This is a genomic window from Paenibacillus algicola (assembly GCF_005577435.1).
GTDB lineage: Bacteria > Bacillota > Bacilli > Paenibacillales > Paenibacillaceae > Paenibacillus_AQ > Paenibacillus_AQ algicola.
Genome location: NZ_CP040396.1, coordinates 1,422,501 through 1,480,171, shown reverse-complemented (window position 1 = coordinate 1,480,171; position 57,671 = coordinate 1,422,501). Strand labels below are relative to the sequence as shown.

45 protein-coding genes, 10 tRNA genes and 2 rRNA genes (2 of these 57 cut by a window edge) are annotated in these 57,671 nt (G+C 49.3%); 7 read left to right on the top strand and 50 right to left on the bottom strand.

Going from position 1 to position 57,671, the window contains the following annotated elements; all coding sequences use genetic code 11:
- Positions 1-561, top strand: partial view of a glycoside hydrolase family 27 protein gene (locus E6C60_RS06580; protein WP_138225125.1) — the 3' portion only. 711 nt of this gene lie to the left of the window's left edge; the window shows 561 of its 1,272 coding nt (coding positions 712-1,272); its start codon lies off the left edge, out of view; its stop codon occupies positions 559-561.
- Positions 562-613: 52 nt separating this feature from the next.
- Here the strand turns inward: E6C60_RS06580 and E6C60_RS06575 are convergent, their stop codons facing one another.
- From E6C60_RS06575 to E6C60_RS06520, 12 genes are all read right to left on the bottom strand, one after another.
- Positions 614-1,555: a helix-turn-helix transcriptional regulator gene (locus tag E6C60_RS06575; protein ID WP_138225124.1), complete on the bottom strand. Its 942-nt coding sequence runs from the start codon at positions 1,553-1,555 to the stop codon at positions 614-616.
- A 92-nt stretch (positions 1,556-1,647) separates the two neighbouring features.
- Complete coding sequence (locus E6C60_RS06570; protein ID WP_138225123.1) at positions 1,648-3,231, bottom strand: extracellular solute-binding protein; 1,584 nt, start codon at positions 3,229-3,231, stop codon at positions 1,648-1,650.
- A gap of 57 nt (positions 3,232-3,288) precedes the next feature.
- The gene (locus E6C60_RS06565; RefSeq protein WP_138225122.1) at positions 3,289-4,170 is read right to left on the bottom strand and encodes a carbohydrate ABC transporter permease; all 882 of its coding nucleotides are present in this window, start codon (positions 4,168-4,170) and stop codon (positions 3,289-3,291) included.
- A gap of 15 nt (positions 4,171-4,185) precedes the next feature.
- Positions 4,186-5,106 (bottom strand): ABC transporter permease, encoded by a 921-nt coding sequence (locus E6C60_RS06560; RefSeq protein ID WP_138225121.1) that lies wholly within the window; start codon positions 5,104-5,106, stop codon positions 4,186-4,188.
- A 199-nt stretch (positions 5,107-5,305) separates the two neighbouring features.
- Positions 5,306-11,257: a sugar-binding protein gene (locus E6C60_RS06555; RefSeq protein ID WP_138225120.1), complete on the bottom strand. Its 5,952-nt coding sequence runs from the start codon at positions 11,255-11,257 to the stop codon at positions 5,306-5,308.
- A 414-nt stretch (positions 11,258-11,671) separates the two neighbouring features.
- Positions 11,672-13,333 carry an extracellular solute-binding protein gene (locus E6C60_RS06550; protein ID WP_138225119.1) on the bottom strand — a complete coding sequence of 554 codons (1,662 nt, stop codon included), beginning with the start codon at positions 13,331-13,333 and terminating at the stop codon, positions 11,672-11,674.
- A gap of 70 nt (positions 13,334-13,403) precedes the next feature.
- Entirely contained in the window at positions 13,404-14,279 is an 876-nt protein-coding gene (locus E6C60_RS06545; RefSeq protein WP_138225118.1) for a carbohydrate ABC transporter permease, read from the bottom strand.
- Between the two features lie 12 nt (positions 14,280-14,291).
- Positions 14,292-15,248 carry an ABC transporter permease gene (locus E6C60_RS06540; protein ID WP_233281170.1) on the bottom strand — a complete coding sequence of 319 codons (957 nt, stop codon included), beginning with the start codon at positions 15,246-15,248 and terminating at the stop codon, positions 14,292-14,294.
- Between the two features lie 149 nt (positions 15,249-15,397).
- Positions 15,398-17,530: a helix-turn-helix domain-containing protein gene (locus tag E6C60_RS06535; RefSeq protein WP_175415228.1), complete on the bottom strand. Its 2,133-nt coding sequence runs from the start codon at positions 17,528-17,530 to the stop codon at positions 15,398-15,400.
- Positions 17,531-17,688: 158 nt separating this feature from the next.
- Complete coding sequence (locus E6C60_RS06530; RefSeq protein ID WP_233281219.1) at positions 17,689-18,534, bottom strand: formylglycine-generating enzyme family protein; 846 nt, start codon at positions 18,532-18,534, stop codon at positions 17,689-17,691.
- A 157-nt stretch (positions 18,535-18,691) separates the two neighbouring features.
- Positions 18,692-19,225 carry a chromate transporter gene (locus tag E6C60_RS06525; RefSeq protein ID WP_138225115.1) on the bottom strand — a complete coding sequence of 178 codons (534 nt, stop codon included), beginning with the start codon at positions 19,223-19,225 and terminating at the stop codon, positions 18,692-18,694.
- A 38-nt stretch (positions 19,226-19,263) separates the two neighbouring features.
- Positions 19,264-19,893: a chromate transporter gene (locus E6C60_RS06520; protein WP_138225114.1), complete on the bottom strand. Its 630-nt coding sequence runs from the start codon at positions 19,891-19,893 to the stop codon at positions 19,264-19,266.
- A gap of 246 nt (positions 19,894-20,139) precedes the next feature.
- On the opposite strand from E6C60_RS06520, the gene E6C60_RS06515 reads away from it, so the two are divergent.
- Complete coding sequence (locus E6C60_RS06515) at positions 20,140-21,339, top strand: ROK family transcriptional regulator (protein ID WP_138225113.1); 1,200 nt, start codon at positions 20,140-20,142, stop codon at positions 21,337-21,339.
- Positions 21,340-21,458: 119 nt separating this feature from the next.
- On the opposite strand, the gene E6C60_RS06510 is transcribed toward E6C60_RS06515, so the two are convergent.
- From E6C60_RS06510 to E6C60_RS06470, 9 genes are all read right to left on the bottom strand, one after another.
- Positions 21,459-22,001: a PCYCGC motif-containing (lipo)protein gene (locus E6C60_RS06510; protein ID WP_138225112.1), complete on the bottom strand. Its 543-nt coding sequence runs from the start codon at positions 21,999-22,001 to the stop codon at positions 21,459-21,461.
- A 42-nt stretch (positions 22,002-22,043) separates the two neighbouring features.
- Positions 22,044-22,406: a fluoride efflux transporter CrcB gene (crcB, locus tag E6C60_RS06505; protein WP_138225111.1), complete on the bottom strand. Its 363-nt coding sequence runs from the start codon at positions 22,404-22,406 to the stop codon at positions 22,044-22,046.
- Positions 22,403-22,825: a fluoride efflux transporter CrcB gene (crcB, locus tag E6C60_RS06500; RefSeq protein WP_233281169.1), complete on the bottom strand. Its 423-nt coding sequence runs from the start codon at positions 22,823-22,825 to the stop codon at positions 22,403-22,405. Before crcB (E6C60_RS06500) ends, crcB (E6C60_RS06505) begins: the two co-directional genes overlap by 4 nt.
- Before the next feature lies 1 nt (position 22,826).
- The gene (locus E6C60_RS06495; RefSeq protein WP_138225110.1) at positions 22,827-24,134 is read right to left on the bottom strand and encodes a replication-associated recombination protein A; all 1,308 of its coding nucleotides are present in this window, start codon (positions 24,132-24,134) and stop codon (positions 22,827-22,829) included.
- Between the two features lie 55 nt (positions 24,135-24,189).
- The gene (locus E6C60_RS06490; RefSeq protein ID WP_138225109.1) at positions 24,190-26,376 is read right to left on the bottom strand and encodes a HelD family protein; all 2,187 of its coding nucleotides are present in this window, start codon (positions 26,374-26,376) and stop codon (positions 24,190-24,192) included.
- Positions 26,377-26,575: 199 nt separating this feature from the next.
- Positions 26,576-27,331 (bottom strand): tRNA threonylcarbamoyladenosine dehydratase, encoded by a 756-nt coding sequence (locus tag E6C60_RS06485; protein WP_138225108.1) that lies wholly within the window; start codon positions 27,329-27,331, stop codon positions 26,576-26,578.
- Positions 27,332-27,394: 63 nt separating this feature from the next.
- Positions 27,395-29,188 carry an aspartate--tRNA ligase gene (gene aspS / locus E6C60_RS06480; protein ID WP_138225107.1) on the bottom strand — a complete coding sequence of 598 codons (1,794 nt, stop codon included), beginning with the start codon at positions 29,186-29,188 and terminating at the stop codon, positions 27,395-27,397.
- Positions 29,189-29,239: 51 nt separating this feature from the next.
- A complete protein-coding gene (gene hisS / locus E6C60_RS06475; protein ID WP_138227664.1) occupies positions 29,240-30,484 on the bottom strand; it encodes a histidine--tRNA ligase in 1,245 nt (414 codons plus the stop codon).
- A gap of 673 nt (positions 30,485-31,157) precedes the next feature.
- Complete coding sequence (locus tag E6C60_RS06470; protein WP_233281168.1) at positions 31,158-31,613, bottom strand: hypothetical protein; 456 nt, start codon at positions 31,611-31,613, stop codon at positions 31,158-31,160.
- Positions 31,614-31,846: 233 nt separating this feature from the next.
- Here E6C60_RS06470 and E6C60_RS06465 point away from each other — a divergent pair, with 233 nt between their 5' ends.
- Positions 31,847-32,038, top strand: coding sequence for a hypothetical protein (locus tag E6C60_RS06465; RefSeq protein WP_138225106.1), 192 nt, complete (start codon positions 31,847-31,849; stop codon positions 32,036-32,038).
- Between the two features lie 166 nt (positions 32,039-32,204).
- Here the strand turns inward: E6C60_RS06465 and dtd are convergent, their stop codons facing one another.
- Both dtd and E6C60_RS06455 read right to left on the bottom strand, forming a co-directional pair.
- A complete protein-coding gene (dtd, locus tag E6C60_RS06460; protein WP_138225105.1) occupies positions 32,205-32,648 on the bottom strand; it encodes a D-aminoacyl-tRNA deacylase in 444 nt (147 codons plus the stop codon).
- 20 nt (positions 32,649-32,668) lie between these two features.
- A complete protein-coding gene (locus E6C60_RS06455) occupies positions 32,669-34,840 on the bottom strand; it encodes a RelA/SpoT family protein (RefSeq protein ID WP_138225104.1) in 2,172 nt (723 codons plus the stop codon).
- A 309-nt stretch (positions 34,841-35,149) separates the two neighbouring features.
- On the opposite strand from E6C60_RS06455, the gene uraA reads away from it, so the two are divergent.
- Positions 35,150-36,469, top strand: a complete 1,320-nt coding sequence (gene uraA, locus E6C60_RS06450) for a uracil permease (RefSeq protein WP_138225103.1) — start codon at positions 35,150-35,152, stop codon at positions 36,467-36,469.
- A gap of 72 nt (positions 36,470-36,541) precedes the next feature.
- Here uraA and E6C60_RS06445 read toward each other — a convergent pair whose 3' ends face one another.
- From E6C60_RS06445 to E6C60_RS06420, 6 genes are all read right to left on the bottom strand, one after another.
- Positions 36,542-37,054 carry an adenine phosphoribosyltransferase gene (locus tag E6C60_RS06445; RefSeq protein WP_138225102.1) on the bottom strand — a complete coding sequence of 171 codons (513 nt, stop codon included), beginning with the start codon at positions 37,052-37,054 and terminating at the stop codon, positions 36,542-36,544.
- 43 nt (positions 37,055-37,097) lie between these two features.
- Positions 37,098-39,500, bottom strand: coding sequence for a single-stranded-DNA-specific exonuclease RecJ (gene recJ / locus E6C60_RS06440; RefSeq protein WP_138227662.1), 2,403 nt, complete (start codon positions 39,498-39,500; stop codon positions 37,098-37,100).
- A gap of 54 nt (positions 39,501-39,554) precedes the next feature.
- Positions 39,555-40,505 (bottom strand): cation diffusion facilitator family transporter, encoded by a 951-nt coding sequence (locus E6C60_RS06435; RefSeq protein WP_138225101.1) that lies wholly within the window; start codon positions 40,503-40,505, stop codon positions 39,555-39,557.
- A gap of 146 nt (positions 40,506-40,651) precedes the next feature.
- Positions 40,652-41,560 carry a protein translocase subunit SecF gene (gene secF / locus E6C60_RS06430; RefSeq protein WP_138225100.1) on the bottom strand — a complete coding sequence of 303 codons (909 nt, stop codon included), beginning with the start codon at positions 41,558-41,560 and terminating at the stop codon, positions 40,652-40,654.
- Positions 41,550-42,800 carry a protein translocase subunit SecD gene (gene secD / locus E6C60_RS06425; protein WP_138225099.1) on the bottom strand — a complete coding sequence of 417 codons (1,251 nt, stop codon included), beginning with the start codon at positions 42,798-42,800 and terminating at the stop codon, positions 41,550-41,552. Before secD ends, secF begins: the two co-directional genes overlap by 11 nt.
- Before the next feature lie 127 nt (positions 42,801-42,927).
- A complete protein-coding gene (locus E6C60_RS06420) occupies positions 42,928-43,188 on the bottom strand; it encodes a post-transcriptional regulator (protein ID WP_138225098.1) in 261 nt (86 codons plus the stop codon).
- 180 nt (positions 43,189-43,368) lie between these two features.
- On the opposite strand from E6C60_RS06420, the gene spoVB reads away from it, so the two are divergent.
- Entirely contained in the window at positions 43,369-44,955 is a 1,587-nt protein-coding gene (gene spoVB / locus E6C60_RS06415; RefSeq protein WP_138225097.1) for a stage V sporulation protein B, read from the top strand.
- 9 nt (positions 44,956-44,964) lie between these two features.
- Here the strand turns inward: spoVB and E6C60_RS06410 are convergent, their stop codons facing one another.
- Complete coding sequence (locus tag E6C60_RS06410; RefSeq protein WP_138225096.1) at positions 44,965-45,750, bottom strand: YetF domain-containing protein; 786 nt, start codon at positions 45,748-45,750, stop codon at positions 44,965-44,967.
- A gap of 187 nt (positions 45,751-45,937) precedes the next feature.
- Between E6C60_RS06410 and E6C60_RS06405 the strand changes: the two genes are divergently transcribed.
- A complete protein-coding gene (locus E6C60_RS06405) occupies positions 45,938-46,327 on the top strand; it encodes a TIGR04086 family membrane protein (RefSeq protein WP_138225095.1) in 390 nt (129 codons plus the stop codon).
- A gap of 81 nt (positions 46,328-46,408) precedes the next feature.
- Positions 46,409-47,245, top strand: a complete 837-nt coding sequence (locus E6C60_RS06400) for a phosphatase PAP2 family protein (protein WP_233281167.1) — start codon at positions 46,409-46,411, stop codon at positions 47,243-47,245.
- Between the two features lie 139 nt (positions 47,246-47,384).
- Here E6C60_RS06400 and yajC read toward each other — a convergent pair whose 3' ends face one another.
- The 20 genes from yajC to E6C60_RS06300 form a co-directional block, all read right to left on the bottom strand.
- Positions 47,385-47,690, bottom strand: coding sequence for a preprotein translocase subunit YajC (gene yajC, locus E6C60_RS06395; RefSeq protein WP_138225094.1), 306 nt, complete (start codon positions 47,688-47,690; stop codon positions 47,385-47,387).
- Between the two features lie 41 nt (positions 47,691-47,731).
- Positions 47,732-48,871 (bottom strand): tRNA guanosine(34) transglycosylase Tgt, encoded by a 1,140-nt coding sequence (tgt, locus tag E6C60_RS06390; RefSeq protein ID WP_138225093.1) that lies wholly within the window; start codon positions 48,869-48,871, stop codon positions 47,732-47,734.
- A gap of 19 nt (positions 48,872-48,890) precedes the next feature.
- On the bottom strand, positions 48,891-49,922 hold the full coding sequence (queA, locus tag E6C60_RS06385; protein ID WP_138225092.1) for a tRNA preQ1(34) S-adenosylmethionine ribosyltransferase-isomerase QueA: 1,032 nt from the start codon (positions 49,920-49,922) through the stop codon (positions 48,891-48,893).
- A 5-nt stretch (positions 49,923-49,927) separates the two neighbouring features.
- Positions 49,928-52,027, bottom strand: a complete 2,100-nt coding sequence (locus tag E6C60_RS06380; protein WP_138225091.1) for a SpoIID/LytB domain-containing protein — start codon at positions 52,025-52,027, stop codon at positions 49,928-49,930.
- A gap of 30 nt (positions 52,028-52,057) precedes the next feature.
- A complete protein-coding gene (ruvB, locus tag E6C60_RS06375; RefSeq protein ID WP_138225090.1) occupies positions 52,058-53,065 on the bottom strand; it encodes a Holliday junction branch migration DNA helicase RuvB in 1,008 nt (335 codons plus the stop codon).
- A 31-nt stretch (positions 53,066-53,096) separates the two neighbouring features.
- Positions 53,097-53,708 carry a Holliday junction branch migration protein RuvA gene (ruvA, locus tag E6C60_RS06370; protein WP_138225089.1) on the bottom strand — a complete coding sequence of 204 codons (612 nt, stop codon included), beginning with the start codon at positions 53,706-53,708 and terminating at the stop codon, positions 53,097-53,099.
- Positions 53,705-54,208, bottom strand: a complete 504-nt coding sequence (gene ruvC, locus E6C60_RS06365) for a crossover junction endodeoxyribonuclease RuvC (protein WP_138225088.1) — start codon at positions 54,206-54,208, stop codon at positions 53,705-53,707. The genes ruvA and ruvC overlap by 4 nt, the downstream gene beginning before the upstream one ends.
- A gap of 162 nt (positions 54,209-54,370) precedes the next feature.
- Positions 54,371-55,063, bottom strand: a complete 693-nt coding sequence (locus E6C60_RS06360) for a BofC C-terminal domain-containing protein (RefSeq protein WP_233281166.1) — start codon at positions 55,061-55,063, stop codon at positions 54,371-54,373.
- Positions 55,064-55,222: 159 nt separating this feature from the next.
- A tRNA-Pro gene (locus E6C60_RS06355) sits at positions 55,223-55,296 on the bottom strand.
- A gap of 471 nt (positions 55,297-55,767) precedes the next feature.
- A tRNA-Arg gene (locus tag E6C60_RS06350) sits at positions 55,768-55,844 on the bottom strand.
- Between the two features lie 3 nt (positions 55,845-55,847).
- Positions 55,848-55,922 (bottom strand) — tRNA-Gly (locus tag E6C60_RS06345).
- A 13-nt stretch (positions 55,923-55,935) separates the two neighbouring features.
- A tRNA-Lys gene (locus E6C60_RS06340) sits at positions 55,936-56,011 on the bottom strand.
- Positions 56,012-56,199: 188 nt separating this feature from the next.
- Positions 56,200-56,276: transfer RNA gene (locus tag E6C60_RS06335), tRNA-Asp, on the bottom strand.
- 28 nt (positions 56,277-56,304) lie between these two features.
- Positions 56,305-56,381: transfer RNA gene (locus tag E6C60_RS06330), tRNA-Met, on the bottom strand.
- Positions 56,382-56,394: 13 nt separating this feature from the next.
- Positions 56,395-56,470 (bottom strand) — tRNA-Val (locus E6C60_RS06325).
- Between the two features lie 19 nt (positions 56,471-56,489).
- Positions 56,490-56,564, bottom strand: a tRNA-Glu gene (locus E6C60_RS06320).
- A gap of 21 nt (positions 56,565-56,585) precedes the next feature.
- Positions 56,586-56,677, bottom strand: a tRNA-Ser gene (locus E6C60_RS06315).
- Positions 56,678-56,680: 3 nt separating this feature from the next.
- Positions 56,681-56,756, bottom strand: a tRNA-Asn gene (locus E6C60_RS06310).
- A 13-nt stretch (positions 56,757-56,769) separates the two neighbouring features.
- Positions 56,770-56,886, bottom strand: a 5S ribosomal RNA gene (gene rrf, locus E6C60_RS06305).
- A gap of 211 nt (positions 56,887-57,097) precedes the next feature.
- Positions 57,098-57,671: ribosomal RNA gene (locus E6C60_RS06300) — 23S ribosomal RNA — on the bottom strand; it runs 2,480 nt beyond the window's last position.

The following is a 57,671-nucleotide window of genomic DNA, read 5'->3' as shown; positions in this document are numbered from 1 at the left end:
TTCTGGGATCGATGGGAAGATCTATTTGACGAGTTTTATAAATGTGCGCTTTGGCAGGAGCATGTCGGTCCTGGTCACTGGCCGGATGCAGACATGCTTCCGCTCGGACACATCGCACTTCGGTCCTATGAACATGCTGTGGGAGACCGATGGACTCGCTTCACAAAAGACGAGCAGGTCACAATGATGACTTTATGGTGTATCTTTCGTTCCCCATTAATGGTCGGGGGTGAATTGCGAGACAATGATGAGTGGACACTTTCTCTTCTTACAAATCCCGAGGTATTAAGGTTAATTACGCATTCTTTCGGTGGAAAACAGCTGTTTCGGAGCGGCAGCCACATAGCATGGACAGCTAAGGACCAGGATGGTTCAATGTATCTTGCTGTATTTAATACCGGGGTGACTGCTGATTATATTGAAGTCCCTTTATCAAAGCTTCAATTAGAAGGCGTTATCCATGTAAGAGATGTATGGGAGCGAGCTGAACTGGGTCAAGCTGAACGTTCCATATCCTTAAGAACACTTCCACACGGAGCAAGATTAGTAAAGTTAACGTAGTTGCAATAGCCGCCTCAGAGATCATAGATCTCAGGGGCGGCTTATTTATTTCTCATTTAATACTTAGATGATCGATAGGCATGAAATCCCTGCCTTTTCTAAACTTGCCCGGTGTAGTGCCTACCCATTGTCGAAATACCTTTGAGTAATAATTACCGTTGGAGTATCCTACTTCCTTTGCAATTTCCTCAATGTTCATGTCGGACTTTCGCAGTAGTTCAGCGGATTTCTCAATTCTCACGCGGTTCAAATATTCGAGCGGGGTACAGTGTATATATTTACGGAACTGCCGCAAAAAATGATACTTTGAAATCCCTGCCATGCTCGAGATCTGATCTAAGCTTTCGATGTCCTTGAAATGAATATTCATGTATTGGAGTGCACGTTCAATAAACACCGGCATCTCGTCATGTTCTTGACTGGATGGCTGGTCTCTGAGAAGGGTCATGAAAAATTGATATGCCAGTTCAGCTGAATAATATATATTTTGAATTTGCTTGTTTCTAGCTTGTTCCAGCATCTGTCTTAGGCACCTGATGATTTCGGACTCCGAGTGATAAGCTTGAACGTTCCCTCGGTCCTGAGTGACCTGATCAACCCAGCGCGAGAGCTCCTTATCCATAATCATCACATAGATAAATTCCCAATGAGACACCGACGGCTCAAAGAAATATTCGTGCTCTCCCGGGATTCTCACCATAAATGCTTCCCCGGGCTGAAGTGTATGAACAGAGCTCTGAAGCATAAGCTTACCAGACCCAGATAATGTATATTGAAAAAGAACATGGTTGGGTTCTGCTCTATGCAGACCATGCCAGCGATAGTCGGGATCAGAAAGATGCTCCCATCCTATAGATGAAATTTGTGGAAGCGGAAAAGGAGGCGTATCCGTAAACAAAAAACCATAATTTTCACGATAATTAGTTTGGTAAGAAATGATTCCCGCCTCCTTTAAATCAATCCAGAATGATAAACAGAACATGATATACAGCATTATAACAAAATTTCAGACAGGCAGGGCAGCATGCGCATGGTTGCAGACGAGCAAGAGCCGGATGGAGGGCCATCCAGCTCTTGCTCGGTATATTATTGATAAGTTACACCAAATGCTTCTAACTGCTTCTGAGTTTCCTGAATGTATTCTTCAAAGCCCGCGCTCTGTACCTTGGACCTTAGATTTTCAATACCTGCATCAATATCTTCCAGATATCCAAGCACTAAAGGCACGAAATATTGATCACTGATATCCTGAATAGCGGCTTCAATAGAAGCCATGTTTCCGATTGTTTTATCCATAGAGAACAGAGCTATATTGGATGGAACTGCTCGATCCTGTGCTTCTTTCAGTACACTCTCATACACCGGGAAGGTGTCCGCAGGCGTCAAATAAAATCTGGAGTCTCTCCATCCCCATGGACAAGCTGAATCCGGCGGGAAATTTGCGCTTTCAGGGAGTGATACCAGCCTGCCGTCTGAAGAAAGCTCCCAATGCTTCCCTTCAATGCCGTAAGTCGTCAATTGGTTATACCATTTATCGTTCCGGAGAAGATCTAGCAGCATTAATGCACGCTCTGGATTTTTGGATTTGGCATTGATCGCCATGCCGTTGTTGATATATGGATTCGCAACAATTGAGTTCGTAGTGATCGGGTAAAATTCCAGTTCCCAATCCGGCTGGGATTGCTTTAACGAAGTATAAGTTGAAGAAGCTTGAAGCAGATTGTCAATGAATGCTGCACTCTTGCCATTGACAAAAGAATCTCTAGCCGGGATTTTGTTCACCATAGCATTTTTCGACCAGTAGCCGTTCGTTCTCCATTCTTTCATTTTTACCAAGTAATCCTTCAGTTCCGGAATATCGAGGCTGCTTTGCACCTGAGCTCCCTCTTCCGTCTTTACAACGGTCTGAACACCACTCTCTTTACTCAGACGATTGTAATAGCCGTTATCCACGTATACTGCCGCTCTAAGCAAATAGTTGAAATCCTGTGCTCCAGTATCCCAAGGAATCATGTCAGGCTCGTTTTTCTTGATGACATCCAGGTAAGCACCAAAATCGTCCAAGCTCTTGATTTCGTTAATGTTATACTTTTTCCGGAGGTCACCACGGACGATGTAGCCGTCAACGGTAACCTCTTTATAGTTCATGGGCAAATTGTATAGCTTTCCGTCCACCATTGCGGAGTCGAGAACCTCTTGTGGCGAATTAGCTACAGTCTGGGGCGCATACTTATTCAAATTCTCTGGTGTGATTTCATAGAAGGCTCCGTTTTTCGCGTTTTTAAAATAATCCGACCATCTAGCTGAAGAAATTAAATCGTAATCCTCTCCTGAAGCCAGGATCAAAGGATATTTCTGTGCCCAGTCTGCCCAGGAAAGAAATTCTACCTTTACCGTAGCGTTTATATCTTCTTTTAATTTTTGATTCAGTTCATCATACACGACCTGCGCATCAACGGGTGTATCGCCCAGCAGAATCATTTTCAACTCCACTTCTTCTGACAGATCAGCTTCACCTTCATTTGTGCCTCCCGTTCCTTCTTTCTCGCTGCCTGTCGATGTCACAGACCCGTTGCCTTGATGATTGCCTTTGTCAGGACTGCAGCCAAGGATGACGGATAGTAGAAGCAAAACCGATAACAAAATACTGGCCGTACGTTTTGTTTTCATTGCATTGACCTCCCAATTTGATTTATATATATAAAATTAGCCTTAGCCAATCCTATATCAGCCTTTTACTGCACCAACTGTCACACCGCCAATAATATGTCTTTGAACGAATGGATACACAAATATGATCGGAAGCACGACCAACGCCGTCATGGCAAGCTTCAATGTTTCTTTAGGCATCTGAGGAATAGGAACACCTGACATGGAGGCCATACGGCTTAAGGCATCCATGGAGTTTACCATCTTGTAAAGATAGTATTGCAGTGGCATGAGTGACTGATCTGTAATAAACAGCATTGCACTGAAGAAGTCATTCCAGTATTGTAAAGCGATAAATAAACCGATGGTTGCCAAGGCCGGGCCAGAGACCGGTAGAATAATTTTGAAGAAAATTCGCAGCTCGTTGGCACCATCCATTTTTCCAGATTCTATAATTTCAAAAGGAATGCCTGACATAAAACTCTTCATTACGATGATATAGAAAACGTTGAGCAGCAGCGGCAGAATTAACGCCAGGAAATTATTCTTCATATCGAGATAAGAGACCATCATAATATACCAAGGCACCAAGCCGCCACTGAATACAGACGTAAAGTAAATAAAGAAGGAAAAGAAATTTCGGTATTTAAAGTCCCGTCTCGACAAGACATAACCTGTCATAGCTGTCATTAAGAGTCCGGCCGCTGTACCGACGGCCACTACAGAGAATGAGATAAAATAAGCCTGGAACAAATCCTTGGGATTCTTAAAAGCTAGTTCATAGGCCTCCAGCGACCATTCTTTAGGAATGAGAGAAAACCCGTTGCGGATGACAGATTGTTCGCTTGTAAATGATCCTCCGAATATAAAAAGTAACGGTAGAACGCACAAAACAGCAAGGGCAATGAGAAACAAATAACCAGCTGAATGGAAAAGCTTCTGTTCTAACGATCTCGACATTAGCGCACCTTCTTTCTAAAACAAAGAATAATCGGAATTGTATTTTTTAATTGTAAAATTAGTTACAAGGATAATGACCAGACACAAAACGGCTTGATAAAGCCCTGCTGCTGCTGTCATCCCGATATCAGCTGATTGAATTAGAGAACGGAATACAAAGGTATCAATGACATCCGTTTGGTTGTAAAGCAAGCTGTTGTTACCCACCACATTGTAGAACAATTCAAAATTCCCTCTAAACAGCTGTCCCACTGCAAGCAGTAACAGAATCATAATTGTCGGCATCAGGAGCGGTAGCGTAATTAACCGAATACGCTGCATAATGCCTGCTCCGTCAATTTCTGCTGCTTCATACAGACTTTTATCAATGCTGTAGATGGCAGCCAAGTAGATCAGCGAATTGTAGCCGATGTACTTCCAATTATTGAAGAACACGATGATGTAGCTCCAGCTGCTGCTGCTGCTGTAAATATCAACCGGCTCCATACCCCAATCCTTCAAGTAGTGATTAATGATGCCATATTCAAAGTTGAATAAGTTGTAGATAAATGTACCCACGACAACCCAGGAGATAAAAAAAGGAAACAGCAGCGTAGTCTGTATATACTTCTTCACAAATTTCCGTCCTATTTCCGCAATGAATAACGCTGTTGCAAGCTGTAGTATCAGCCCGGTGGCCATAAATGCCAGATTATACAAAATAGTGTTTCTCGTAATAATCCAGGCCTTTCCGCTCCTAAAGAAAAAATCGAAATTATCAAATCCCACCCAAGGACTGTGAAAGATTCCTTTGTCAAATCTAAATTGCTTAAAGGCAATGACTATACCGCTCATTGGAATGTATTGAAACACAAAGAAATAAAGAATTCCGGGCAGCAGCATTAAAAACAACAGCTTGTTTTTCTTGAGCTCGTGCATCAAACCTTCTTTTTTCATTCTCTCTCTCCCCCATACGTGACTTGGTTTCTGTACTTGTCATAAATATAAAGCGCTTTCCGGATATCGTATAGAATGAATAATTGTCACTAGGTGGAATAAATATCACTGATTCAAATCATCCATCTTATCACTGCAAATAAGGTCTTTAGCCCACCACTTGTGGGCTAAAGACCTTATGTTGATTTAGCAGCTTACTCTATTCATTATTGATCTGCAACAAATTGTACAGGGCTTGCGCCGCTTCAGCACGGGTAACCTGATCTTTAGGTGCAAACCTTCCATTCCCCTTCCCCTGAAGCAAACCGATACTGATCGCCTCCGCAACGTTCTCAAATGCCCAGTCCGAAATTTGTGATACATCCTGAAAAAGCTCTCCGCTTACTGTTGGTCCAGATGCTTCACTGTGCCCACTCTGGTATTTATACCTGTACGCTCTTACCAGAACTGCAGCCATTTCTTCGCGGGTTAAGGGCTCATTAGGTGCAAAATGGTCATTTTGTCGTCCGATAATGATGCCGAGATCAGCTACGGCAGCAGCGTGAGCTTCGTACCAAATCCCTGCCTTTATATCGGAAAAGGAGTTTGCACTGGATGGAGGCAGTTTTAAAGCCCTAGAGATCAATACCGCTGCCTCTGCTCTCGTAATGGACGCCCCTGGCTTGAACTGGAGGTTGTTTACACCCGTTATGATATGTCTAGAACTCATTAACTGAACAGCAGGAAACACCCAATGCGTTGAAGGTACATCCGTAAATATTTTGGAGTACTCGAATAAACCATGCATTCCAAACTGGTTTAAGTACAGTGCCAGACTTTCTGCGTCATTCTTTGGCTCACGGTCCATATATGCCCATATACCGCTAGTCTCATCAAAATAGTATACTCCTGTGAGGTCGGCATTGACGTGATTGCCTTCCAGCGGGAGCACCACCCGGATAGCCTCCTTGCCAGGCTTCAATGTAATCATTTTTCCGTTATTTATTAGTGAAACGTTTAATTGGTAGACTGCTCCTGCTTTTTTTACAGCGGCTTGAAAATCCGTTTTCATCAGCATCGAGACTTTCGCTGTATCCAATGGCTGTAAGGTAATTTCCAACTTTGCATTCGTATCATTTGACCGTTGCATCGCCTTGATTTCCTCCAGCCATTTACGATCCAGCGTCATTGCTGCACTACCATTATTAATGGTTAGGGAACGCCCCTTTATCTCATGGAGAGGCACTTCAGCACGACCGGTACCAGCGTTTACCTGAATCACCCAGTCATCCCGATCTATCTCAGACTCGGGCTTTACGACCACAGGCTCTGTTCCAGACGGAGGAGCAGGGATTACTGGCGGAGTTACAGGAGCTGCAGTTTGACTGAAGAAAATAGTATATACCGAGCTCACAGCAGGGTCCTCCGCCGTTACTACAATTTCTGCTGTACCCGGTATACTGGCAGGCATATTGATCTTGACTGCAGCATTTGTATCGAAGAGGACCGGGACGACTGCGGGAATATTTATTCTGCCTGCTGGCAGTAAAACCTCGTATGCCGTCCTGCCACTCTCAAACCCAGGCAGATATGAACCGTCAATAAGAATATCCGCCAATGCTGCATCCGTAGACTTGGGACGTGATTGACGAAATACAATATCATCCACATACATAGGGGTGCCTTTTTTACCATCCACGTAAAGTTCAATGGTTGCTTCTCCTGATGTAACCTTAATCTCTTTAATACTTAGCTTGGTATAACTGTTAGTCGTATCTGTCAGCTCCACCTTAGCGTCATCACCGCCATAATTTTTGACTGCCGCGTATCCGGAGTTTAGACCGTATCCCTTATGCCAGACCTCAAACTCATACAATCCATCGGGAAGGTTATACACAGTTTGAGTTACCGTCACTTTATAAGCATCACTGCTGTAGAAATTTCCAAACTGAATGCCATTGCGATGGTTAGCACCATACTGGTTATCCATTGTATAAAAAGCTTTGGTATCGCCCGAAACAGACCAGCCGGTTGGTGGATTTTTGTAACCTTTATCCTCTTCAAACCCCGGATTAAATATCCGGTTTGGCATCACAGGATACTCTATGACCTTAAAGAGAATGGCATTTGTTTGTACGGCTGCTCCTTGAAGATGAATTGTTGCAGTAATATAAGCTATCCCTGGTGATTTAGCAACGACTGTACCATCATCTTGCACAGCAGCCACACTTGTGTCACTGCTGGTGTAAGAAAGATCGGCCGCGGCAATATTAGCTGCACGCCCATCCTCAAGCCAGCCTTTAATACGGATTTTCGTCGCATCCTGTCCTGGTTCACCAAGAACTAACGTCCTTTTCTCGCTATATATCTGTGCGGATTGAACTGCAGATTGCGAAGGCGGCCCGGATTGAAGTATAACGGTTCCAAGATATGAAGGTGTTGTGCTTGATAAGTTTTCAGAACCAGACCAGCCTGTTATGGATTGTCTGGATGCAGTGCCTTGGGTGCTGTCCAACTGAACATCAAACCCGATACGATCGCCTGCAGCATGAGGAAGCTTGAATGGTATTTTAATCATGACATGAAACCCTTCATCTGTGACAGCCGTGACGGATTCTACACCTTCCAGATCCATATTTTTAAAAGGTTGAATGTCATTCATATACGAGACAATGATATGTCTATCAAAGCTGCCGTAGCTCAAGCTCTTGCTATTATCTTCATCCACAAAAAACTCAGCTGCGTCCTTCTCCCAAATTTTTTGGTTCTCGTGATTTAAGACGTAACCGGCTTTAGCTTTAACAAGCGCATACAGATAGTCATCATCCCATAATAATTGAAACGTCCCGGGCAGTGGTATTTCACCCAGCCTCAAACGCTCAATGCTAACGGGCGGGGCAAGCGTCCATAATGGATCTATGGTTTCCGCATTCATATTTGGCGTACCTTGAACTGCAGATGCCTCAAATCCCACAAGCTTCAAGGTGCCCCACACGGCAGGACTTGCATCGGATAAATTCTGAGTTCCCGACCAGCCTGTAATGGAAACACGGTTCTGAGTACCCCCCGTACTGTTGATTTGACTGTCATAGCCTAATAGGTCACCCGCCTGCAGACCTGCTTCAACAGGAATCACTGCAAGCACCTTATAATTTGTGCCCTCAGCCTCGGCAACAGTGCGAATATTGTCTAATCCTACCTGGTCGAAGTTTTTAATGCTGTTTTCATAGTTCACAATAATATGACGATCTTCAGATCCATAAGAAAGCCTTCTGGATTTTACCGGATTTACAAAAAACTCAACGGAATCATTTTCCCAGATATTCTTATTTACTGCATTCAGCGCAGTATCTCCATAAACCTCCGCCAAAAGATACAAGTGGTGATGGTCCCACATCGCTTTGAGTGTACCTGGAGTTATGGAATTCCCCATCCGAAGCTGATCAATGTTTACAGCCGGCACCTCATTCCACTCTGAATCAATGATCTCACTTATAGTAGGCGTACCCATTATGGCTTCGGACTCGTATCCGATCAATTCAAGCTCTCCCCATACTGATGGAGTCTGATCTGATTGGTTCTGAGTTCCCGACCATCCACTGATCGACTGGCGAGAAGGGCTTCCGTTCGTACTATTGACCTGAACATCCATACCCAGGATGTCACCAATACGCGGTGTATCCGTGAACGGAATCTTTACTTCAGCAACATAGCCATTGTTAAGCAGTGAGGCAGCGGAGTCCATACCTGCAGTACCCAATACATCAAAGGCTTGAATTTGATTTTTATAGTCCATGATGATGTGTCTGTCATTGTCGTCATACGTCGGGGATTTTGAATTATCATGATCGAGAAACACTTCTACACTGTCACGATTCCAAAGGTCTGATGACTCTGCATTCAAGCTGCCGTTCACCGGAACCTGTGCCAGGATGTACAAATATTTCTGATCCCACATCATACGGAAAAATCCCGTATTCGATGAGTTACCCAGTCGCAGCTGATCACTCTTAATCATCGGTGCTTTTTCCCAAGCGGAATCAATCAGGCCATCTATAGCTGCAGTCCCCATAATGGCTTGTGCTTTATATGGAGAATCCGAAGAAGGAATCTGATACAAATATTGCTTGCCAAACACAATATGATCAAAATATATCCATTGCTCACCTATTGCTTGAGATGTGAACTTAATTTCTGCTTTTCCTGTTGTTACCTGAATATTTTTGATGGAAACTTTAGTCCATTCATTACTTTCCGGAATTTCCACAACCTGATTTTCACGTCCATGACCTGAGACAGACATCACCGCTTTTTCCTGTCCGCCACTAGACTTCACCCAAGCACTCAGAGTGTATTCTCCATCCTCGAGACCACTGATTTCTTGAGAGGTCTCTACATAATAATTTTCTGAGCTTTGATGAACAGCATATCGACTACCAAGCGCTGCTCCCAGCGGATTATAGACTTCCCGTCGTGCTTCACCCTGTTTCAGTTCTAGTCCGGGAGCCTCTTGAACAGAAAAAGCATTCTCATCCCCAGCATTAGACCACTCCTGAACAGACGAGTCTTGTTGCTCTTCAAAACTCCAATTCGCTGCACGGTTGCGGTCCACAAACACGATATCTTCCGAGGTTTGATCTGTCATGATTCCCGCTTCATTTAAACTGGTCACAACCTTCCCATTAATGACAAGATGGTCAAATACTAGATGGGACACTTTGCTGTCGGGGGCTTCCGAAGAAGGAAGACCGCTGATTAAATTACCACTGGAAGGCTGGTCAATCCGCAAGTCTTTAAAATACATATGCTCTATTTTCCCAAAATCTTTCCCGTTCGCAAATTGAGTCTTCGTAATGCTTAATCCAATGAAGCTTTTGGAGCTGCCATTAAACTCCTCCACCCTTACATCCTGTATCATAAAATTGCGAAGATCGCCTGGATTGCCGCCTCCATGCAGTGCAAGAATGACATGACCATTGTTGCCCCCATGCGTATCATAATGGATGACGTCAACATTGTTTACAGACACACGATCCGCATACTCTCCGTTCCAGCTAATAAGCAGGACCGATCCGTTCTTATGCTGCCAGGCAACCACGTCCTGGACATCCAGATAAGAAATACCTTGACCAATGTCAATGGCATCATCCGTTCCAAAAAAGAAGATGTCACGAACTGTACTGTTTCCGATCGGATGAATACCATCGGAATTGTGTCTCCAGCCAATCATTTTAATATTGTTATATACATTTAGATCAGCCGGATCTTCAGAGATTCCTGTATAGTTTGCAAGATTAAAACCCGGAGTATCGACAAGCGTTGGTCCATCCACATGAAAGTCATGAATGTTACGGAATACAAGCAGACCATCGACGCCCCACTTGCCGTCGTGTTTTTTATTCTCTCCCGAAATTATTCCTCGGCCCAAAATGGAGATGTTCCGCTGACCGTTACCTGTAAAGGATCCTTTAACGTAAGCACCGGGAGCAACATATATGGTCTGATTTGATCTCAAGCTGTAGGTCTTGTTATCTCCTAAATCATGGATCCCAGGCTCGAAATAAAGAGTTTTTCCTTCCGTCAATGCGTTATCCTGATCCAGATTGTGTGAACCGGATTCATATACCAGCACATGAGGATCCTGCTTATTCGGTATTAATTGCGGGTCCTCCGGAGGATCGGCGAAGATAAACATTTTATTCTTCAGGTCGCCGTCAAATTCTACAGATACTTTAGCGGGATTGTCTAGTGTAAATCGAACGGTATTGCCGTCTATAACCGGCGTAATGCCGAGATCCAAAGGCCTCACTACCGCTTTCTTCACAGGATCACCTGTCAACCTGGTCACTTCAATAGTGACAGGGCCATCTTCCATCGCAAAGCTAGTCCAGGAAGCATTATCTCCTTGTCCAGAAGTATACGTATCCGGATAATGATTAACACTTTGGTAGGTGTATGAATTCTTTCCGTTCACCATTACACTATAATAATTTGATGCAGGCAGTCCTTCCGGTGCCGGATACAAGGATATCGCCTCATGAAGAGGCGGCTGAACTGAAATTTCTTCTTCTGCAGCCTGTAGCTCGGCTGGCGTCCAAGGAAGCAAACTTACAATAAGCGCAATCACTAGCCATCGCACAAGCCCAGGCGCCCGTTTTTTCATTCTTGACATGTTTTCATCTCCCTGTAATTTTGTTAATCTACTAACCTTGGACCTCCCTTTTTATCATGGTATTTGGAAATGTGCTTTTTGTTGCTTTGTATGCGTTATCATTTCCAGCTTAGAACAAACATTAATATAAGGTTTCCGGTACTTCAATAGTAAATAAACGCTTATCTATTAGTCTTTTATTGCTCTGCAGGATTCATGAAAGTAACTTCCTAAGACCTGATTTCACTAACAAATATTCCTCCTCTTCCTATGATTTCTCCTCAATATGAATAAATAATAAAATCAGTCTCAAAGAGCTTGTGTATAAGCTATTGACGAAAGTTCAATAAGAAAGGCCGAAGCCACAGATTTATCTGCGGTGCGGCCTTTTCTTTTTTGATGAAGTAATGCAATTCCTAGAAATGTAAGTACGGATTAAAAATCAACAGCTGGTTTTTTCATCAAATCTTTTTGCTTTGTGGTGTAGAAATTATAAACGTCTTTCTTTAAGAATACGTCTGATTGTTTCTCTGAAGTAAACCACTGGTTATGGAATTCCAGAATCCGTTCACCACCGGACTTTACAAAAATATCCTCTGCATCCTTCAAGGCTTGATCTACCGTATAGGAAGCTCCGCTAACGATAGATTTATTCCTAATATCAGTAATTGTTTTGTTCATCGTCGACCCGATTTGATTGAGCTCTTTGGGCATTTGAGGCATGTAATTTCCATAAGTCAAAAAGCTCGGCTTGTGATCCCCGTTTAAATAAAATTCAGCAGCATCATTAGCAATTTGAATAAATGCTTCATCCATCGGATCTTCCGGATTTAACGTGCTGACGAAGTCCCGGCACGGACCGAATTCCATTTCTGGATACAGCCATTCAAAATACAAGCGATTCCATCCCACTTCTTCTGTATAAAGCGCAGAATCCAGGCTTTGTGGACATCCGTTCTCTCCGAGCTTCCAATGCTTGTCTTTAATTCCATAGCTCATTGTAATTCCAGTAGAATCTTTAATCAGAAAGTCAATATATTTCATGACCGCTTCCGGATTCTTCGCTTTGGAATTCACCATCACAAACATTTCAAAAGGTGGATTTAAATAAATCATGTGTTTTCCAGTTGGAGACTCAGGAATTGGCATGGTCTGATAGGACCCATCAGGGTTATTGTTCTTAAAGGTTTTAAAAGTATCATACCCCATTGCTCTGGCTCCCTGATTAATAAAGGTGATGCCGAGCTTGCCATTCAGAAAATCTTGCTTTTCCTTATCCCCGATAACATCGGTCAGGAAATCCTTGTCAACCACATTGTTATCGTACAGCTTTTTCATAAAACTCAGCGCCTGGCGGCTTGGCTCGTCATCTCTCGTTAGCTTGCCTTCTGTTTCATAATAGCTGGTAACGCCGAAGATATCATTGATCAGATTCCGGCTATTTTCGGATAACCCAATCCCATAAGTATCAGCTTTGCCGTTACCATCGGGATCTTCCTTCGCGAAAGCCTCTGCGACAGCGTATAGCTCCTCTGTCGTTCGTGGCATTTCAAGTCCGAGTTTTTTCAGCCAGTCGTCACGGATCACCATAATCCGGTTTGTTTTTAACCCGATAACACGAGTAAACTGATACATATTTCCGTCTGACTTGGTAGCTACCTTTTTAATTTCAGGATACTTTTCCATCAGCGCTTTGTATTCTGTGCTGTATTTCTCAATCAGCTCATCAATCGGCATCACCAGCTTCTGATCGATCAGATGATTGATATATTCGTCACCAAAGGTCATGATGAGGTCCGGCGCATCCCCTGAAGCAAACAATGCATTATATTTTTCAATGCGCTGTGCCACAGGAATGTTCATAAATTCCACTTGAACAGGCGCATTCTCATTAATCCATTCCGTCCAGAAATTTTGCTCACCTGTACCCTGGCTGGTTGGAATGACTCCGAAATCTACAAAAGGGACTGTAATTGTAGGCTTATCCGTTGCTGCCTCGTTGTCTTTCACCGTTGGCGAAGGTGAATTGGCTTCATTCTGTGAACAGCCTACAAGCAGAAATGCGATCATAAGTACAAATGCCAATACTTTACTCAAAGAGACTGCCTTCCTTTTCAATTGCCCCACTCCTCATAGTGTAATCGTAAACGTTATACCAAAGTTGAGCTTATCCCTTTACCGCACCAAGCATCACCCCCTTGACAAAATACTTTTGCAGAAACGGATAGACCATCATCAATGGCAGCACTAGCACCAGAATGCCTGCCGATTTGATTCCAGCAGGTGTCAGCATGATGTCAATGTTCGCAGAGTCCTGCCCTAATAAAGCGATCAGCTGCGTACTTTGAATCATTTGCTGCACCATTACGGTCAGATTGATTTTTTCAGACTCCGTAATATAGAGCAGAACGGGAAGAAACAAATTCCAATAATGTACTGCATAGAACAACCCCAATGTAGCCAGGACCGGTTTAGACAGCGGTAGAATCAGATGAAGCAATATTCGCCATTCCCCCGAACCGTCTATTTGTGCTGACTCGATCATTTCTTCCGGGATTTGTTCAAAAAATGTCCGCATGATCAGCATGTTGTAGGTGCTCACAATGCCAGGTAGCCATAAAGACCAATATGTGTTCATCAAATCCAGATTCTTGATCAGCATGAATGAAGGTATCAGCCCACCCTGAAATAGCATGGTGAAAATGATTGCCAATGTAAAAAATCTTCTGCCATAGCAATATCCTCGAGACAATGGATAGGCGGCCAAAATAGTCATGCCCAGGCTAAGCAAGGTTCCGACAACGGTCAAAATAACATTGTTTACGAGACCTTGTACGACCCGTGTTCCTTTAAGCAGCTGTCTATAATTATCCAGTGTAGCTTCAATCGGCCAAAAGCTTACTTTACCGGTCACAATTGCATCGTAGCTGCTAAACGAAACTGAAATAATATAAATTAAAGGCAGCAAGCACGATGCGCCTGCAAGGAACAGAATAAAGTAAACCATAATAGAGAACCAGCGTTCTTGCTTTTCATAAATCATCAGGTCATCCTCCTACCACAATTGTTGACCGAATTTTCGGGCGACCCGATTTGCGCTCAAGACCAGAACTAATCCGACGAATGATTCAAACAAGCCCATTGCAGTTGTTAGCGAATAATAGCCATTTTGAACCCCCATTGTGTAGATATACGTACTGATCACATCAGCCACATCTTTGACTGCTGAATTTTGAAGCACAAAAATTGGATCAAAGCCTACCTCCATAATTCGGCCCATAGCCAGAATAAGTAAAATAATCATTGTAGGCCTGATCGCAGGCAGTGTAATATGCCATATTTTCCTCAGCTTGCTTGCCCCGTCAATACTTGCCGCTTCATAAAGACTTGGGTTAATCGATGTTAATGCAGCCAAGTATATAATGGCGCTAAATCCCGCTTCTTTCCAAATTCCAGAGCCGAGAAAAATAGCGACCCAGCTCGTATTTTGGTAGAGGTAAGGGATTTCAATGCCAAATAGGTAACGAGTTACCGTGTTCACAATGCCAGTTTCCTGTGAAAATACGGTTAACACAATCCCACCGACAATAACCCAGCTGAAAAAGTGAGGCAGGTAGACCAGCGTCTGAACACTTTTCTTAAACCACTTCACTCTCGCTTCATTAAGCAGCAAGGCGATTAAGATCGGAAACGGAAAGCCGACGATGACCGAGAGCGTGCTGAGCACAAGCGTGTTTCTGATAATGTTCAGGCTTTGCGGATTACTGAACAGCAGTCTGAAGTTATCAAAACCCACCCAAGGACTTTTAAGAATACCATCGATTAAATTGTAATCCTTAAATGCAATGACAAGTCCCAGCATAGGAATGTACTTAAACACAATGTAGTAGATAAGAACGGGTGCAAGCATTACTAGCAGTGGAGCGGTTTTACTAAAGCTCGCTCTTCTTTTGAATGAACGATCTACAGCTTTCTGAGAATTACCGCGCATACGGATCATGCTCCGTGCCATAAGGTTTCCTCCTTTCAGTTATTGGTAGCCCTAATGTAAGGGGTTACAATAAATCCGGCAACATATAGTTTTCTGCTCACTTATACAAAAAAAACCACAGACCATAAGGGCCCGTGGCTGTTGAAAGAAGCAAAATATATGCATTAGTTTCAGTCGACCTCATTATTTTCAGAAGACTCCATACCCGTCAAGGATTTACGGTAATAGGAAGGAGAAATGCCATGAAGCTTCTTGAATGCCTGACTAAACGAGATTGCGTTTGTGTAACCTACCTGAATCGCAATATCTTGAATAGCTAAAGCAGTATCTCTTAAAAGCTCTTTGGCTTTCTCCATCCGAAGCTTTAACAATACGTCGATAAACTTCTCACCAAACGCTTCTTTAAACAATTGACTTAAGTACTTAGCATTAATATTAAAGCGGTCACTCAACACAATTAAGGACATATCTGCATCGCTGTAATGATTCTCAAGATATGCCCGCACGTCACGGATCACGGAATAGTGCTGTAGAGTATGAAGCCGGTCTGCAAAGCATAAACGGCATTCTTGCAAAATCGTGATCCACTCTTTCAGCAGCTCGTCAAGGTGCTCTGCGCGGTCCGCTGCCTGATTTAATCGTTCATACGCAGCCGTATTCCATTCCTGGTACCATTGTGGGGGCAGCTTACGCATCTCTCGTTCTAAGTGATAGATGAAGTAATTCAGGAGACTGCGCATGTCTTCAGATGAAAACCAGTCCACCTTCAGGCTGTCAAACAGCTCGGACAGCTTATTTTCCCAATGATCTTTTCCTAGACGATACAAGTCAACGGCACTTCTCAGCTGGATAAAGTTGTTATACAGTTCTTCTTTTTCACCCACCGGTACATCCCGATAGGAGATCAGCATACCTGTCCCTAGCACCAGCTTATAACGAGCAGCCTCCAGTGCTTGTTCATAAGATTCGACCAAAGCTCCGGGCTCATGAACAACTTCCCCTAAGCCAATCGTGACTGAAAAGCTCAAATGCTCTTGTGCCCAGCTTTGAAGCTGCTTGTAGACATGGAGCACATTTTCTTTTGCAGACAAAGAGTTAAACCTTACAATAGCCGTAATCCTCATCGGTGCGATCCATTCCTGCCATAGATGCAGCTGAGGCTCCTTTTGTGCGGCCTCTTGGTGGGCTGTTGCGAGCACATATTTCAGAAGCTGTTGATCTCTGCAATTATACTGTGTTTGGAAATCTGTATAATGATCAATTTCTACATTAACCACCAATGCAAATGACAATTGTCCCGGCATAGCATAGGTATGCATAGCTGCATTCCACTCGTCATGACCGATCCTCCGGCTCCCCTCAACAATCTCTCGGAAAAAATGCCGACGGCTCAACTGCTGGACTTCATTGGACTGATTCCAGTATTTTTTTGAAATGTCCACCAGCTCGTCCAACGACTTCTCAAATATACCATGATCGTTGACAGGGTCATCTGGCGGGTTAAGGTTGGTGCGCATATAAAAGGATCTTAATGTATCGCTTATTTTTCTAACCGGGCGATAGTTTCGAATCGAAGCATAGAAAATCAGGAGCCCTCCAGCAAAAATCAATAGCAGTGCACTGAACACCCACCGGTTGCCAACCGAGAACCACCACATCAATCCCCCTTCTGTAGAACGGGCACCACTCAATAGCTTCCATCCGGTATAGGAAGAGGACAGCTCTGTAATCGGCGGCTCTTTATGGCGATTCATATCGCTTTCAAATATTTGATTGCCCTTCGCATCATACAGTTCTGTGTAGCTTACTGTATCCTGCTGTGCTTCCATTAAGAACGACCTTAAATTTTGCTCACTGATATTGATCACTACACCGCCGTATTCTCCACTAAGTATTGGATATCTGCGGAACAATGAAACCACATTTTTTAACTTCTGCGCTTCTAGTTCGTGAAATTCTCTAAGGCTTGTCCAGTTCTGATTTACTTCAGATTTCATATTATTCATGAAAAATGCCGCGTCACCAAACTCGTTTAAGTAAGTACTCGTGCTGCTGGTTAAAGTCTTTCCATCCGTTACCCTCACAATATATACGCTGTCGATAAGCGGATATTGCAGCATCAATGAACGAAGCTTCCTAACCATTTCAAGGTGAAGAAGCGAATCATCCCCACTCGATTCAAAAAAACGTGTAAACAAGCTGCTCGTCTGAATTTCGTCAATGATGCCTTGATCAATGCTGCGCAATTGAAATTCAACAGCCTGCAGCACATATGCTGCGTAGCGGGCATTGAGACGCTCCATGTCCTGTTCCATCATCTGTCGAATAAAGATATAAAAGATCACACACAGCAAAAAAATGACACTCAGAAAAATAGAGATGTAGGATATGAACAGACGCTGAAACCAATTTCGCAGCATGAGATCACCACTTACTATCAGAATAACTCACACATATACCACTACAAAGATCGAGCAACCCGAAACCCGCAATTGCCTGTTGAGCTGTCCGGCGTGTTGGAGCTGCGCGCAGCCACCCGGTACCGATTGCAGTATGAGCGGTGACATAAGTAGGATCCGCCCCGCATGGAGCGCTTTCCGGTAGAACGACTATATCGGGGGTTGTCCGCGGAAGTGGTCTGATGGTAATCCGGGCTGAACCAGTCACTGCACCACTCCCACACATTTCCTGACATATTATAAAGACCGTATCCGTTAGGCAAAAAGGCATCCACCGGTGCGGTGCCGACATAGCCATCCAGTTCACTGTTACGCACGGGGAATTTGCCCTGCCAGATGTTACAGCGATGCTCGCCGTCCACCTTCAGCAGATCTCCCCATGGATATGTTCTGCGCTCCAATCCTCCGCGGGCCGCATACTCCCACTCCGCCTCCGTAGGCAGCCGGACTCCCGCCCAGCGGCAATAGGCATCCGCATCATTCCATGAAATATGAATGACCGGATGATCCAACCGATCCTCCACATGAGACCCCGGACCCTCCGGAGCATTCCAGTAAGCCCCTTCCACGACATACCACCAGGGAACATCCCGCGGCACATGCTCGACATGCTGCTTGATCTCCTCGGGCACCAGCAGGTGAAACACATAAGACCAGCCAAAGCTTTCAGCCTCTGTAACATAGCCTGTAGCATCCACAAAAGCCTTATATTCCGCATTAGTGACCGCATATGGAGCGATCTCGAAGGCATCAAGCTGGACCTTGCGCTCTGGCCCCTCTCCGTCGGCCGGAAAGCCGTCCGTAGAGCTCGTACCCATCCAGAAGGCTCCACCAGGCAGGCTGACCATCGCCCCGGCATGCTCTTTTCCTTCGCCTGGCAAAAGAGTGGCCTCTGTCACCACCTGCTCCTTAACGGCTTGATTGGCGTTGCTGCGGCTAGCGGCACAGCAGTTACCGGATGAACTCATATCTCTTCCCCCTTTAATATGGAAGCTTTAATTTAATTTAGAATAACACAATGCCGGCTGCAGCGGCTGCCAGAATGAGCAGCAGCGGATGCAGCTTGTAGCGGATCAGAAGCAGCAGGCTAAGGCCGCAGATAATCAGGGTGCCAATGCTGCTCCAGGTCACAGCAACCTCGCCGTTGCCGAGAAAGCCGAAGTGCAATGCGGCATAAACGATCAGCCCGGTTACGATGGGTCTTAATCCATAGAATGAGGAGCGCACAAGGCTGTTATGGCGAACCCGGAAAAATAAAGTGGCAAGCGTAACAATAATCAGCAGCGAGGGCAGTACAATCCCGGCTGTGGCAGCCATGGCCCCAGCTGCGCCGGAGGTCTTGAAGCCGATCAGCGTCGCCGTGTTCGTGGCAATCGGTCCCGGCGCCATTCCAGCCAGCGCCACCGTACTCTGAAACTCGTCGTTCGACAGCCAGCCGTACTCGGATACCTCGAATTGAATGAGTGGAATGACGGCATAGCCTCCACCGAAGGAGACAAAGCCTATTTTAAGAAAAGTAAGAAATAATTGCAGCAGCATGCGTAATGAACCCCCTTTCATGTAAAGCCGTTACACCGTTAGATATAATATTCCGGACTGTAGGATTGAGGGGTTGCGTTTACAACGATTTCCTTCTCGGTTTGAATCGACAGCCCGATCCAGCGCTTGATCTGAATAAACACAATACCTGCCAGAATGCCGAATCCAATCATATAAATCGGACTGATCGGGAAGACGACGAGAATAATGACTGCGGAAGCCATCATGACGGCCGTTGATATATCAAATACCGACTGCTTTGCCATCCGATAAGCGGCTAAGAGGATAAGTGCAATGACGGCCCCTTGAATGCCCTGCAGCGCAGCCTGGGTCTTCTCATGGTCATGAAACATCAGGTAGAACACGCTCAGTAAAATGACAATGAGGAAAGTAGGAAGCGTAATGCCGATCACTGCTGCCGCTGCGCCGGGAACTCCAGCCTTGCGGTACCCGATAAATGCTGCTGCGTTAACGCCAACGCCTCCCGGTGCCGAGCCGGAGAGGGAAATCATATCTGCCATTTCCTTTTCATCCATCCATCCCCGCTTCACCATAATCTCCCGTTCAATGACAGGCAGCATGGCGTATCCGCCTCCGAATGTAGATGGTCCAATCTGAAAAAAAGCTTTGAACAGATCTATAATTAAACGACGCCGTTCGTTAGACAAGGAAGGTCACCTCCAAAGATGTTTGCTTTCATACCTCTATTGTAGCACCTTTATTCCATTTTGGAATTAAGTATTTTGACCATTCTTGAATTTAAAGCATTTTTCATTTTAATTCAGAGTAAGTTCATCAAATTTGTAGTTATTTAAACCACTTTATACATCTTTGGAAGAAAGACTTTTCTTGGAAAAAAAGGCCTGCTTTCGTTATAATCATACATAGAACTTCCACAAGGAGCCTAAATCGCTATGCAGACTGAAGATTTGTACACGCCATCATCCAAAATGCTCATATACTCCCTCATTGCAGAAGCCGGCTCCATCACCAAGGCTGAACTCCAGCACAAGACCCTGATCAAGAGCAGCACCCTGACCCGGCTGCTGGATGAAATGCTGGAGCAGCACTTGATCGAGGCTGCGGATCTTGGTCCCTCCCGGGGCGGCAGGCGTCCCATACTATACCGGATCACACCGGATTATGGATATATTTTTGGACTGGAGGTATCCCGGATTCACTCCTCTCTCGGCCTGTTCGATATGCAGCTGAATCCTAAATCCTTGATTCACTGGCATATGGATGAGGGCATGACACCGGAGCGGTTCAAGGAATATGTGCTGCGCCATATGCGGATGTTTCTTCGGGACCATCAGATCGCACCGGAACGCATCCAGGGACTCGGGATCGGGGCCGTTGGCCCATTGAACCGGTCTACAGGAACGATTTTGAATCCGCAATATTTCCCGGCAAGAGGCTGGAGTGATGTTCCGATCTGCCAATGGTTCCAAGAGGAAACCGGCTTTCGGACGATTCTGGAGAACGGGGTCAATTCAGCGCTCATTGGAGAGCAGTGGTCACTGCGGCATGAGAACATCCAGCACGTGCTGTATGTTCACGCCGGCGTCAGCCTCCGCTCTGCCATGATGTCTCATGGCCGCATCGTTCATGGGGCCATGGATATGGAGGATGCCATCGGACAAATGATTGTCCAGGCAGGCGGATTAAGGCTGAATAATACGGGGAATTATGGAGCGCTGGAAGCCTACGCTTCTATTGAAGCCATGGAGCAAAAGGCTCAGTCCGATGCCAAAATGGGTCGCGCTCTGTTCCGGCAGCAAAAGGAGCTGCCCCCGGAGCAGATTAATTTTGATGTGTTGATTCAGGCGCTGAAGGCCTCTGAGCCCTACGCGGTGGAGCTGTTCAGCCAGTCCGCATCCTATTTCGGCATCGGGCTTAGCAACCTGATTCATATATTCCAGCCGGAAAAGGTCATATTGGGAGGCGCCCTGATCCACTCCAATACGATGTACTACAATACGGCCATACAAATTGCGGCTGCCAACACTGGCTATAACGCACAGTACAAGCCGCAATTTACCAAGGGACAGCTGATGGAGGCTGCCTCTGTAACCGGCGCCGCGCTTCATTTAAGAAACTCCATTGAGCTGTAAGCTTCAGCCCCTCCACCCGCGACGGATCTGAGGTGCTGACAATCGTGTGCATAACAGAAAAGAGCTCCGGAAGGCGAGAATTCGCCCTTCGGAGCTCTTTTTACAATGATAGAAGACCGTTATGAGGCCGGCATCGGCATCGGCGTCGGAGTTGGCTTTGCATAGCCGTTCTCGTATTTGGCATCCACAGCCTCGCGAATCTCACTCAGGCTCTTCCCTTCGGATTTCAGCTTGGCGGATTCCACAGCAATATCCAGGCAGACGCCGCAGCGCGTACCATGATCATCCCACAGTATGCTGCCGTCTTCCCGTACCTCTTTAATGAAGCAGTTCAGATTGCTCTCGTGTCCCGCGCTTTCCCCGCAGCCGCAATAGCACGGGATGTACGGAAGCACATCTGTAATTTGGGCAGCGATGCTGTAGACAGCGCGAATGTCATTGCTCTTGCCGTCCAGAAAAGAAGGCAGCACCTCACCCGACGACGTCAACTCTTGAAGGTCTCCATTACTCAACTTGTGCTGAGAGCCGTGCTCCTGCAGATGATGGTCAGCCTCATGTTCCGCTGCATGCTCTCCCGCATGATCATCTTGAGCCCCGCCGTTGCCGCAGCCGCTAACCAGCAGGACCGCCGTCAGCAGCCATACAGCCCCTGATTTACGCATGATGATTCCCCCCTTTTACATTGTAAAAACCGGTATACCCCTTTACAGGATCAGTCGTGAAGCATAATACCCTGCCGCCGCACCTGACAGTCCCAAAATGAGCGTGACGGCCACGTAAAGCACAGCCAGCCGCCTCTTCTTCTGCATCATCAATGTCACCGTCTCATAGCCAAACGTGGAAAATGTAGTGAACGCTCCACAAAAGCCGATGCCCAGCAGGGCATACAGCTGCGGAGACAGCGCCTGCTCATTCGCGACAATGACGCCAAGCAGCATAGATCCCGACACATTTACGACGGTCGTGCCCCTAGGAAAGCCCTTGCCTGAATACCCGAGACGCAGCCCGGCCGCATATCGTGCTGCCGCACCGAGCATGCCTCCTACCGCAATATATAGCGCAATCATCGGCGATCCGCCTCCCTCAGAGGCGTGCTCTTTCTTCCCAGCCAGAGGCCTCCCCAGGATAGCAAGAGTCCGCCTATAAGACTACAGGCGATATAGGCTAGTGCAGACAAGTGCTGTCCACTCTCTAGGAGTCGAAGTAACTGAACACTAAAGGTGGACATGGTTGTGAAAGCCCCCACTAAACCGGTTCCCAGCAGCAGCGTGGCCTCTGCCGGAAGCTTCACAGCAGCTGCGCCGCCGCCCAGCAGCCAGCCCAGCAGGAGGCACCCCGCCAGATTCACAAGCAGGATGCCCAGCGGAAAGCCGGAGGCGGGTGCAGGAATTGCGGCATCCAGACCAGATCTGGCGAGCGCCCCTGCGGCCCCGCCGACAGCGACGAGAAGTATATTTTTGCCCTTGCCCGGAATAGAGCCCGTCACGTTATTCTCCTTGGCGCAGGCGCTGATTGTGAGCAATCTTCTGCTCGCTTCCCTGCTCCGTTGCCCGGTAAAACACTTTGTTCTGGAGCTCCCTCGGGAGATACTCCTGCTTCACGTAGTGACCGGGATAGTCATGGGGATAACGATATCCCTCATGCCCGAGCTTCACGGCACCCTTGTAGTGGGTATCCCGCAAATGCAGCGGCACCTCCGCGGAGGAAACCTGCTCTATTGAAGCCATGGCCGAATGGATCGCGGTATATACGGCATTGGACTTCGGGCTTTCCACGCAAAAAAGAATCGCCTGGGCAATATTCAGCTTGGCCTCCGGCCAGCCGTTATTGCGGTAGGCCTCCAGTGCGCTCACGGCCTGAACCATCGCCTGGGGATTCGCCAGGCCAATATCCTCGCTGCTCGCTGCAATCAGCCTGCGAATAAAAGTCATGGGATCCATCCCAAGCTTCTCTACCGCATATAAGAACCAGAAGAGCGCCGCATCACTGGAGCCGCGAATGCTTTTGTGAAAGGCAGACAAGACGTCGTACTGGGTAGATTCGTCCGCCTTTACAATCGGGCGCCGGATGGATTCCTCAGCTACGGCCAGAGTAACATGCACAGTTCCGGTGGCGTCCGGCGGTGTGGTCATGGCTGCTAGCTCCAGCGCATTCAAGGCTCTGCGGATATCTCCGTTCGCCATAGCTGATATATGAGCCAGTGCGTCATCATCTGCCACAAGGTCCATAAATCCCAATCCGCGTTCGTTGTCCTTCAGGGCCCGGTGCATGGCCTCCAGTGCATGCTCCTTCGTAAGCGGCTGCAGCTGGAACAAGGTGGACCGGCTCATCAAGGCTCCGTTAACATAATGAAACGGATTCTCTGTCGTCGCCCCGATAAAAATAATCGTCCCCTTCTCTACAGCAGGCAGCAGCGCGTCCTGACGGGCGCTGTTAAAGCGATGTACCTCATCCAGGAATAAAATGGTCTTGCTGCCGTACAGGGAGCGATTATTCTGGGCCTGCTCAATCACCTCTCTGACGTCCTTGACGGAGGCGTCCACAGCGTTTAATCGGACGAACGTCCCTTGGGTATGCCGGGAAATGATATGCGCCAATGTGGTTTTACCGCAGCCCGGAGGTCCGTACAGCAAGATGGACGAGACCTGATCCCCTTCCACAGCCCGGCGCAGCAGCTTGCCCGGTCCTATAATATGCTCTTGACCTATATATTCATCGAGGCTTTGAGGACGCATCCGATCGGCCAGCAGCCGTGCGGCCGCGTCCTCCTCCCGCCCAATGGAGAACAAATCCATGCGAACACTTCCTTTTGTACATCGTTGAGGTCATGCTGCATCTATCATAACACACTTACAGCGCTTCTAGCTCTGCCGGCCAGCCCTTCTCTCCAGCCGCTGATCCCAGGTATGCCGGCAGCTCTTCCTCATACATCAGCCATAGCTCATGCAGAGCACGCGTGCAGCCCACGTACATCAATCGGGCATCCCATTGCTTCTCCGGATAATGCCGTCGATCAGCATCCGCCAGGATGACGGCATCGAATTCCAGCCCTTTGGAGAGATACACCGGAAGAATGGATAAGCCGCCGTGATAGGTCCCTTCGCTTCCGTCGATCAGGTTGAGGTCACGCCATTCTGCTGCCAGCGCAGCATGAAGTGCTCTTGCCTCCTGCAAGGTACGGGTCAGAATGGATACGGTCCGGTAGCTCCCTTTTTGACTTAAATGCCGCAACGCCCGCGCCAGCTCCTCTACTCGGCTGCTGGATCCCGGATTTCCATAAGGAATGAGCCGCACAGGATCTCCGCTTCGAAATACAGGCACCGCCAGGAGGGGACTGTGAACCCCTTTGTCCAGAATCATATTTCCGAACTCGATAATTTCCATCGTAGAACGGTAGCTTCGAGTGAGCGCAAAATATGCCTGATGCTCCTCGTCAAACCAGGAGCTCATTTCTTCCCAGGCATGCACGCCCTTATAGCCGTGAATGCCTTGCGATAAATCTCCCAAAATGGTGAAGGAATGGCCTTGCACAAATTGGTCCAGTAACGCGACTTGAAACGGCGAGAAATCCTGCGCTTCATCAATGACTACATGATGAAAACGCTGCTCTCCTTCGATCTCATGAAGCAGGGTATGAATGTACACCAGCGGCGCCAGATCCTCCTCCCGCAGGAGCCCTTTTTTCAAATCCTTGCGCGCCACAGAGCAAGTGGCCTCCGGGATGCTGCTGGTCATATCCGCTTCCCAGAATGGAGCCTTTGTCGCCCCGAAAATTTGCTTATACAGATTTAGCGGCTCCAGTTTCGGCCATTGGTTGGCATAGGACTTCTCTCTCTGCGAGGCTTTCTTCTTCCGCTCTTTGAGGGCGGCCGGCGATGGCGATTTCTTCAGCTCCATTTCTACCCAGCGATGCATTCTTGCAAGCACTCTTTCCTTGCGCTTCGCGAGCGGATACGGCTTATATTCAGCCTCATACCACTCGCGTATGGTTTCCTTACGGAGCAGGGCCCCTTCCCACGGTACGAAATCCATGTCCGGCAGCGCCGCATGCTCCAGCTGCTCTATACAGCGCTGAATCAGCTTCATGAACGAGATCGAGCCTTTGTACCGTCCACTGATCTCATCACTCAGCTCCCGCGTGCCTTTCCCTGGCTCGGTTTCAAACCAGTAGGCCAAGGTATCTGCACCTTCCTGCTCCGTCAGCGACATATCCAGCAGCTCTTGCGCCCAGCTGGTAAATGTTCGCTGCTGAATATCTCCAACGCCAAGCTCTGGCAGCACCTCTGAAATATAGTCCAGAAACATACGGTTTGGCGCGAAAATAATCATTTTGTCTGCGGACACCTGCTCCTTATACTGATACAGCAAAAAAGCAAGCCGATGCAGCGCCACGGTCGTCTTCCCGCTGCCCGCCACGCCCTGGATAATCAGAGCCGTGTTCTTGGCGGCACGGATAATCTTGTCCTGCTCGGCCTGAATCGTTGATACGATATCCCGCAGCTTGTTATCCTTGTTCTCCCCCAGACGGTAGACGAGAAATTCATCCGTGACGGCAGGCCCGCCCCCTCCGCGCTGATAGGTGTCAGATACTCGTTCCAGAATCTGCTTGCGAATCATGACGTTGCGTTTCAGATACACCAAGCCTTCGATCAGCCCCTCTGGAGCTTCATAAGAAGCAGGCTCGTCTCCACCGGTAAAGGAGTAGAACAGGCTCGCCACAGGAGCCCGCCAGTCAATGACCACGGGATATTCCCCGGCCTCCTCCCGGTCAAAGCCCGTCTTGCCTATGTATAATGCATATTGCTGCTCTTTGCCGTTCTCATGGAAATCAAGCCGGCCAAAATAGGGCTGAACTTGGCTCTTGGCAAGCGACTGCCTCCGTTCCTCCCGGCCGGCCTCCAGCAGCTGCTCTGTAAAATCATGTCCCGTATACACAGGCACACTGCGCAGCCGTTCCAGCTGCTGCTCAATTTCATGAAGAGTTTTATTTAAATGCCGCTCTTCTTCTTGATAGGCACTTTGAAAAGCATCCGTCACCTTCAGTTACCTCCTAAGAATCTCAAATGTATCCTGAATTGTATCATGTATCATGAATCCTGATCAGGAAAAGAACACTCATTGTAGCACATGGACTTCACCGCGACAAACTTTTTTAGAACGGAGTAAAAGACAAGAAACAGGCGCCGGAAGTCCGCATTGACACCTGCGGTCTTCTAACGCCTGCAATCCTGTGATGCTATGTTGAAATTCCAGCCTTCTCCAGCAGCTCCCGCACAGCTACCGACACCATAATCAGGCCGGCAACCGGGGGAACAAATGCGTTGCTCGCCGGAGGCTGCTTTGCTTTGCGGATTTCCGGAGCATTCTCCGGCACAATCTTGTCGGTTACATCCTTCCGCGGCTTCATCGGCTCTTCCAGGGAGAAGACCACCTTGACGCCCTTCTTAATCCCGTCCTTCCGAAGCTTGGTACGGATCACTCGTGCAATGGGATCCATCGACGTTTTGGAGATGTCGGCCACCTGGAACTTGGTCGGATCCATCTTATTGGCTGCGCCCATGCTCGAAATGATCGGAATGCTGCGCTTCAGGCACTCCTTGATCAAATGAATCTTGTACATGATCGTATCTGATGCATCCAGGACATAATCCAGATCATATTTGAACAGCTCTTCATACGTCTCATCCGTATAGAACATATTCAGCGCAATTGCTTCGCACTCCGGATTGATCAGCTTCACCCGCTCCACCATCAAGTCGGCCTTCTTCTGTCCGACGGTCGAGGTCAGTGCATGAATCTGGCGGTTGATATTGGTAATGTCCACGACATCCTTGTCGATCAGAATAATGCGGCCTACGCCCGTGCGCGCCAGAGCTTCGACGGCAATCGAGCCGACACCGCCGATGCCAAGCACAGCTACCGTGCTGTTCTTCATCGTCTCCAGCCCTTCCGGGCCAATCGCAAGCTCGGTGCGCGAAAATTGATGCAGCATGGATTTGTTCCTCCTTCTTACATATGGTTAGAGCGTTGTATCTTCACAACGGGCAGCGCAATACTATCCGTTGCTTTCTTTCTTCTCTTCTACCGGCTTCTTGGCCAGCTTAATGTGCAGCTGCTCCAGCTGACCTCCATCCACCTCGGACGGAGAATCCATCAGCAGATCGGTTGCGTTCGCGGTTTTCGGGAACGCAATCGTCTCACGCAGGTTCGTACGTCCAGCCAACAGCATAACAAGCCGGTCAAAGCCGAAAGCAATGCCGCCATGCGGCGGTGTGCCGTATTCAAACGCATCCAGCAGGAATCCGAACTTCTCGTAAGCTTCCTCGGGAGACAAGCCGAGGGCTGCAAACATTTTTTCCTGAACGTCACGCTTGTAGATCCGCATGGAGCCGCCGCCAACCTCATAGCCGTTCAGAACCAGGTCATACGCCTGTGCACGAACACTGAGCGGGTCGCTCTCTAGACGCTCGACATCCTCATCATTAGGACGAGTGAACGGATGATGCTCTGCTACATAGCGCTTCTGCTCTTCATCGTAGCTTAGCAGCGGGAAGTCCAGCACCCAGGCAAATTTGAATTCTTTATCGTTGATCAAGCCCAGCTGACGGCCAATTCGCAGACGCAGTGCGCCCAGAACATCCGCAACGACCTTTTTCGTGTCCGCCGAGAACAACAGCAAATCGCCTTCTTCCGCGCCAGTGCGCTCCTTCACCGCTTCAATCTCTTCGGGGGTAAAGAATTTCACGATCGGCCCCTTGAATTCGCCTTCCTTCACTTGAATCCAGGCCAGGCCCTTCGCACCGTAGCGGGCAGCAAATGGTCCAAGGTCATCAATTTCCTTACGTGTCCATGTACCGCAGCCTTTGGCGTTCAGGCACTTTACTTCGCCGCCTTTTTCGATCACAGAAGCGAACACCTTCACACCGCTGTCAGCTACGATATCATTCATTTCAATCAGTTCCATGCCAAAGCGCAGATCCGGCTTGTCCGAGCCGTATTTGCCCATCGCGTCCGCATGGCTGATGCGCTGGAACGGAGTCGCCAGCTCAACGCCAATCGTTTCCTTAAACAGGCGTACCATCAGCTGCTCCATCATCGACAGCAGGTCATCGCGCTCCATGAAGGAAGTCTCGATGTCGACCTGTGTGAACTCCGGCTGACGGTCAGCACGAAGATCCTCATCCCGGAAGCAGCGGGCGATCTGGTAATAACGCTCCAGGCCGCTGACCATCAGCAGCTGCTTGTAAATCTGCGGGGACTGCGGAAGTGCAAAGAACTCCCCTGCATGCACGCGGCTTGGCACCAGATAATCCCGCGCGCCTTCTGGCGTGCTTTTGGTCAGGATCGGCGTTTCGACATCTGCAAACCCTTCTCCATCCAGGAAGTCGCGGAAAATCTTCGACGCCTTGGAACGAAGCATGAGCGTCTGCTGCATTTCCGGCCGGCGCAGATCGAGGTAACGGTACTTCAAGCGCAGCTGCTCGTCCACCTCAACACCGTCTTCGATAAAGAACGGAGGAGTTTTGGCGGCGTTCAGCACTTCAATCTCGGTAACCTGAACCTCAATTTCACCTGTAGCCAGGTTCTTGTTTACGGTTTCCGGATCACGCTGAACGACTTTACCGGTTACTGCCAGTACGTACTCACTGCGAACCTTGTCAGCCACAGCCAGCGCTTCGCCGGAGAAATCCGGATTGAATACCACCTGCATAATTCCGCTGCGGTCGCGCAGATCAATGAACAATACGCCCCCCAGGTCACGGCGGGTTTGTACCCAGCCGTTCAGTGTTACCGTCTCTCCGATATTTGCAGCCGTCAGCTGACCGCAATGATGCGTCCTTTTTAACATGATTTCATCTACCCCTCTTCATATATTTAAAGCCATTATGGCCGGGTTAACCTAACCGAGCTCTCTATGCAGCTCATCAAGCCTTACCGTCCGCTGCTCTCCGGTTTCCATCGATTTCAGGGCAATCTCGCCTTTGGCCAGCTCATCGTCCCCCAAAATCGCCGTATAGCGCGCCTGCAGACGGTCTGCTGATTTCATCTGCGCCTTCATCTTGCGTCCCTGGTAATCCCGCTCTGCGGAAATGCCGGCACTGCGGAGCTGGAAAATGATCTTCGTAATTTCCTTCTCCGCCGCTTCTCCAAGCGCTACAAGATACACATCCAGCGGTTTAACCGCATTCAGCTCAATGCTCTGATGCTCAAGGATCAGCATAATCCGCTCCAGCCCGATGCCAAATCCGATACCGGTCTGATCCGGACCGCCGATCTGTTCCACCAGTCCATTGTAACGGCCGCCGCCGCCCACCGTATCAATCGCACCAATTCCCTGTGCTTTGAATTCAAACGCGGTATGGGTGTAGTAGTCCAGGCCGCGCACCATTCTCGGGTTGACCTCGTAGTTGACCTCCATCGCATCCAGATAAGCCTTCACCTGTTCAAAATGCTGACTGCAGGCTTCATCCAGACTCTCCAGAATGGAAGGGGCTCCGTCAAACTTGTCCTGATCCTTCTTGCAGTCCAGCACCCGCAGCGGATTGCGGTCCATGCGGGATTGACAGTCACTGCACAGCTGATCCTTCATCGGCGTCAGGAAGGACAGCAGGCGCTCCCGGTAAGCCGCCCTTATTTCCGGTGTGCCCACGGAGTTGATTTCTACCTTGACACCGGACAGCCCCAGCTCCTTCGTAAACGAGTAGCCCAGAGCAATAACCTCCGCATCAATAGACGGGTCCGCAGCTCCGAACACCTCGATGCCGAACTGGTGAAACTGGCGGTATCGGCCGGCCTGCGGACGCTCGTAGCGGAACATCGGCGCAATGTAATACAGCTTTGTGACATCGGGCTCGCCATACAGCTTGTTCTGAACGTACGCGCGAACGACACCAGCCGTGCCTTCCGGACGCAGGGTCATGCTACGGTCTCCCTTATCCTTGAAGGTATACATTTCCTTCTCTACAATATCCGTCGTTTCACCTACGCCGCGCTCGAACAGCTCGGTCTGCTCGAACAGGGGTGTGCGGATCTCCCGAAAATTGTACCGCTGACAGAGGTCTCTTGCTTTGCCCTCCACGAACTGCCATTTCTCGACTGTACCCGGCAGCAGATCCTGGGTTCCGGTCGGATTCTTGAACTTCATCTCCGCCATGTTTCATATCCTCCAATTCATCTTTCTGTTCTCAAGAAATCAAAAAATCCCCCGCCCCGTTGTAACACACAACAACAGGGACGAGAGATTGTCATCAATTAAATCACCCGTGGTACCACCCACATTCCGAAAAATCCCTCATACCGCGTCTGGATTCTTCGCTCATCCGGATAACGCCCGGCCTGCGCAGAGCGGCTACTCTTGCTTGCAGCAAGCATTTCGCCGTCTGTTCTCGGGGAAGTCATTCGTCCATTCATCACGGAAATCCTTGCAGCCTGGAGGGATTTCTCTCTGATCGTGTGGGGATGGATTACTTGGTCCCGTCATCAAATCATTATGACATACAACCCTGTTCTCTACAGTGTTGCCTAAACATTATATTTTAAGATTGTAATGAACCGCCACGTTAAAGTCAAGAAATTCCTGACGAAATGAATCGACAGAGGTTGCAAAAGCTCAAAAAAAAAACCTGCGATCTCATATCGCAGGTCCAAAAGAGTATATTAAAAGGGGGTCATGCTGTTATTATAAACCGCATATATTATCAGAACATGTAACTCATATTACAGTTATATTACAGTGGTGAAAACGCTGCTATATTATAAGGATATCATGAAGGACAGCAAAAAAGCCGCCATTGCTGGCGGCTTTATTCCAAAGCATACTATTCGTTCTCAAATTTCTCGATGAAAGCGTGGTTGGAGCGCAGCTTGTGCACGATCTGATCATAATCAGCATCGCTGACCTTTGCTGTCAGCACATATCTAAGCTCATCGAAATCAACGTCATCCAGATCAGCCTCACGGTAATCGTCTGCATGTCCGTCCTTATCGCCCACAGGAGCATCCTCACGGTCACGATCCTCAGGCACACCCTGTACGTTTACAGCCGCACCCGCGCCTGCCGTATATCCGCCAGCGTAGCCTGTTCCAGTTGTGTTGCTGCCGGCGTTAGAAGTACCGAATGGAATTAACGGCACCAGGATATCAACCCGGCGTCCCACTGTTTCTTGCAGCTCACTGACTTCAAGCTGATCGGTCTTGTAGGTTAAAAGCGTTGTTTTAGCGCTTTCTGCTTCGTCTTCAGATCTGAAATAGGCTTGGAGATGCTTGGACATCATAAATTCCTCCTTTAGGATCAACTAGGATTATCGCTGTGATTGTAACGCTTTCCTTGCTTCCTATTACCCGCATCCCTCCATTTTCTAACATGACAATGCATCCCCGAAGGATGAAAAAGAGCTATTCCACAAGATCATTTTCGCGTATGAACGTTCCTGCCCTCGCTGTTTCTCCAAATTTCATCCTTAACGATCAGATAATATAAATAAACCGCTCTCGGGTTAGATGGGAAGTGACTAAGCCACCATCTAAAAAAGAGCGGTTTTATTTCTTCATTACATATACCGTGGATCAGCTTGATCCGCCGTTTGCTGCTTCAGGGATGACTGGCTGTTTACCTTCGGATCAACAGGTCTTTCCCGCTTGCTCGTTGATCCGGGCCGCCGGGCTGGGCGGGGGCATGCAGCAGGCGATGTATGTGTAAAGCCTCGTGCATACCGGATGTCATCCCTAAAGCTGACTGCTTGCTACGCAGAAATTGAGGTGAATGCCGCATGAGATGCTCCTTTTTACATAAAAGTGCTTCTACACAGCATGCCCCTATCTTCCCCGCACTATACCTACTGCTGCAGATGCTTCCAAGACTCATCTTAACTGCGACTGTCTAAGATCAGCGTCACCGGTCCCCAATTCGTAAGGGACACATCCATATCCGCTCCAAAAATTCCGGTTTCCACGCTAAGCCCTCTGCTTCTGAGCTCAGCATTAAACAGCTCGTACAGCTTCTGCGCCGCCTCCGGCCTCGCAGCCGCCATAAAGCTGGGCCGCTTGCCTTTTCGGGAGTCACCATACAATGTAAACTGAGACACCGACAGAATGGAGCCGCCCATATCCTGCACACTCAGGTTCATTTTGTGATCATCGTCCTCAAAAATCCGCAGTCCTGCTACCTTTTCCGCCAAATAAACGGCATCCTTTGTCTCATCCTCATGGGTAACACCCACGAGCACCATGAGTCCCTGCCCGATTTCGCCGGTAACCTGTTCACCGACAACGACCCGGGCATGCTTGCATCTTTGAATGACAACCTTCATGCCTGTTCCCCCTGGCCAAGTCACTGCATAATCCGATGAACGGTGTACACATCCTTCACACGCTTAATCCGCTCCACCACCGATTGAAGATGGTCCGTGTTGCGAATCAGAATAGTCATATGAATCATGGCCATCTTGTTCTTGTCCGATCGGCCGGTCACTGCTGAAATATTTGTCTTGCTCTCAGATACTGCCTGCAGTACTTCATTTAGCAGACCATTGCGGTCATGTCCCGTAACTTCAATATCTACGCTGTAGCTAGCTTCCACCGTTGATTCCCACTCGACCTCAATCACACGTGCCGCATCTTCCCCATCACCAGTAGCAGGAATGTTCGAGCAGTCTGCCCGGTGCACAGATACCCCGCGACCGCGCGTCACATAGCCGATGATTTCATCGCCTGGCACCGGGTTGCAGCACCTGGCAAAGCGCACCAGTAAATTGTCAATGCCTTTAACCGTAACGCCATTGGTAGGACGGCTGCGCTTCTCGGGCGCCTTGATCTCCTTCATCTCGGAGGTCAGCCCGATCTGGTTCGCCTCCTCCTGCTCCTTGCGAAGCTTCTCTGTGAGCTTGGTTGTAATCTGGGCGGCTGTAATGCCTCCAAATCCGACGGCAGACAGCATGTCTTCGATATCGTTAAAGGCAAACTTTCTCGCCGCATCCATCAGCTTGTCATCACTCAGAAATTCAGAAGCCTCCAGACCCTGCCGTTTCATTTCCCGTTCCAGCAGGTCCCGGCCCTTTTCAACATTTTCTTCGCGCTTCTCTTTCTTGAACCATTGCTTGATCTTACTCTTGGCGTGGGAGGACTGGGCAATCTTCAGCCAATCCTGGCTCGGGCCATAAGAGTGCTTCGAGGTTAAAATCTCAACAATATCGCCGGTCTTCAGCTGATGATCCAGCGGGACAATTCTGCCATTCACCTTCGCCCCGATCGTCCGGTTTCCAACCTCGGTATGAATGCGGTACGCAAAGTCCAGCGGAACGGAGCCAGCAGGCAGCTCAATGACCTCCCCTTTAGGCGTAAACACAAAGACGAGATCTGAGAAAAAGTCCATTTTGAGTGATTCGACAAACTCCGAAGCATCCTTCGCCTCATGCTGAAGCTCCAGAATCTCGCGGAAGAACGTAATTTTGTTATCAAAATTAGCCGCCGCCGAGCCTTCCTTATATGCCCAGTGAGCCGCGATCCCGAACTCTGCGGTACGATGCATTTCCAGCGTCCGAATCTGTACCTCTGTCGGCTCTCCGTTCGGACCCACTACGGTGGTGTGCAGAGACTGGTACATATTCGCTTTCGGCATGGCGATATAATCTTTAAAGCGCCCCGGCATTGGCTTCCACAGCGTGTGAATAATGCCCAGGGTTGCATAGCAGTCCTTGATGTTGTCTACGATAATCCGGATGGCCAGCAGATCATAAATTTCATTAAACTGCTTGTTCTTGACGGACATCTTGTTAAACACACTATAGATATGCTTCGGACGACCCGACAGGTCCGCCTGAATTCCCATTTCATCCAGCTTCTCCGCAATCCGTTCAATGACATTGTCGATGAACTGCTCCCGTTCAGCCCGCTTCTTGTGCATCAGATTGGCAATCCGGTAATACTGCTGAGGATTCAAGTAGCGGAGCGCAATATCTTCCATTTCCCATTTAATAGCGGATATCCCGAGACGATGAGCAATAGGACAGAAAATCTCCAGGGTCTCATGCGAGATTCTCCGCTGGCTTTCCTCCGACTGGTATTTCAGCGTGCGCATATTGTGCAGCCGGTCCGCCAGCTTGATAACAATCACGCGAATGTCCCGAGCCATGGCTATGAACATTTTGCGATAGTTTTCATTTTGCTGCTCTTCCTTGGAGCCGAATTTAATTCGCTCCAGCTTCGTCAGTCCATCCACCAGCATCGCACAGGTCTCGCCGAACCTCGACCGGATCTCCTCGAGCGATACAGTCGTGTCCTCAACGACATCATGAAGCAGGGCAGCAATAATAGACAACGTGTCCATCTGCATGTTGACGACGATGTCTGCTACCGCAAGCGGATGTAAAATATACGGTTCTCCCGATTTGCGAATCTGCCCGTGATGAGCCTGCTCTGCAAATTCAAAAGCTTCCTGAATTCGAAGAAGATCGGGTTCTTTAATATAGGCGCCTGCCTTTTCAAGTAATCGCTCTATGCCCATTGAGAAGTCCTTTCTGATTGCGACGATGACTTTCTATATAAAACGAAAACCCGCCCAAGTCAAAACGCGCAGGTTGTTCTTCCGTGATGATTTTCCTTCCATTATGACGCTTTGTGCCGTATACGTCAACACTAGCAGCCAGGTACATTCAGGGCGTCACAGCCCTTTATGATCCATATCATGACAAACCTATCATGAATTGGAGCAGATATGAAAATTGTGATTGAAAAAACGAACATTTCTATATAATCTAGATAAGATCATAAAGAAATGAAGCTATGGTTAAACAGATCTTGAGGAGGAATTGGTTTGCAACGCGAAATTCAAGTAGATGAGAAACTGCCCTTCGGACCCGGCTTTCTGCTGAGCCTTCAGCATTTATTCGCCATGTTCGGAAGTACAGTGCTCGTCCCGAACATCTTTGGCGTCGATCCGGGTATGATACTTCTAATGAACGGAATCGGCACCCTGATTTATATTCTGTTATGTAAAGGAAAAATACCGGCGTATCTGGGCTCAAGCTTCGCCTTTATTGCTCCGGTCAGTCTGGTGCTGATGGGAGATCCAGGTGCCAACTATGGCAAAGCGCTCGGAGCCTTTATCATTACAGGTGTGATCTTCTGCGTAATTGCGCTGATCGTTAAATATGCCGGCACCGGATGGATTGATTTCGTCTTCCCTCCTGCGGTTATGGGAGCAATCATCGCCATGATCGGTTTGGAGCTCGTTCCGGTGGCAGCGAATATGGCGGGGCTGTTGCCCCCGTCGAACCCGGTAGAGGCGGAAGGGTGGAGCATGAATCCTGAGGTCGTTACCGTCTCGATGGTGACCCTTGGCGTGACCGTGCTGGGTTCTGTGCTGTTCCGGGGCTTCCCCAAGATCATTCATATTCTCATCGGGATTGCATCAGGCTATGCGCTTTCCTTCTACCTGGGACTTGTAGAGACTGATAAAATTTCCGAGGCTGCGTTCTTTACCGCGCCTACGTTGACGACGCCAGAGTGGGATATAGCAGCTATTTTTACCATTATTCCGGTTTCGATCGTCGTGATTGTAGAGCATATCGGTCACCTGCTGGTTACGAGCAACATTGTGGGCAAGGATCTGTCGAAGAATCCCGGGCTTCACCGCTCCCTGCTGGGCAACGGTATTTCAACCATTCTGTCCGGCTTCGTCGGATCGACGCCAAACACCACGTACGGGGAGAACATCGGCGTAATGGCCTTGACCAAGGTATATTCCGTTCGTGTCATTGGCGGCGCGGCTGTCATTGCGATCGTGCTGTCCTTCTCAGGCACCTTCTCTGCCATCATCGCCAACATTCCACCTGCAGTGATGGGCGGCGTCTCCTTACTGCTGTTCGGCGTCATCGCAGCCTCCGGTCTTCGGATATTTGTCGAGAAGAAGGTCGATTTCTCTAGAGCCAGCAATATGATTCTTGCCACGCTTGTCCTCGTTGTCGGCATCAGCGGAGTAACCGTGCGATTTGGCGATGTTGAGCTGAAGGGCATGGCACTATCCACCATTGTAGGTATGCTGCTTGCAATCCTGTTCCGCCTGTTTGATATTCTCGGCCTCTCGAATGAGAAGCCAGAGGAGCAGCCGCTCCCGGAAAAAGTAACCGAATAAATCTAAAGGACCCCGGACTGCAGCGCAGCTCGGGGTCCTTCGTTATTTCCCGGGAAACTCCCGGTCCAGGTTCTAGTAGTTCATGAGCGTGTAGACATCAATGTCTGGAAGCTTGTCACGTCCATTCAGATCTGACAGCTCAATCATAAAAGCAGCTCCTACGACGTTTCCACCCAACTGACGAACCAGGTTCACTGAAGTCGAAATCGTTCCGCCGGTAGCAAGCAGATCATCGGCGATAAGGACGTTCTGCCCTTTCTCGACGGCATCGATATGCATGGCAAGCTGGTCTTTTCCGTATTCCAGATCATAGCCTACTTCAATCGTTTCGTAAGGCAGCTTTCCGCTCTTACGGATCGGCGCAAAACCGACCCCCAGTGCATAAGCCAGCGGCGCACCGACAACAAATCCCCGGGCTTCCGGACCTGCAATAACATCAATGTGCAGATGCTCTACCATTTTTTTCAGCTCATCAATCGCTTGCTTGTATACGCCGCCGTGCTTTAACAGGGTCGTAATGTCCTTAAAGCTGATTCCCTCGTGGGGAAAGTCAGGTATAACGCGAATGTAATCCTTGAAATCCAATACAATCTCCTCCTGTATCTCAGTTCTAATGGCTTGTCTTTACCTAAGATGCGCCTGCTGTACGGCTGTACATCCAGTGTCTCACTTGATCAGCGCTTCCGAATTTCATGTACTGCTCCATCTCGGCCAGACGGGTCAAGGATCTGAAGTGAGCCGAGGCTTCCAGCGGCTTCTTCTCCGGCTTGGGCACGAAATAAATATGTCCCTCCGACACCTGAATAAATGCCAGCTCCTCAAACACCTTCAATACCTGAGATAGCATGGCGTCCGACAGAGCAGAGTGTTTCTTCATTGAAGCCACGACATCTTTGCTGGAAGCAGGACGAGAACCCAAGCCGGCTAATACGGCATAGAGCGTTTTGAACTGCTCTCGGGTCGGCACCTGAAGCCGCTCCTGCGGGTCCCGAGCCGAATGCAGCAACACGATGTTGGGAACATCCCGGAATGCCGCCAGCAATGAATCCAGCTCATCTAAAGAATCCGGTAAATCCACCATGAACATGACCGATAGATCCTCCAGGCGGCTCTCTTTCGCCAGAGAGCTGCCTGGACGAAATCCGGCTGTTCTATCATATACCCAAAGGGATAGATTAGACAATTCCTCTTTCACTTCTGACAGCCGGCTTTCTTTCATAACCACCGCACAGCGGGGCTCCGGACAGCGAAGCTCTCTTTCCCATTGTGCCCGAAAGCGCTGCAGCTCTCGAATCGGTTCTGCCGTATTCCGCAGATCAAATACCTGCTTCTGCGGGACAGCCAGATCCTGAATCAAAAGCTGCGGTTTTCGGCTGCCGTTCCATTCGTTGACTGACATTTCTCCCAGAACACTGATTGAGGTTCCAGAGGGAAGCACGTCAGCGAGATGGCCGTAGCCGAAGCCAACAGCTTCAAGTACGCCTTGTTCCTGCTGCAATCGAAGGCGGAGATGCCGGCTTTCCTTGCCCATTTTTCGGGCCTCGATGACCGTAACCTCCCGAAAAACCATCTTAGGAACCGTATTGGACATACCATAGGGACCCAACAGCTCCAGCTCGTCCAGACCCGCCAAAGTAATCTCACGGATGGAGCATTCCAGATCCGCCTGCTGTACGGGAATCAGGTGATCGTCAGTCAGTACCTGCTTCGCAAAGCTCCATAGCCCTTCCTCCAGCATTGGCAGCCGGTCCCGGTGCAAACTCATGCCGGCTGCTGCGGGATGACCTCCGAAATGCTCCAGGACATCCTTGCAGTGATGCAGCGCCTCATAAATATCCAAGCCCGGGATCGAACGGGCGGAGCCCTTACACTGGCCGGATTCAGGATCAATCCCCAGCACAATGACCGGACGATAAAACTTCTCCAGCAGCCTGGAGGCTACAATGCCGACGACACCTTCGTTCCAGCCTTCACCTGCAACGACAAGCACCGGCGGGAGCTGTTCCGGGCTAAATCTGGATTGAATCAGCCCCAGCGCTTCATCAGCGATGTTATCTACCGTCTGCTGACGCTTTTTATTCAAAGCATCGAGCTCCCAGGCCAGTCGCTCTGCGTCTTCACGGTTTGAGGTCGTCAGCAGGGTTACTGCCTTGCCAGCATGATCCATCCGGCCGGCGGCATTAATGCGAGGAGCCACCGAAAAGGCGATATGAACCGATGTCACCTGAGGAACATCAATGCCGCTCACCGACAGCAAGGAACGAAGACCTTCATAGCGCGTCGTCCGCATGGATTCCAAACCTTGTCGTACCAGCATCCGGTTTTCCTCCAGCAATGGCATTAAATCTGCAATTGTACCGATGGCAACAATCTGAAGCCATTCCTCCGGCGGGTCCTCTACCAGAGCCTGTGCCAGCTTGTATGCTACGCCTACTCCCGCAAGGCCCTTGAAAGGATAGCGACAGTGTGGCAGCTTGGGGTTAATCAATGCGTAAGCGTCTGGCAGCACCTCTGGAGGCTCATGATGGTCAGTGACAATAACATCTATACCAAGGCGGTTTGCATATGCAATCTGCTCTACGGCACTAATTCCGGTATCTACTGTAATGATCAGGGATACTCCCTGCTGGTATGCCCAATCAATCGCATGATTATGAAGACCATAGCCCTCGTTCGAACGATGCGGGATATATATATCATAGGATGCCTCGAGATGGCGCATAAGCTGAATCATCAGCGTAGTGCTGGACACGCCGTCTGCATCATAATCCCCGTAGATGAGAATATGCTCCTGCTCCTGAAGTGCTTTTCTTATTCGAGGCACAGCCTGCTCCATCCCATGCAATAGCATAGGATCATGGCTGTGCTGCGCTGAGCCATGCAGAAACTGCTCTGCAGCTTCTATGCTCTCGATCCCGCGGACCGCCATCAATGAAGCGGTCAGCGGAGAGATGGACAGTTCCTCGGCCAGCCTTCGGGCTGCTTCTTGATTCGGCGGGGGCACCCGCCATTCATACTTGGGGTACAGCACGATTGTCTTCACCTTTCTTCCCTGCCTGCTTTATGCTTTCACAGCGGATGTTATTTATTGCGGCAATGTCGGCAGGTTATTATCATTTAAGTCCATATTCGATTTATAAGGATATCCCGTTTCGTAAGGTGCCGTGATCATCTGGATCTTGGTAACCTGGGGAAACCGCTGCTGAAGCAGCCGCGACGCACGATCGGCAATTTCATGTGCCTCAATCACTGTAATTAAAGGATTCACGCTGACCTTGACCTCCAGCTGGATCTGAGCTGATCCCAGAGGCTGCACCTTTAGCTCCTCTACGGTAATGACGCCATACACGCGTTGGATGGTCTCTACATAGTCCATCCCGTGATCTTCACATAAAGCATCCACCAGGATGTCCTCTTTATATATCGCCTCTCTAAGCAGCTTCAAGCCTCTCCAAATGACAAGAGCATAGACCATCAAAGACGCTGCCAGATCACAATACAGCAAGACAGGGACCTCGCCGTACTCCCCTGCCAAGGTCAGGCCCGCACCCGCAATAACAAGGAGTGAGGAATAAATGCCTGTCCGATGATTCCGGGTATGAGCCTGCAGCAGCGGGCTGTTGGCCTTGCTTCTGCCGGCATGATAGCGAAAGACCGCTTCATTGAGGAGCAGCGCTGCCAGCACAATAATAAGCGTGAAGCTGTCCGGAGCTTCAGGGCTGCCGCTCCATAGCTGTCCTACACGATTGTAGACCATGAAGAGCGCTAATGTAATCAAGACAAGTGGAATCAGAAGCATTGTCACTTCATAAGACTGCATGCGTTTCCCTGCACGGTTTCCCTTGGACCGCGCTCCCTCCTCGACGCCGGTTTTCCATAGCGTTACTCCCTGAGCCGCCGTATGCAGACTATCTGCCATGAGCGCCAGGCTGCCCAGGAACATTCCCGCTGCTCCTTTAACCAGAGCGAGGGTAAAGTCACAAGCTACAGCCACGCTCACCGCTTTGCTGCCGCGCTGCACCTGAACATTGTTCACCTAAGGCCCCTCCTTGGATATACTTTTGCCTTGGTATTTACCAGCCGGTAACTTAGAAAGCCGCGTCGCCTGCGACACGGCTTTCTGTCTTATGGTATTGAGCTTTACAGAGTTGACTACGCCTTCAGCTTCAGAAGGAGAAATATCTAGACCTCCGAGGTGGAAGGCTTTGGTGCTTTGGGCTTGTTCACATTCTTCCCTTTCAGCAGCAGCCACAGCGGACTCGCAATGAAAATGGAAGAATAAGCACCGAACAAGAGACCAATCACGATCGCGAGCGAGAACATGCGGATCGACTCTCCGCCCATCATGAGCATGAGCAATGCCGCAATCAGCACGGTCAGGGCCGTGTAAATGGAGCGCTTGAACGTCTGCGCCACACTTTTATTGACCAGGTCCACCAGATCGCTGTGTTTCTTGATTTTGGCGAACCTCAGATTCTCGCGAATCCGGTCAAAGATCACGATGGTATCGTTAATGGAGTAACCGATAATGGTCAGGACCGCGATAATGAAGGTGACATCCACCTCCAGCCGCAGAATGGAGAATACGCTGACCACAACAAAAGCATCATGGAGCAATGCAACAATTGCCGCTACAGCAAAGCGCCATTCAAAGCGGATGCTGACATAGATAATGATCCCGATACACGACAGCAGCACCGCATAAATCGCATTTCGGCCCAGCTCTCTGGCCATCTCCGGATCAACCGTGTTAACCTCAAAGGAAGCACTGGCGTCCAGCTGTAGAATGCCTGCTTTCAAAGCAGCATCCTGCTGCTCTGACAGTACGTCACTAAAGCGGATATTAATACGGTCTGAACCCGGTGTAATCGTCGTCTGATCACCGACATCAAGTCCATCCACGATCGGCTGCAGCTGTGCCTCGGTGAGGGTTTTCTCTGTCGTCACATCCACGTTCGAGCCGGAACGGAAATCAACGCCGTAATTCAAGTTGAATACGGACAGGAAGATCAGGCCCGCCACGGTCAGTGCAATGGAAAACATATAAAAATATCGGCTTAACCGTACAAAATCAAAATTTTCAAAGCGCACGTATCTCACTCTCCTTTACACCAAACTGGCCCGGCTTGCTTGCCCAGCCTATTTTGACTAGGAGGTTCAGCAGGAAGCGGGAGAAGTATACGTTCGTAGCAATACTCACAATAATTTCAAGAATGAGCACAATCGCAAAGCCCTTTACGGATCCTGTGCCGAAGGCAAACATCACGGCAGCCACGATAATCGTAGTCACGTTGGAATCGATAATGGTGCGGAAGGAGGATTTGCCGCCAGCCTTAACAGCGGAGGAAATACTCTTGCCACTTCGCATTTCTTCACGAATCCGTTCAAAAGTAATAATGTTGGCATCCACTGCCATCCCGATCCCGAGAATAAAGGCTGCAATGCCGGGCAGCGTCAGCGTAAAATCCGCCAGCACGAAGATAAGAATGAGCAGCCAGGTATGGACAATGAGCGCAAAGCTGGCGATCAGTCCCGGAATCCGGTAAATGATAACCATGAACAGCAGAATAATCGCGGAAGCGATCAAGCCGGCTTGGAGCGTCTTGTTCAGAGATTCCATTCCTAGGGTTGCCCCCACGCTTTGGGAATACCTCTCGGTCAGCTTCAGCGGCAAGGCACCCAGGTTAACAGTGTCGCGAAGCTGCTGAGCCTCTTCTCTTGATTCTGATCCGGTAATCATAGCATTGCCGTCGGTCAGCACAGCTTGTACCGTTGGAGCAGACAGCAAGGTGTCATCCAAATAAATCGCCAGCTGATTTCCAAGCAGCCGCTGCGTAATCTCAGCAAATTTAGCCTTGTCCTTGACTTGAATATTCACGACAGGCTGATTCAGGCCGTCTACGCCGATCGAAGCTGCATTTTCCACAAAATCGTCGCCGCGAAGCTCAATTTTGCAAAATTCCTCGCCTTCAGCGCAGCCGTCATTACTGCGGAACGTCAAATTAGCCGGTTCCTTCATCGTCTTGCGAATCTCTTCCTCGTTCGCCACTCCCGGAACCTTTAGGCGAATCCGGTTGCTTCCCTCCGTCGTAATCTCCGGCTCCGTCGTGCCTATTGCGTCTGCACGCTTCTGCAGGCTCTTGGCGGTTTCCTGGAGAGATTCGGGAGTTACTTCCTGCCCCTCTGCCAATGGCTCTGCTTCGTACAGGATTTCAAAGCCGCCCTTAAGATCCAGACCCAATCGGACGTCTTGAACCAATCCCGGACTCGTGAATATCATGATTCCGGTAACCACGAGCACGGTAGCGATGAAACTGATGATTCTTTTCATGCCGTCCCTAGTTCCCCCTTTTGTCTCAATATTCCTATTATAGCCATGCGCCAAAACTCAGTCAATTTATCAAAATTTGTCGCAAGCCTCGCCGCCGGCCTCTCGTCACAGCAAAGAGACCTGCCTCTCAGTATTGAAAAGGAGATCCCTTATATGCGGCAATGGTCATATAATTCATCAGCGCTGTCGCCTTTAGCGACAAGACGTCATTCACCAGCTTATGCAGCGGCGGGATACCGGTCTTCTCATATTTACTGCTGACACAGCGCCAGATATCATCAGCCGTCACCTGCTCATACCCGATCAATCGCATTTCTTCGGCTTTGCTTTCGCAAATCATATTTAGGGCTTGTACCCATTCCTCGTTCTCAAACGGCTCCTTATCCATACCGGCTCAGCCCCCTTGTTCATGTTGTAATACCTTAACACATTCGACTGCCAGTAAGGGATTCCTTCTTTTTCTCACCTCTGTCCTTTCAAAAAAGTCATGTCATGAGTTGGGACAGGTCAGGCATATCCTATACAACACATCCATTTCATGATAGAAGCCGAGGAGTTGGATTATGCCTTGAACAAGCAGTCATTTATTAAAGGAACGATCATCCTGCTGACAGCCGGGATTCTGAACCGACTTCTCGGTTTTATACCGCGGATTGCGCTGCCCCGGATTATCGGTCCTGAAGGAGTCGGTATCTATCAGCTCGGGTATCCTTTTTTCATCGTACTCGTGACTTTGATTACAGGCGGCATCCCGCTTGCTATTGCAAAAATGGTAGCGGAGGCCGAAGGCGCCGGCCAAACCGCCCGCTCCCAGCAGATCCTCCGTGTCAGCCTGATCCTCACCTTGACGCTCGGTACAATTTTTATGGGCATCAGCCTGTGGCTCGCGCCTTGGATTACGCAGGTTATTCTGCCGGATGAGCGTGTCTATTACACCTTTGTCAGCATGACACCCATGATGATCATTATTGCGGTCTCAGCCGTATACCGGGGTTATTTTCAAGGCAAGCAAAATATGGTCCCTTCTGCCGCTTCATCCATCATTGAGACCATTGTCCGAATTGTTTGTATGCTGTGGTTTGCTCATCTGCTGATGCCCAAAGGGCTGGCCTTCGGCGCAGCCGGGGCGATGCTCGGCACGGCCGTCGGGGAGCTGCTCGGTATGTTCGTGCTTTTGTGGCAGTACAGCAAGGAGCAGCAGCGACTGCCGAATATGACCCCGCCTGTCCAGAGCATCACCGGGCAGTCCTTTGTCGATACACAGAGCAAGCGAAGCCTGCTGTCCCGACTCCTCGGCATAGCACTACCTGTTACGGGCGGCAGAATGGTCGGTTCGTTATCTTACTTGCTGGAGTCTATCATCACGGCCAGAAGCCTCGCCCTTGCAGGCATCGCCACGGCGGCTGCCACGGCGCAGTATGGTGCCCTGCAGGGAATGATTATTCCGCTGCTGCTGCTGCCAGGAGCAATTACAATGTCACTCGCGGTTGCGCTGGTTCCGTCACTATCAGAGGCTGCTGCCCGTAACGACCGCGCACTGATCCATAAACGCATGAACCAGGCGTTGAGGCTGGCGATGGTGACGGGTGCGCCTTTTGCTGTCATTATGTACGTGCTCGCGGAGCCGCTATGTCTGTTGCTTTACGATAATGCAGACATTGCCGGGATGCTTCAGCTAATGGCGCCCTTTGCTTTATTTCTTTATGTACAGGCTCCGCTGCAGGCTGCGTTACAGGCCCTGGACCGTCCAGGCAAGGCATTAATCAACACGCTAATCGGGGCTTGTATCAAGCTGGGGCTCATTCTATACCTGTCCTCTAATCCGGAATTCGGCATTCATGGAGCTGTCATTGCCATTATTGTCAACAGCATCACGGTCACCTTGCTGCACAGCATCAGCGTGTCCAGAATGATCGGCTTCCGTTTTAAATGGCTTGATTATGTGAAGACCCTTGCTGTCATGCTGATGATGGGGGCAGGCCTGCTGTATAGTTATTTGCATCTGCCCTTCACCGAACGGCCATGGCTCCAGTTTATCTGTGCAGCAGGAGTCAGTGTGATACTGTATACGGCTGCGGTTTTTGCTACACGTTTAGTGACAGCCCGCGATCTTTCCCGTATGCCTGTCTTTGGCAAATGGTTTCTGCGCTTCTAAACGACAGCGCTATTTGTCTTTGGTATCAATGTAAATTCTTCCTTTATGATCAAGTGAGCATAAGAAAATATCTTTGAAATCACGCACTCCATGCTTTCGTATTTCATTTTTCAGCCAGAACCGGTTCTTATCCACCATGCTCAGGTTCTCATCCTGCACCTTGCCATCCATAATGAGCGGGACGGGCAGACCCTGATACTTGATTTTTTCATACGGGATAGGAACCGGCTCCTCCTTGTATCCTGTCTTGCGGCGGGTGCCTGCTGAAGTCCCCGTTTCTTTGCTGCTTTCCTTGTCTTGGGAAGAGGATGGTGAAGATGAACTATCGTCCTTTTGAATGACCGTTAGCTGTCCGCTGGTTTCCAATACCGCAAATTCCACATCAGCCAAGCTATCAACATCCTTACCTCTCAGCTGCTGCATCAGGTCATCGAGGTTATACCGGAGCTTGCTCATTTCCTTACGGTTCAGCTTTCCATTCGATATAATGACACTCGGCTTGCCGTCAAAAATCTGCCTCACCTTTCGGTTATTCAATCCCCAGAAAGCCAGCAGCACCTGGACGAGGACCAGCACCACAATTGGAATCAGCCCTTCATGGAGCGGTTTGCTGACATCTTCAATAACAACCACCGCAATTTCAGCAATCATAATAGAGATGACGAGATCAAAAATAGACAGCTTGCCGATCTCTCTTTTCCCCATAATCCGCATCATGAGAAAAGTTACGCCATACATCAGCATGGTTCGTAAAATTAACACGACAATAGGATTTCCAAATACATCCTTAAACATGAAATGCCCTCCCTGCCTGCAATAGAGACTGCTAAGGTACTGCTATTCTGACCTGGAAGAGAGATTTCCATTCGAAGGGCGGTGTTCAATTAATGGTAATCATGTAAACTGTTTATTTGTACTATCTGCAGGGGCTTGGCCATACAATGAATTACAACCAATACTGTTAATGAAAGGGGCGGTTATATTGGAGTCCATCCGGCGTTTGATCACGCTGCGCATTACGAACCCCATTTTGTCGGGACTGCTGCATGCGTTCATTTGGATGTTCACAGGAGCTTTTGCACTTTCCATGCTGCTGTGGGCAAGCAGCCTATCTGAGGAGGACCTGAGCCTCTATACCTTCGTAGTCCATGGAGCAGCGGCATGGTTCGGCGGGTTGGCGAGCGGCAGGCGCTCCGGAAGCAAGGGCTGGTACTATGGGCTGGTCACAGGACTGCTCTATGGAATTCTCCTTTTGATCATTGGCTTCTTGGCTCTGAACAGCTTCATCTCGGCCAGCGATATGACTCTGCTTGGTATCGTCATCGGAGCGGGAGCTTTAGGCGGAATGTTTGGTGTAAACCTGCGTAAATAAAATGTTAATTCTATGGTTGAGTTTTGTGATAAACTTAAAGGCGCTGTCTTACATAAAATAAGAGGGGGCCTTTGTTTTACCGTGCTGTACCAATCCATGGTTACCATTACCTTATTCACGACGCTGAATGTTATTGTGCTGTTGTGGCTGGGGACGCTGGCTAACCCATTCAAAGCGCTGTATGCGCTGCTCAGAGAATTCATGACGAATATCCGGTTTCTCCTCCTATTCCTTTCTATGCTGGGCATTCTTGTGCTGAATAAGCTAGAGCTTAAATTTGAAATGAAATATCCGGTCCATTATGATTTTACACCGTTGCTATTCCGCTTGGAGGGGCAAGTCGTGAGGCAGATTCAGGATCTGTTCTATGCCCCCTGGCTTACGCATGTGCTTGCATTTTTCTATGTTCTTGTCTTCCAGGCAATCATCATCGGATCACTCGGCGTTTATCTCATTCAGCAGAACAAGCCTTTGCTCTACGCGGCCTGCTATGCTATTTTGTTCAATTATGCGCTGGCCATTCCGTTCTTTCTGCTGTTTCCTGTCGATGAGGTATGGTCCTACGCACCAGCGGGTGTCACCTTTCACATGCTAGCAGTGTTTCCTGACTTTGAAGCCGTTTACCGCCCGTTATCCGGCCTGAACAATTGCTTCCCGAGCCTGCATACCTCCTTATCCGTTACCATGGCGCTGCTCGCCTTCCAGTCCGGTAATCGGCGCTGGGCCTGGATCACTGGAGGAAGCGCACTTATTATTATCTTTACAATTTTTTATATGGGCATCCACTGGATCTCCGACATGCTTGCGGGAGTCACACTGGCTTCGTTTGCAACGGCAATGGGCCTGTATCTGGGCAGAGTGACGTATTCCAGATCCAACGACCTTCCCGTTCTTAAGAAGACAAGCAGGGCTGCTTGAGACAGACTTCTAGAAGACCTTTTCTTGTATCCTGCATACCTGAACCTATGACAAAAAAGCTGTTCCATTGCTGACTAGCAGCGGAACAGCTTTTTTGGTGCCTACAGAGCAGGTCATGTTTGCCCGATCGGGCCGAGACTTACGCCTCTGAAGCCTGACTTACACTGTGGCTGATGGAGCTCCGGTCAAAAGTAAGCTTCGTGACGTCATTCACCTTCAAGACCACGATATCATCCGTAATCTCTACAATCGTTCCGTGAAGGCCTCCGATCGTTACGACCTTATCCCCCTTCTTCAATGCGCTAAGCATTGCGTTGCGGGTCTTCTGCTTCTTCTGCTGAGGACGAATCAACAGGAAGTAAAAGATCACAAACATCAATACGAAAGGCAGAATCAAGCCGATCAAACCACCTTGAGCCGTTTCTCCACTTGCTAATTGAAACATATCTTTCCCCCCCTTCATGGACCATCCATGATGGTAACCTCTTAAAATCCTTTTTCGTTGTTATGCAGACCGTATTTGTCAAAAAACTCATCGCGGAAATCCAGCAAACGGTCTTCCATAATACTCTCCCGCACATTCTTCATCAGATTAATCAGGAAGTGAAGATTGTGATACGTCGTCAGGCGAAGCCCGAACGTCTCGTCACTCTTGATTAAATGGCGGAGATAGGCACGAGAGTAGTTACGGCATGTATAGCAGTCACACTCCGGATCCAGCGGCCCAAAGTCCCTTGCGTACTGTGCATTGCGAACGACAAGACGGCCTTGGCTTGTCATGGTCGTCCCGTTGCGGGCGATCCGCGTCGGAAGCACGCAGTCGAACATATCCACACCCCGGATCGAGCCTTCCAGCAGCGCATCAGGCGAGCCGACACCCATCAGGTAGCGGGGCTTGTTCTCTGGCAGCAGGGGCACGGTGTAATCCAACACTTCATACATCAATTGCTTGGATTCTCCCACACTAAGTCCACCAATAGCATAACCCGGGAAATCCATGGAAGTCAAATCCCGGGCGCTCTGTACGCGGAGGTCTTCGTGCATGCCCCCCTGAACGATAGCAAATAGTGCCTGATCCTGCGGTCTGGCATGGCTCTTAAGGCATCTTTCCGCCCAGCGGGAGGTCCGCTCTGTGGATTTCTTGACATATTCGTACTCGGCTGGAAACGGAGGGCATTCATCAAATGCCATCATAATGTCTGATCCCAGAGCGTTCTGGATTTCCATCGCGACCTCCGGGGACAGAAACAGCTTGTCTCCATTCAGATGGGAGCGGAAATGTACGCCCTCCTCTGTAATCTTCCGCATTTCCGCCAGACTGAATACCTGGAAGCCACCGCTGTCTGTCAGGATCGGCCGATCCCAATTCATGAATTTGTGAAGTCCGCCCGCTGCCTGAACGATGTCATGTCCCGGTCGCAGAAACAGATGATACGTGTTGCTTAATATGATCTGGGCCTCCATGGCCTTTAGCTCTTCCGGACTCATGGTCTTTACCGTCGCCAGCGTACCCACAGGCATAAAGGTCGGGGTATCGATTACGCCGTGGGGAGTATGTACCCGTCCCAGTCTGGCCCCCGATTGCTTGCAAGTTTTAATATGTTCGTATGTCACTGCTGCTGTCATGTTTGACAAAACCTCCGAGTTAAAAAATAAACATCGCATCACCGAAGCTGAAGAAACGGTATTGCTGCTCTACCGCTTCCTTGTAAGCGGCAATAATATGATCTCTTCCTGCCAGCGCACTGACCAGCATAACCAGCGTGGATTTCGGCAGATGGAAGTTCGTAATGAGTGCATCCACAACCTGAAATTCATAGCCGGGGTATATAAAAATATCGGTCCAGCCGCTGCATTCCTCCAGCGGCTGTCCCTTGAACTGATTTCCGGCCGTTTCCAGAGTGCGACAGGAGGTTGTCCCGACCGCCACCACTCTACCGCCCCGCGCCTTCGTCTCATTCAATATAGCCGCTGTTTCCGAGGAGATCATGTAGTACTCTTCGTGCATCACATGGTCTTCGACCCGCTCGACAGACATCGGACGGAAGGTGCCCAGACCCACATGCAGCGTTATAAAAGCAATATCGACTCCCTTGCTGCGAATATTCTGAAGCAGATCTTCTGTAAAATGGAGCCCTGCGGTCGGAGCGGCAGCGGAGCCTTCGTTCTTCGCATATACCGTCTGATACCGGTCTTTATCCTCCAGCTTCTCTTTAATATAAGGAGGAAGCGGCATTTGTCCCAAGGCATCCAGAATTTCCTGAAAAATCCCCTCATAGGAAAAGGTGAGCGTACGCGCCCCCATATCTCCCTCCGATTCGATCGTCGCCCGCAGCTGCCCGTCTCCGAACACGATGACGCTTCCGGTCTTCAGCTTTTTGCCCGGCTTGACGAGCGCTTCCCAGGTATCACCTGACAAATTTTTCAGCAGCAGCACTTCAGCCTTCGCTGCCGTATCCTCCTTCACCCCAAACAGCCGCGCCGGAATAACCTTCGTATCATTCAGTACCAAGGTATCGCCCGGTCTCAGTTGTTCAAGGATACTTGAGAAATGCTCATGGGTGGTTTCTCCCGTTTCTTTATTCAAAGTAAGCAGCCGGGAAGAGCTGCGCTCCAGTAAAGGCGTCTGCGCAATCAGCTCCTCCGGAAGCTCGAAATCATATGCATCGACATTCATGTCAGTCAGTCCTTAACTATAGTGGTATTGCGGTAATAGTGTTGCAAAATCTGTTTGTAATCATACCCTTCATCCGCCATGCCCTTTGCTCCCCATTGAGAGAGGCCCAATCCATGGCCATTGCCCTTGCCTACAAAACGAAATCCCTGGCCGCTCTCCAAAGCGCGGGATTTACCGGCTCCGTTCATAATAATCATGCCGGCTGCTGCCGGTCGCTTCGCCTGATCTGCACCAAGAATGGTCAGCGGCGTAGAGCTTGAAGCGGAAGCAGCGCCGTTTGCGCCCAATACAGTATAACTGCCGGTTGGCTCAATATCAAACATTGTGCTTGGCAAGCCTCCCAGCGCCGAGCGGAACATATCCGGATAGCTGACCTTTAAAGCCTGACCGTTCAAGGTCAGCTCCGTCACTCTTCCGGAAGGCCCCCGACCTGTAACCTCCAACGATGTAATAACGGAAGGCAAAGATGTGGACGTCCTGCCCTTGAGACTTCCCAGCAGCTGCTCCGACGTAAAGGGTCCTCGCACCCAGTCGTAGCTGCCGGATTCAGAGACGATATCCAGAACGATGGCAGTCTGACCCGGATTCATTTGAGTCAATGGCTGCACTGAAGACTGAATCATCGGAAGTGGCCGGACGTTGGTGGAATTCGCCGTGACCGTCATCGTTTTCAAGCCGGACAGCGTGCTTCCCGTTTCCTTCACATTATCTTCACGCACGTATCCCGTCTGTCCGCTTGGCAGCAAAATGGCATACCATTTCTTCAGCGCTGCCTGCGCTGAAGCATCGCCCGGACTTTCTACCGCTGCGAAGAGATTGTTGCCGCTGTTCCACACCTCAGAAGGATCGGCCGTGACACCTCCGCTATTGGATGAAAAAACCGCTTCAACAATACTGCCGCCGCTCATCAGGACTTCCCCCGCTGTAGCGTTAACCGCTGCTGTCGTTCGTTCAGCCTCTGAGCTAATCCCGTTATAGGCTTGTGTCAATACGGTGTCTACAACATGCGCCACCTCAAATCGCAGCCCCTGATACAGGGCATAGCTTCGAGCAGCCACAGCCTGTGCCTTAAGCGCCTCCATAGACCAGCTGGAAGGAACCTCTGCTCCCACCACCGAGTACAAATATTGTTCAAACGGCACCGTATTTACGAGATACAGCTGCCCATTCTTGCTGCCGGCCTCCATGCTGCCGCGGTAGGTTCTTCCGGAACGCTCCTTGACGTTTATTCCAGCCCCTGTGCCAGCAAGCCACAGCTTGGAGCCGGGGCCTGATATCATGTAATGCACCATACTTTGCGGTGCAGCTGCATCCAGCCCTGCATCCTCCCGCAGGATCAGGCCGACGGGATGGTTCCCTGTCGGCACCATGGTGATAGCCGTCTTCGAGACCGAGCTCTGGAGCGCACTGAGCTCAGCTTCATTTACAGCCTCACCCGCCCAGGCTTCATAGCTCACACCTTCTCCGGCAGGAACGATAGCCTTAAATGCATCTACTCCATTATACTGCAGGGCACGTACCATCGCTTCTGCATCAGCTTCTGAAGCAAGAGAACCTGTCGTCAGGTGCATGCTGCCTTTTGCAGACGGAATTTGGCCCTTGAGATACACTGCTGCAGCCAGTGCGGTTCTTGCCGCCGCTTCCTTGGCTGCCTGCTCTGAAGCATACATTCCTGTATACAGCTGGTAGACTTTTCCTTGCTCGGTATAGGAGCTGAACACTACAGGCTTATCAACGGTTGCCTGCAGCTTCTTTACGGCTTCCGCGATAACTGTCCAATCCTTGGATTCCATCACCTTAACACGGTAAGAATTGCTGCTAAGGCGAGTCTGCTCTCCGGCGTTAAGCGCAGCAGCCTGGATATTAGCATTAGGGGTAACAAAGGATGCTGTCAACGCCTCCTGCGAGCTGATCGTTACGGCCGGGACCGTTGATTTATATTTGCTCCCCAAATCCAGAAACAAGGCGACACGGATGCTGTCCATGCTGGCAGCCTGCACCTGTGCTTGAGGGGCTGCCGTCCAGACTGTACTCATGACTGCACCGGCCAGCATGATTTTTAGCGCAGCCTTCAGCGCTCTTACTTTCCAGTTACTCCTGCTCATTATCCCATGTCCTCCTTGAACTTTAACTATCTAGCGCCGATCCTGTGGATACGGAATACCGAGATGGCCGTAACCGGCCGGTGTGACCATTCTTCCCCGCGGCGTCCGCTGTAGAAATCCGATCTGCAGCAGATAAGGCTCATACACATCTTCAATGGTCTGGCTTTCTTCCCCGATCGTTGCAGCAATCGTATCCAGGCCTACCGGCCCTCCCCGGAAGCTGTGGATCATAGCATGAAGCATTTTGTGATCAATCATATCCAGCCCCATCGGATCCACCTGAAGCATCTTAAGCGCTTCTTGGGCCATGTCCGGTGTGATCATCCCGTCCCCGCGAACCTGGGCGTAATCCCGCACGCGCTTAAGCAAGCGGTTCGCAATCCTCGGTGTACCCCGGGAACGCAGCGCAATTTCGTTCGAGGCTTCTCCCACAATTTCTACATTTAATATATCGGCAGCCCGGGACACAATATAGCTAAGCTCATCCACAGTGTAGAATTCCAGCCTGCTGACTACGCCGAAACGGTCTCGAAGCGGAGCCGACAGGAGTCCAGCGCGTGTTGTGGCACCAATAAGCGTAAATGGAGGCAGGTCCAGCCGGACGGATCGCGCACTGGGACCCTTGCCAATCATAATATCCAGGGCAAAATCCTCCATCGCCGGATACAGCACCTCTTCTACCGTTCGGTGCAGCCGGTGAATCTCATCAATGAAGAGCACATCACCTTCCTGCAGATTGGTCAGCAGAGCCGCGAGATCCCCCGGGCGCTCAATGGCAGGTCCAGAGGTCGTTCGGAGACTTACGCCCAGCTCATTCGCAATAATATTAGATAATGTCGTTTTACCAAGCCCTGGGGGTCCGTACAGCAGTACATGATCCAGCGCTTCCTTGCGCATTTTGGCCGCCTCGATATAAATCTTGAGGTTCTCCTTCACTTGGTTCTGGCCAATGTATTCGGCGAGATAGCGAGGACGGAGACTGAGCTCGACCGCTTGGTCTTCCATCATTAGGTTTGCCGTGATGATTCGGTCATCCACCCTTCAACACTCCCTTCCTGTATGTGAAGCTTTAACCTGCATATAACAACTGGAGCGCTTTTTTCATGAGGACATCTACCGATGCCCCCTCTGCCTGAGCTTTAAGCTGCTGCCATACTTTATCCAGCTCCCCATCCGTGTAGCCCAGCGCCTTCAGGCCTTCTCGTGCCTCCGGCCAGTAGCCGGCTTCGCCCGCAGTCTCTTCAGGCATCGCAAACAGCCCGGTATTAACGACGGTTGATTGGAAGCCCTCAAGCTTGTCTTTCAAATCCAGAATCATGCGCTGGGCCGTCTTCTTTCCGATCCCTGGCAGCTTGATTAAGAAGGAGATGTTCTCCTGATAAATGGCAGACACCAGATGATCTGGCGACCCTCCACCCAAAATACCGAGCGCAACCCGTGGTCCAATCCCTGAGACCTCAATTAGCTTGCGAAACAGCCGCTGCTCTTCCCGGGTAGAAAAGCCATACAGCAGAATGGCATCCTCCCGCACATGATGGTGCGTAAACACCGTGACCTCGCCCTCCTGCTTCGCAAAGGCAAAGGGATTGGGGCAGAACACCCGATAGCCGACGCCATGGACGTCCAGCACAATATATTCATTTTCCAGATGAGCGACCTGGCCGCGTAAAAAATCAATCATTTTCGCAATACCTCATTCAATTTAGAATTCAACGTAGAGGAATGGGCATGGCAGATCGCCACCGCCAAAGCATCCGCGACATCGTCCGGCTTCGGGACAGTCTGAAGCTTGAGGAACATTCGGACCATTTCCTGAACCTGCTTCTTCTCGGCCTTACCATATCCGACAATCGCCTGCTTGACCTGCATCGGGGTATACTCTCCTATAGGCAGCCCGCGCTGGACTGCAGCCAGAATCAAGACGCCGCGAGCCTGTGAAACCGCCATCGCATTCGTGACATTCCGATTAAAAAACAGCTTCTCAAAAGCGACCGCATCCGGCTTATATTGATCAATCAGCTGAACCATGCCTTCATATACGTGATGCAAACGTTCCTCTTCAGGAGTATGCGCCTTCGTCTGGATGCTCCCATACTGCACCGGCGTCAGCTTGCTTCCGGCCTTATCTACAAATCCGAACCCGACAATAGCTATGCCAGGGTCTATTCCCATAATACGCAAACCTAACCTCTCCCTTGAAGCGAACATATGTATCGTTATTCCATTATAACAAAACTTACGCCCTGCGTTGAGGAAAACTTTGCTCATTTCAAGAACATTCTACATCGGCCATGACACAAAAAAAGATCCATCCTTTTCAGGATAGATCATCTATGGCATTCATTAATGTGCTTTCATAACATCCTCCGCTAAATCCCTGGCATAATCACTGAACGTAGACAGCACGCTGTTGTACTCCTCTATATCCTGTACCCGGATACCATGCTGCAGCTGCCTGACCACATCCACTGGCAATGACGACTCCATAGATCCAATATCAAGCTGGAAAAAGGTTTGGATTACCTTATCCTTCTCCGGTGGACCGTCAAAAAGCGTCAGGTTACCCTGCTGATCCACACTGATGTAAGCCTGTTCTTTACAAGAAGGAGATAAATCGTCGGCAACAGCCTCCTCCAGCCACACTTCACCCTCCGAATCAAAGCTGCCCCTCAAGGCCGGATTTTGATTCATCAGCGCGTAAATCCCATCAGCGCTATGCAGCCCTAGGCTTTTCTCCTCGACACCGCACACATAAACCGTTCTTAAATGCACCTGCATCTGTCCTTGATACTCATTCAGTGTCTTCATGAATTGCTGCTGTTCTTCAGTGAAATCTGCCTGCTGTTCTGCTTGCGGGTCGATCTGAAGCTGCAAAAGTGTTTCCAGAGCAATGGGAGCCGGGTGCGTGTCCTGTGTCAGCAGCTCCTTCATACGCTCGGTCAGTTGATTTCCCGAAAAAGCCAGCAGACCAATTCCAATGAACAACGAGCAGGTCCATATCGCTCTTCTCCAGCGTTTCCAACGCTTTCTCCACAATTTTCGGATTTGAAAAATGTCCAAAGTAATCCCCTTCTGTCCGTTGTTTTTTTATAGTTTGACCGCAAAATCTGTCAGTTATGCAACAGCGCAACAGAGGTATAGACAGAAAAAAACCGTACATCGACAAGATGTACAGTTCTTCTCTCACTTCAAAAATCGGGACGACACGATTTGAACATGCGACCCCCTGGTCCCAAACCAGGTGCTCTACCAAGCTGAGCTACGTCCCGAAAGCGATAGAAATATTATATCATAGCACTCTATGGTGTGACAAGCATTTTGTTGATGAGATGAATTTAATAAAAATGTTTCTGATGTCGTTTATGATTACGATACAGCATTATTACCGGTATCATGGCTAACACCAAATATATGAGAATGAATCTATTCACAGGCAGCCACATTTGATGTTCCACCCAGCCCATCATGATAAAGATCAGACCAAGGCATACACTAGGTAAGGCCAATCCTCGTTGGTAAGAGGGAATGGCTTCAGCTCTAACCTGGCCTTTCATTCGTGAGCTTCTAAGCTTATTCCATTTCAGAAAGTGGCCCAGAACATTCCTAAAAAGATCTGCGCAAACATAACTCTGCCCCCTTCAGCAATACAGCTCATATACTATAACGGTACGCTCAGGTAAAGAGTTCGAAAATTCCTACAAAACAAAAAAACTTCCAATTGGAAGTTTGAGTTCATTAAATGGCGTCCCCTGAGAGATTCGAACTCCCGACCTTTTGATTCGTAGTCAAACGCTCTATCCAGCTGAGCTAAGGGGACTTATGGAGCGGACGACGGGAATCGAACCCGCGACCCTCGCCTTGGCAAGGCGATGCTCTACCGCTGAGCCACGTCCGCAAATAAAATATTGTGGTGAGCCATGAAGGACTCGAACCTTCGACACCCTGATTAAAAGTCAGGTGCTCTACCAACTGAGCTAATGGCTCATACAAGCAAAAAAAATACGGGAGCTTGTCCCAATAAATATCACGGGATTCTCATCCCTGTTGCTATTCAAAGATGGCGGAACTGACGGAATACTCTCTCTTCGTTCGAGACTGCGAAGCTTATGCTTCCGAAGAGTATGCTCCGACGAACCCAATATCGGATTCTCATCCCTGGAGCTGTTCAAAGATGGCGGAACTGACGGGATTCGAACCCGCGATCTCCTGCGTGACAGGCAGGCATGTTAGGCCTCTACACCACAGTTCCATGAGGCATAATCGCTATGCGATATAATTGGTTGCGGGGGCAGGATTTGAACCTGCGGCCTTCGGGTTATGAGCCCGACGAGCTACCGAGCTGCTCCACCCCGCGTCATAAAATTATATGGTGGAGGCTGAGGGGATCGAACCCCCGACCCTCTGCTTGTAAGGCAGATGCTCTCCCAGCTGAGCTAAGCCTCCATATATCATATAAAGAAAGTGGTGACCCGTAGGGGATTCGAACCCCTGTTACCTCCGTGAAAGGGAGGTGTCTTAACCCCTTGACCAACGGGCCTTATTTCCATGTAAACCTGTCTGGCGGAGAGAGAGGGATTCGAACCCTCGAGACGCTTTTGGCGCCTACACGATTTCCAATCGTGCTCCTTCGACCAACTCGGACACCTCTCCATGTGGCTCCCCGAACAGGACTCGAACCTGTGACAACTCGATTAACAGTCGAGTGCTCTACCAACTGAGCTATCAGGGAATATGTAATGCACGCTTGGCGGCGTCCTACTCTCCCGGGACCCTGCGGTCCAAGTACCATCGGCGCTGGAAGGCTTAACGGTCGTGTTCGGGATGGGTACGCGTGGAACCCTTCCGCCATCACCACCAAACGTGATTCAGGATGCGGCATAGCCATATGCCGTAATCAAGATGTCTTGAAGGTGCCACTTGTACACCATCAAGATGCTTTGATCACCTGAAAACTAGATACGAAACGAATGTGCGTTGTTAGAGAATGATCCATCTCCGTAGCTGCTTTACTTCGTGGCTATTCCATTGAAGCATAATGCTTCCGAAGCTAGCTTTACTTCGTAAAGCTTGTAGGATAAGCCCTCGACCGATTAGTATTGGTCAGCTCCATGCATTGCTGCACTTCCACCTCCAACCTATCTACCTCGTGGTCTTCAAGGGGTCTTACATACTGGGAAATCTCATCTTGAGGGGGGCTTCACGCTTAGATGCTTTCAGCGCTTATCCCTTCCGTACGTAGCTACCCAGCCATGCTCCTGGCGGAACAACTGGTGCACCAGCGGTACGTCCATCCCGGTCCTCTCGTACTAAGGACAGCTCCTCTCAAATTTCCTACGCCCACGACAGATAGGGACCGAACTGTCTCACGACGTTCTGAACCCAGCTCGCGTACCGCTTTAATGGGCGAACAGCCCAACCCTTGGGACCTACTTCAGCCCCAGGATGCGATGAGCCGACATCGAGGTGCCAAACCTCCCCGTCGATGTGGACTCTTGGGGGAGATAAGCCTGTTATCCCCAGGGTAGCTTTTATCCGTTGAGCGATGGCCCTTCCATGCGGTACCACCGGATCACTAAGCCCGACTTTCGTCCCTGCTCGACGTGTAGGTCTCGCAGTCAAGCTCCCTTATGCCTTTGCACTCTTC

Bases quoted from the DNA above. Each gene is read 5' to 3' on its own strand.
- E6C60_RS06575 (WP_138225124.1), bottom strand. From the start codon at position 1,555: ATGCTGTATATCATGTTCTGTTTATCATTCTGGATTGATTTAAAGGAG.
- E6C60_RS06570 (WP_138225123.1), bottom strand. From the start codon at position 3,231: ATGAAAACAAAACGTACGGCCAGTATTTTGTTATCGGTTTTGCTTCTA.
- E6C60_RS06565 (WP_138225122.1), bottom strand. From the start codon at position 4,170: ATGTCGAGATCGTTAGAACAGAAGCTTTTCCATTCAGCTGGTTATTTG.
- E6C60_RS06560 (WP_138225121.1), bottom strand. From the start codon at position 5,106: ATGAAAAAAGAAGGTTTGATGCACGAGCTCAAGAAAAACAAGCTGTTG.
- E6C60_RS06555 (WP_138225120.1), bottom strand. From the start codon at position 11,257: ATGTCAAGAATGAAAAAACGGGCGCCTGGGCTTGTGCGATGGCTAGTG.
- E6C60_RS06545 (WP_138225118.1), bottom strand. From the start codon at position 14,279: ATGATTTATGAAAAGCAAGAACGCTGGTTCTCTATTATGGTTTACTTT.
- E6C60_RS06540 (WP_233281170.1), bottom strand. From the start codon at position 15,248: ATGGCACGGAGCATGATCCGTATGCGCGGTAATTCTCAGAAAGCTGTA.
- E6C60_RS06535 (WP_175415228.1), bottom strand. From the start codon at position 17,530: ATGGAGCGTCTCAATGCCCGCTACGCAGCATATGTGCTGCAGGCTGTT.
- E6C60_RS06530 (WP_233281219.1), bottom strand. From the start codon at position 18,534: ATGGTCAGCCTGCCTGGTGGAGCCTTCTGGATGGGTACGAGCTCTACG.
- E6C60_RS06525 (WP_138225115.1), bottom strand. From the start codon at position 19,225: ATGCTGCTGCAATTATTTCTTACTTTTCTTAAAATAGGCTTTGTCTCC.
- E6C60_RS06515 (WP_138225113.1), top strand. From the start codon at position 20,140: ATGCAGACTGAAGATTTGTACACGCCATCATCCAAAATGCTCATATAC.
- E6C60_RS06510 (WP_138225112.1), bottom strand. From the start codon at position 22,001: ATGCGTAAATCAGGGGCTGTATGGCTGCTGACGGCGGTCCTGCTGGTT.
- crcB (WP_138225111.1), bottom strand. From the start codon at position 22,406: ATGATTGCGCTATATATTGCGGTAGGAGGCATGCTCGGTGCGGCAGCA.
- E6C60_RS06495 (WP_138225110.1), bottom strand. From the start codon at position 24,134: ATGGATTTGTTCTCCATTGGGCGGGAGGAGGACGCGGCCGCACGGCTG.
- E6C60_RS06485 (WP_138225108.1), bottom strand. From the start codon at position 27,331: ATGCTGCATCAATTTTCGCGCACCGAGCTTGCGATTGGCCCGGAAGGG.
- aspS (WP_138225107.1), bottom strand. From the start codon at position 29,188: ATGTTAAAAAGGACGCATCATTGCGGTCAGCTGACGGCTGCAAATATC.
- hisS (WP_138227664.1), bottom strand. From the start codon at position 30,484: ATGAAGTTCAAGAATCCGACCGGAACCCAGGATCTGCTGCCGGGTACA.
- E6C60_RS06470 (WP_233281168.1), bottom strand. From the start codon at position 31,613: ATGATGTCCAAGCATCTCCAAGCCTATTTCAGATCTGAAGACGAAGCA.
- dtd (WP_138225105.1), bottom strand. From the start codon at position 32,648: ATGAAGGTTGTCATTCAAAGATGCAAGCATGCCCGGGTCGTTGTCGGT.
- E6C60_RS06455 (WP_138225104.1), bottom strand. From the start codon at position 34,840: ATGGGCATAGAGCGATTACTTGAAAAGGCAGGCGCCTATATTAAAGAA.
- secD (WP_138225099.1), bottom strand. From the start codon at position 42,800: ATGAAAAGAATCATCAGTTTCATCGCTACCGTGCTCGTGGTTACCGGA.
- E6C60_RS06420 (WP_138225098.1), bottom strand. From the start codon at position 43,188: ATGGATAAGGAGCCGTTTGAGAACGAGGAATGGGTACAAGCCCTAAAT.
- E6C60_RS06410 (WP_138225096.1), bottom strand. From the start codon at position 45,750: ATGTTTAAGGATGTATTTGGAAATCCTATTGTCGTGTTAATTTTACGA.
- yajC (WP_138225094.1), bottom strand. From the start codon at position 47,690: ATGTTTCAATTAGCAAGTGGAGAAACGGCTCAAGGTGGTTTGATCGGC.
- tgt (WP_138225093.1), bottom strand. From the start codon at position 48,871: ATGACAGCAGCAGTGACATACGAACATATTAAAACTTGCAAGCAATCG.
- queA (WP_138225092.1), bottom strand. From the start codon at position 49,922: ATGAATGTCGATGCATATGATTTCGAGCTTCCGGAGGAGCTGATTGCG.
- E6C60_RS06380 (WP_138225091.1), bottom strand. From the start codon at position 52,027: ATGAGCAGGAGTAACTGGAAAGTAAGAGCGCTGAAGGCTGCGCTAAAA.
- ruvA (WP_138225089.1), bottom strand. From the start codon at position 53,708: ATGATTGATTTTTTACGCGGCCAGGTCGCTCATCTGGAAAATGAATAT.